Source organism: Sphingomonas sp. PR090111-T3T-6A (assembly GCF_000383095.1).
Lineage (GTDB): Bacteria > Pseudomonadota > Alphaproteobacteria > Sphingomonadales > Sphingomonadaceae > Solisphingomonas.
Map to the genome: position 1 here is coordinate 109,832 of NZ_AORL01000022.1, position 55,117 is coordinate 164,948.

Here is a 55,117-nt window from a genome sequence, read left to right on the forward strand (position 1 = left end):
GTTCACGGCCGATCAAGCTGGCGGCCTGTCTTGCTCCCCGGATAAGCATTCATCTCCAACAGGGGGATATGCGATGCGGGTTGAGCGACTGGCTGCTTTCACGGACGGCGTGGTGGCGATCATCATCACCATCATGGTGCTGGAGCTGAGGGTGCCGCACAGCGGCGAGCTGCACGCCCTGCTCGCCGCCGCCCCGATCCTCGGGGCCTATGTGCTGAGCTACATCAATGTCGGGCTCTACTGGAACAACCACCACCACCTGATCCAGACCGCCCAGAATGTCGACGGCCGCGGATTGTGGGCCAATCTCTTCCTGCTGTTCTGGATGTCGCTGATCCCCTTCGTGATCCGCTGGATCGACGAGGCCGGCTTCGTCGCGGCGCCGGTGGCGGCCTATGGCGTGGTGCTCGGCATGGCGGCGGTGGGCTATCACTGGCTCCAGTACGCGATCATCGAAGCCAATGGCGGAGCCACCTCCACCCTTGCCGAAGCGCTGGGCCGCGACCGCAAGGGAATGTGGTCGATGATCGGCTACGTCTTAGCAGTGTTCGCCGCCTTCATCGAACCACTGGTCGCGATCAGCCTTTACGTCGCCCTCGCCGCGGTGTGGCTGATTCCGGACCGACGGATCGAACGGCGGCTGACGCAGACACGCTGAACGGAGAGGCCCCCGGCCGATGCGTAGTGAGACTATCGTTCCCCCTCCCCGATCCGCCCTTGGATCGGGCCGGCTGCTCCTGCTGATCGCCCTGTTCGTCGGCATCGCCGTCAGGGTCGGGTGGGCGATGCTCCGCCGCACGCCCTGGGCGACCGGCGAGGCTCCCAATGTCGCGATGGCGCTCGCGCAGGGCCATGGCTTCTCGGACGCGTTCATGGCGGGACAGGGGCCGACCGCGCATCTGCTGCCTCTCGCACCCGCCATTGCAGGCGCGGTCTACTGGCTGTTCGGCATCCGCACGATCGCGGCCGAGGCGGTGCTGTGCGCCTGGTCGATCGGGATCAGCTTCGCGAGCTACGCGCTGCTCTACCTCGTCTTCAAGCGGCTGGGGACGCCGCGCTGGGCCCGGCTGGGGGCACTGGTCTTCCTGCTGGTGGCACCGATCTACACCACCAACGAAGCCTTCGAATGGCGCGTGTGGGAGGGCGGCCTCGGCCTGCTGCTCGGCAACCTCACCCTCTACACGGTGGTGCGCGCCGATACCGGCCAGCCGGTGCGCCGGTCCGGCCTATGGCTGGCGGTGCTGCCGGCGCTCACCTTCTTCGTGAACCCGGTGGTCGGGCTCGCCGCCTATGCCGGCTGGGCGCTCTATCTGTGGCGCAACCAGCGGAGCCTGTCCCGCATCGCCCGCGCCACCGTCGCGACGCTGCTGGCGCTCGCCTTGCTGGTCGGGCCGTGGACGGCGCGCAACTGGCTGGCGATGGGCCACCCCATCCCGCTCCGCGACGATCTCGGCATGGAACTGGCGGTGGCCAACTATCCGGAAGCCGTGCATGGCGACGATCGCAACAAGGTGTTCTACGATCGCCTGACCGCGATCCAGCCCTACATCCACCCGATCGCCCAGCGCGCGATGATCGAGGCCGGCGGCGAGGTCGCCTATTCGCAGAAGCTCGGCCGCGAGACCAAGGCGTGGATCGCCGCCCATCCGGCCGACTTCCTGCTGCTCTGCCGCCGTCATCTCGGGCAGATGACGCTGCCGGGGACGTGGATGTTCATGACCTCGCACGGCGTCTGGCTGCCGGTGGTGCGCTCCTGGCTGGCGCGGACGGTGAACATATTGGGCTTCCTCGGCCTCGCCTTCGCGCTGGCGCGGCGTTCGCCCCGCTATCTCTATGTGCTGCCCTTCGTGATCGGGCCGGCGCTGCTCTACATCCCCTTCCAGCCGGTGATCCGCTATTGCTGGCTGATCTATCCGGCGCTGGCCTGCCTCGCCGGGGATTTCGTCGCACGGGTGTGGCTGCATGTCGGCCGGAGGCACCGCCGGCAGGCCCTGCTCAATCGTCTTCATCCTCATAGCCGGCCAGAGCCAGCGCCCGCGCCCTGATCTGGTGCATCTGGCACCAGCGGACGAGCGCCTCCTCGCGGCCGTGCGTCACCCATAGCTCCTGCGGGGCCAGCTCTCGGATGGTGGCGGTCAGCTCGTCCCAGTCGGCATGGTCGGAGACGATCAGCGGCAGCTCGACATTGCGCTGCCGCGCCCGCTGGCGCACCCGCATCCAGCCCGACGCCATCGCCGTGATCGGATCGGGCAGCCGCCGCGACCAGCGATCGTTCAACGCTCCCGGCGGCGCCAGCACGATCCGCCCCTTCAGTGCCGCCGCCGGAAGCCCGGTGGCAGGGGCCAGCTCGCCCAGATCGACCCCCAACTCCACATAGAGCGCGCAGAGCCGCTCCAGCGCGCCATGGAGGTGGATGACGTCATGATGGCCGCGCCGACGCAGCTCCGCGATCAATCGCTGCGCCTTGCCGAGCGCATAAGCGCCGACCAGCACGCAGCGATCGGGATTGGCGTGGAGCGCCTCCAGCAGCCGGTCAACCTCCGCCCCAGTGTCGGGATGGCGGAAGACGGGGAGGCCGAAGGTCGCCTCGGTGATGAAGATGTCGCAGGGCACCGGCTCGAACGGTGCACAGGTCGGGTCCGGCCGGCGCTTATAGTCGCCGCTGACGACGATCCGTTCCGAGCCCCGCTCCAGCACGATCTGCGCCGAGCCCAGCACATGCCCCGCCGGCACGAAGCGCACCGAGACGTCGCCCAGCCGCACCCCCTCGCCATAGCGGACGGGCTGGCCGTTCTGCGGGCCATAGCGCGTCTCCATGATCGCCAGCGTCTCGGGCGTGGCCATCACCGTGCCATGGCCGCCGCGGGCATGGTCGGCATGGCCATGCGTCACCAGCGCTCGGGGCTTGGGGCTCGACGGATCGATCCACGCATCGGCGGCGGGGATGTAGATGCCCTCGGGACGGGGCTCGATCCAGGAACCGAGGCGCGCCATGGGAGCGATACGGCCGAGCCTCCGCCCGGTTCCGGCTCAGCGCAGCTTGGCGATCTTGAGCCCGTCGAGCTTGGCGCGCGCCTGGATCGATTCCTCGCTGCGGGTGAGCGCCTTGCCGATGGCCTTGAGCGCCATGCCCTTGGCGGCGAGGCGGTGGAGCTTCTGGATCTCGTCCGAGGTCCAGGGCTGTTTGTGTCGAACGAAGCCCTCGGCCATCGCGTGTCTCCTTGTCCGCCGCTTGTAGCTCCGGCGCCCGATGCTGGCGAGGGCTGGCGGAACGGGGCGTAAACACCGATGTTCTCAGCGAATGTCCGAGCTTCCCCCGATTCTTAGCCGCTGGTTCAAGGCGCGTGGCTGGACTCCGCGCCGCCACCAGCTCGCCATGCTGGACGCGGCACGCGCGGGGAAGAGCGCCCTCCTCGTCGCCCCGACGGGTGCGGGCAAGACTCTGGCGGGCTTCCTCCCCAGCCTTGTCGAACTGATCGAGCAGCCGGCGGACGGCCTCCACACCCTCTATGTCTCGCCGCTCAAGGCGCTGGCCGTGGACGTGCAGCGCAACCTGCTCGGCCCGATCGAGGAAATGGCCCTCCCCATCCGCGTCGAGACGCGCACCGGCGACACCCCCTCCGACCGCAAGGCCCGACAGCGCGCCAAGCCGCCGCAGATGCTGCTGACGACGCCGGAATCGCTCAGTCTCCTCCTCTCCTATCCCGATGCGGCCCAGATGTTCGCGGGGCTGAAGACGCTGGTGATCGACGAGGTCCACGCCTTCGCCCCCACCAAGCGCGGCGATCTGCTGGCGCTCTCGATGGCGCGCCTCGCCCGCTTGGCGCCGGGGATGCGACGGGTGGCGCTGTCCGCGACGGTGGCCGACCCAGACCTCTATCGCGGCTGGCTCTCCGGCACCGGCGATCTCGACACGGTGACGCTGGTCGAGGGTGACCCCGGCGCCGATCCCGACATCGCCATCCTGCTGCCCCACGGAACCGTGCCTTGGGCAGGCCATTCGGGCCGTTACGCCGCCGAACAGGTGATGGCCGAGATCGCCGCGCACCGCACGACGATCATCTTCTGCAACACCCGCAGCCTCGCCGAGCTGATCTTCCAGGATCTCTGGGCGGTGAACGAAGAGCATCTCCCGATCGGCATCCACCATGGCAGCCTCGACCGCGAGGCGCGCCGCAAGGTGGAGCAGGCGATGGCCGATGGGCGGCTCCGCGCGCTGGTCGCCACCGCCAGCCTCGATCTCGGCGTGGACTGGGGCGATGTCGATCTCGTCATCCAGATGGGCGCGCCCAAGGGCTCGTCGCGCCTGCTCCAGCGCATCGGCCGCGCCAACCACCGGCTCGACGTGCCGTCGAAGGCGCTGATCGTGCCGGGCAATCGCTTCGAATATCTGGAGGCCCGCGCCGCCGTCGACGCCGTGGAGGCGGGCGAGCGCGACCCCGATATCTTTCGCGAAGGCGCGCTCGACGTGCTCGCCCAGCACATCATGGCCATGGCCTCGGCCGAGCCTTTCAGGCGGGATGCTCTGCTCGACGAGGTGCGCGAAGCCGCCCCCTACGCCACCCTCCCGGCCGGGACGTTCGACCGCGTGCTCGGCTTCGTCGCGACCGGTGGCTATGCGCTCCGGGCCTACGACCAGTATAAGCGCCTCACCGAAGGCCCCGACGGCCTCTGGCGGGTGAGCCATCCCCGCTTCGTGACGCAATTCCGTCTCAACGCCGGCATCATCGTCGAGGCGCCGATGCTGACGGTACGATTCCGCAACGGCCGTTCCCTCGGCAAGATCGAGGAGGGCTTCGCCGCCACCCTCTCGCCGAAAGACACCTTCTTCTTCTCCGGCCTCAGCCTCGAAGTGGAGGGCGTGAAGGGCGAAGACCTGATCGTCCGCGCCACCGCTCGCCCGGCGCGCATCCCGACCTATGGCGGCGCGCGGATGCCGATCTCGACCAACCTCGCCGACCGGGTGCGACACTTCCTTCACGAGCCCGAGCAGTGGCCGCGCTTTCCCGACGACGTGCGCGACTGGCTGGAGACGCAGCAGCGCCGCTCCAGCCTCCCCGCGCCCGAGAGACTGCTGATCGAAACCTTCCCGCGCGAGGGGCGGCACTATATGGTCGTCTACAGCTTCGAGGGCTGGAACGCGCACCAGTCGCTCGGCATGCTGGTCACGCGGCGGATGGAGACGGCGGGGCTGCAACCGATCGGCTTCGTCTCGTCCGATTATGCCATCGCCACCTATTCGCTGAAGCCCGTCACCGATCCGCGCCCGCTCTTCTCCCCCGATATCCTGGAGCATGAGTTCGTCGACTGGGTGCAGGAATCGGCGCTCTTGAAGCGCGCCTTCCGCGAGGTGGCGGTGATCGGCGGCCTCGTCGAGCGCCAGCACCCCGGCAAGCGCAAGACGGGGCGACAGGTGAGCTTCTCGACCGACCTCATCTACGACGTGCTGCGCCGCTACGAGCCTTCGCATCTGTTGCTGGAGGCGGCGTGGAGCGATGCGAAGGCGCGGATGACCGATGTCGGCCGCCTCGGCCGCCTGCTCGATACCGCCGCCCAGCGCATCGAGCATGTCGCGCTCGACCGCGTCTCGCCACTGGCCGTGCCGGTGCTGGTGCTGATCGGGCGCGAGCGGGTGGCGCAGGGCACCGTCGACGACGCCCTGCTGATCGAGGCCGAAGCCCTCGTCGCCGAAGCCATGAACGAGCGTTAACCCTTGTGTCCCGGAACTCGGCTATCCAGCGAGTCGTTCGGCGAAACGATCCGGTGCTGATATCGTGAAGGGGCTTCTACTCGCGGGGTGTCTGGCGGCTTTGGCTGTGGCCACGCCGGTTGCCGCGCAGGATGACGACAGCGACGGGCGGATCGGCAACGGCCTCGAATGCGTGCCCTTCGCGCGCGCGATGTCCGGCATCCAGATCTTCGGCGACGCCTGGACCTGGTGGAACCAGGCCGCCAATCGCTATGAGGAAGGCAGCCTGCCGCGCGTCGGCGCGGTGCTGGTGTTCCGTCCGCACGGGCCTATGCGCCTCGGCCATGTCGCCGTGGTCAGCCGGATCGTCAGCAACCGCATTCTCATGATCACCCACGCCAACTGGTCGCGGATCGGCGGCGTGCGCGGGCAGATCGAGCGCGACGTCACGCTGGTCGACGTCTCGGCGGAGAATGACTGGAGCCAGGTCCGTGTCTGGTGGCGCGACAACAAGGGCCTCGGCACCACCGCCTATCCGGTCTACGGCTTCATCTACGGCCGCTCGGCCACGTCCGGCGTGCAGATCGCGCACCCGAGCAAGGCGCTGTCCAGCCCCTCGCCCGACATCGTCGGCGCGGTGATCGACTCGCTCGGCTAGGCCAGCCGCGCGGCGGCGAGCAGACGTCTCGCCCGCAGCGCCATCTCCACCCGTGTCGCCGCGATCAGGCCGAAAGCGAAGGCCATCAGGATATCGGTCGCCAGCATCGCGGCATGATGATCCGCCTGCGGGCCGTAGCTTCCGCCCATCTCCTGCCGCGCCACGCTGCGCACGAGGACGAGGCCGATCAGCAGGAAGAAGGCCGCCGGAGACGCCTGCTGGCTCAGTTCATGCGTCTCGGGATCGACCGTGATCCGCATCATCCGTCCGCGATACCAGCCGATCGCCGCCCCTCCGGCCAGCGCCAGCGCCGACCAGAGCCAGCCGCCCGGCCCCGGCGGGCTCTCGAAGAAGACCAGCGCCATGATCGCGGCGTAGACCGCCGGCAGAATCCACAGCATCTCGACCCGGAGCTTCCGCGCGCGCCGCATCGAGCGCCAGCGCAACGCCATCACCACCGCGATGATCGCGAAGGGAATCGCATAACTCAGCCACGGCACTGCCGCCTGATGCCCCTGCATGGTCCGGTATCTCCCCTGTCCCCACCGCTGTATTATCGGGACAAACCACCCGTCGCAAGCCGGCTTGCCTCCACGCGGAGGGCTGTTATGGGCGGGGCATGGTTCACTTTTCGTTCGCCGGAGTCGAGCTGGCCGCGCTGGCGCCGGGCGCGCTCGCCTGGCCGGCGCGGCGCGCGCTGCTGGTGGCCGATCTGCATCTCGAGAAGGCCAGCTTCTACGCACTCGGCGGGCAGATGCTTCCGCCTTATGATTCGCACGCGACGCTGTCCGAACTGGCCGTTCTGGTCGAGGCGACGGGGACGGAGGAGGTCTGGTGCCTCGGCGACAGCTTCCATGACGCCGAGGGCTGCGAGCGGCTGGCGCCCGAGACGCGCGAGACGCTCCGCCGGCTGACCTCCGCGACGCGCTGGACATGGATCGCGGGCAATCACGATCTCCACGCCGCCCGGCTCGCCGATCATTGCGGCGGGCATGTGGTGGGCGAGATCGAGGTGGACGGCCTGCTGCTCCGCCATGAGGCCGACCCGGCCGAACCACGCCCCGAGCTGTCGGGCCATTTCCACCCCAAGCTCCGCCTCACCATCCGGGGCAAGCATGTGGCGCGGCGCTGCTTCGTGGCGAGCGCGACCAAGTTGATCTTGCCCGCCTTCGGGGCATTGACCGGCGGGATGGACGCGGGCGATCCGGCGATCCGCGCCGCCCTCGCCCACCGGCCGGCGGAGGCGCTGGTGCCGGTCGCGGACCGGCTGCTGCGCTTCCCGATTGCCGCTTAGGCTTTGTAGCTCATCGGGAAGATGCGCTTCAGCGCCTCGACCTTCGGCCGATCGTTGATGACGATGTAGGGATAGCCCGGATTCCGGGCCATGAAATCCTGATGATAGGATTCGGCCGGGAAGAAGCCGGGCGCCTTCTCGATCGTCGTCACGATCGGGCGATCATAGACATGGGCGGCGGAAAGCTGCGCGATATAGGCGCGCGCCACTTTCTCCTGCGCGGGCGACTGCGGGAACAGCGCCGAGCGATATTGCGGGCCGGAGTCCGGTCCCTGCCGGTTGAGCTGGGTCGGGTCCGTGATCACCGAGAAATAGATGCGCAGCAGGTCGGCATAGTTCACCTGCGTGGGATCGAACACGACCTTCACCGATTCCGCATGGCCGGTGGTGCCGGTTTCGACATCCTCATAGGCGGCCGTGGAAGCGCGCCCACCGGTATAGCCCGAGGTGGTGCCGACCACGCCCTTCACATGGGCGAACACGCCCTGCACGCCCCAGAAGCAGCCGCCCGCGAAGATCGCCGTCTCGCGATGGCCGGAGACGGGCTCGGTGAGCGCAGGGGCCGGTGCCTTCACCACCGCTTCGGCGGCGATGCCCGGCTGGACGGCGAAGAAGAAGGCCGCACCGGCAGCCAGCGCGGCAATCACAGGAAGAGAACGAGGCATCGGGGGCGCCTTTCCGGGGAACATGTCCCCGGATTCGCTCGGCGCCTCCGATCGGTTACAGCCTAGCGTAGCGCGGCGACCGCCTCGGCGATGCGGTTGCACGCCTCGGTCAGCAGCGCGTCGGAGGTCGCGTAGCTGACGCGGAAGGCCGGCTCGAGACCGAAGGCGCCGCCATGCACCGCCGCCACCCGGCCCTCGTCGAGCAGATAGCCGACCAGCTTCTCGTCGGTGTCGATGAGCAGGCCGCCCGGCGTCGTCTTGCCGATCAGGCCCGAGACGTCGGGATAGACGTAGAAGGCGCCTTCCGGCGTCGGGCAGTGGATGCCGGGGATGGCGTTGAGGCCAAGCACCACGAGATCGCGGCGGCGCTGGAAGGCGGCGGCGCGCTCCTTGAGGAAGTCCTGCGGGCCGTTCAGCGCCGCAGTCGCCGCCGCCTGCGCGATCGAGCAGGGGTTGGACGTCGACTGCGACTGGAGCTTGGCCATCGCCTTGATGAGCCATTGCGGGCCGCCCGCGAAGCCGATGCGCCAGCCGGTCATCGCATAGGCCTTGGACGTGCCGTTGACGGTCAGCGTGCGCTCGTAGAGCGACGGGCAGACCTGCGCGATGGTCGAGAAGCGGAAGTCGTCATAGACGATATGCTCGTACATATCGTCGGCCATCACGAAGACCTGCGGGTGACGCTCGATCACCTCGCCCAGCGCGCGCAGCTCGTCCGACGTATAGGCGGCGCCGGTCGGGTTGGAGGGCGAGTTCAGGATCACCCAGCGCGTCTTCGGCGTGATCGCCGCCTCGAGCTGTTCGGGACGGATCTTGTAGTTCTGGTCCGCACCCGCCTTGATGATCACCGGCGTGCCGCCCGCGAACTGCACGATGTCCGGATAGCTCACCCAGTAGGGTGCCGGGATGATCACCTCGTCGCCCGCGTCGACGGTCGCGACCAGCGCGTTGAACAGCGTGTGCTTGCCGCCGACGTTCACGCTGACCTGATTGGTCTCGTAAGCGAGGCCGTTGTCGCGCTTGAACTTGGCGACGATCGCCTCCTTCAGCTCGGCGGTGCCGTCGACGTTGGTGTATTTGGTCTTGCCCTGGCGGATCGCCTCGATCGCGGCGTCCTTGACGAAGTCCGGCGTGTCGAAATCGGGCTCGCCGGCGCCGAGGCCGATCACGTCGATGCCCTGGCGCTTCAGGTCCAGCACGCGGCTGGTCATGGCAAGGGTGGCGGACGGCTGGATGCGGCCGAGCGCTTCCGACGTGGTTCGCATGGGGCAGGGCTTTCCGGTGGGAGGAAAAGGACGGGCGGGCCTATAGCCGGATGTCGCGCATCAGGGCAACCGCGCTCGAATCAATCCCCTGAGAGCATTTCCAAGCAAGAATCCGTCACGCAGATCGGCCTCCACGATATCCGATTCGACCGCCTGCCCTTGCGCGATCAGCCGCTCGCGCAGGATTCCGGGGAGCAGCCCCCGGTGGCGCGGCGGGGTGCGGAGTCGCCCGTCCGCGCCGCGCACGAACAGGTTGGTGAAGCTGCCCTCAGTCAGCCGCCCGTCGGGCCGGACGAACACCACCTCGAAATGGCTTCCCCGCGCCGCATCGTAGAAGGCGCGATCGCTGGTCTTGTGGACGAGGCGGAAGTCGCCCGGATCGACCGGCAGCGGCACCACCGGCGCCACCACTGGCTCGGTGGGCGGGGCGGGCAGCGGGCGCACCTCGATCGCGACGCGGCCCGCGCGGGAGATGCGCAGGCGGACCCGTGCCGGATCGCGCAGCCGGAAAGTCGCGGCCTGAAGCTCGTTGCGGACATCGTGCCGGTTGAAGGCGAAGCCCAGCGCGCGCGCCGAGCGCTTCAGGCGCAGCAGGTGCCGCTCCAGCTCCATCACCCCCTCAAGGGGATCGAACAGCATCGTCTCGATCAGGTCGAAGGGCGGGCAGGCCGCGCCGATGAAGCCGCCCTTGGCGAGGCATTCGCGCCATTCCGCCCCGACATCCGAATCGGCGACGATACCCGAGCCGAGCCCGATCGCCGCCCGCCCCGCATCGCCGATGGTGAGCGTGCGGATGGCGACGTTGAAGACGGCGCCTCCGTCCGCGTCGATCCGCCCGATCGCGCCGGTGTAGGCCCCGCGAGGGCCCGCCTCGACCTCGGCGGCGATCTCCATGGCGCGGAGCTTCGGCGCGCCGGTGATCGATCCGCAGGGGAAGGCCGCCTCCAGCACGCCGACCGCATCGCCGCCCGGCGCCAGCTCGGCGGTGACGGTGGAGGTCATCTGGTGGATGGTCGGATAGGTCTCGACCGTGAACAGCGCCGGCACCGCGACGCTGCCCGGCACCGCGATCCGCGACAGGTCGTTGCGGATCAGGTCGACGATCATGAGATTCTCGGCGCGCTGCTTCTCATCGCTGGCGAGCGTGCGCACCGCCTCGGCGTCGGCCAGCGGATCGGCGCCTCGCGTCGCCGTGCCCTTCATCGGCCGCGCCTCGATCCGACGGCCATCCAGGCGGAAGAACATCTCGGGCGAGAAGGAGAGCAGGGTCCGCTGCCCGTCATGGACGATGCCGCCCCACCCCGCCGCGGCCCGGCCCCGGATACGGGCATAGAGCGCCAGCGGATCGCCCGCCGTCGCCACGTCCGCCTGGAAAGTGAGGTTCGCCTGATAGATGTCGCCGGCCGCGATATAGGCCTCCACGCGCGAGAAGGCCTCGGCATAGGCGGCGAACGCGATGCGCGGCACCGGCGCCCCCGCCCACGCGCCCGCCGGATCGGGGAACAGCGAGGGCACGTCGGCGGCGGGGATCGTCTCGTAGCGCTCGAACAGGCCGAACCAGAGCAGCGGCCCCTCGCCTTCGGTGGCGGTGGACGCCTCGCCCGGAGCGCCCGCGTCATAGGCGATCCACCCCGCCGCATGGAGCCCCCGCGCCTGCGCAGTGCGCAGGGTCGCCAGGGCCTCGGCCAGCCCTGCGCGGGTGGAGGCGGTCACCACCTCGGCCGGATCGCGATAGAGCCGCGCCGGGCCGGCCCCCGCCCCTGTCGCATCGTCGAGCAGCACAAAGGGCCGCGAACGGTCGAGGCGCGGAAGGGAAGAGGACGGGGCGGCAGTCATCCCCGCCTCCCTGCCCGCGACCGGGCGATGGGGGCAAGCCTCTCTGAAGCGTTCGCTTGCATCGCCGGCGGCGCGTGCCCATCAGGCAGGGCATGACCGACACGCCCGCCAAGCCCGTCCCGCCGCTCCGCGCGGCGGTGGTTCCCGTCACCGCCTTCCAGCAGAACTGCACCCTGCTCTGGTGCACGAAGACGATGCGCGGGGCGTTCGTCGATCCGGGCGGCGATCTGGATCGGCTGGAGGCGGCCGCCGCCCAGCATGGCGTGACGGTGGAGAAGCTGCTCCTCACCCACGGCCATGTCGATCATTGCGGGCAGGCGGGTGTGCTGGCCGCGAGGCTCGGCGTGCCGATCGAGGGGCCTCACGAGGCGGACCGCTTCTGGATCGCCCGCCTCGACGACGACGGCCGCCAGTGGCAGATTCCGAGCCAGAGCTTCGAGCCGGACCGCTGGCTCGTCGACGGAGATACGGTGACGGTGGGCGAACTCGTCCTGCAGGTCCGCCATACGCCGGGGCACACCCCCGGCCATGTCGTCTTCCTCCACCCCGAATCGCGATTCGCTCTCGTCGGAGATGTCCTCTTCCGCGGGTCGATCGGCCGGACCGACTTTCCCATGGGCGATCATGACACATTGATCAATTCGATCACGAATCGACTTTGGCCTATGGGCGACGACGTCACCTTCGTGCCGGGCCACGGCCCGACCTCCACCTTCGGGGCGGAGCGGCGCTCCAACCCCTTCGTGGCCGATTCGCGGTTCGGCTGAGCCGGCCCGCGCATCCGCCTCAGAGGTAGTGGACGGCCGCCGGCGCGTGGGAGGCCATCCAGATCGCCCACAGGGCAAGGCCGGCCAGAATCAGCCAGGTCACGAGCGCGCCGGCCGCGCGCAGCGGATTGGGCATGGAGCGCTTGTCCATCCCGAAGGCGTGGACGATTCGGCCAAGCACATAGACGATGCCGATTCCCCACAGCCACGGCTTCGGCCCGCCGGACAACTCGATCAGCCCCATCAGGATCAGGATGAAGGGCGTATATTCGACGAAATTCGCCTGCGCCCGCATCCGGCAGAGCAGCGCCGGATTGTCGCCGTCGCCCACCAGCACCTTGCCCGCATGCCGCACCTGAATCACGCGGAAGGCCAGCCAGAGGTTCAGAAGCGCCAGCGCGCCGGCAAAGGTAAGCGATACGGTGGGCATCGGCGGATGGGCTCCTGAGGTTCAAGAAACGGTCTTCCTCGCTCGCACGCCACGCGCCGGCTTGCAACAGCGCCGAAATTCGGTATAGGGCGGCCACTCGCGTCGAGGCTGGCCGCTGAATGGTCCGCGGCCGTGAAGGCTGTGGCGATTTGGATGGTATGCGGCCCCGCATCCATTGAACGAATGAAGGTGCCGAGATGGCCGTCCCCAAGCGAAAGACCTCGCCCTCGCGGCGCAACATGCGTCGCAGCCACCATGCGCTGGACGTCGCGGCGTTCCAGGAATGCCCGAACTGCGGCGAGCTGAAGCGCCCGCACAACCTGTGCAACGCGTGCGGCCACTATAACGGCCGCGAGATCGTCTCGGCCGAGGCCTGATCTTACGCACGCAAAAGGCGGATTGATCGTGGACGCGCCGCGGATCGCCATCGATGCGATGGGAGGAGATGGCGGAGCGGCCACGATGCTGGCAGGCGCCGCGCTCGCTTTGTCGCGGGCTCCCGATCTCAAGTTCCTGATCGTCGGCGACGAAACCGTCGTCGGGGCTGAGCTTGCACGTCATCGCGGCCTCGCCGCCGCGTGCGAGGTACGGCACGCGCCCGATATGATTTCGGGCGACGACAAGCCGAGCCAGGCCATCCGCCGCGCCAAGACCACGTCGATGGGCCTCGCCATCGCCGCCGTGAAGGACGGCGATGCGGGGGCCGCCGTGTCTTCGGGCAATACCGGCGCGCTGATGGCGATGTCGAAGCTCGCGCTGCGCACCATGCCGGGCATCGACCGCCCGGCGCTGTCCGCGCTCATGCCCAGCTTCGGCGAGACCGACACGGTGATGCTCGACCTCGGCGCCAACACCGAGTGCGACGCCAACAATCTCGTCCAGTTCGCGCTGATGGGTGCCGCCTATTCGCGCGCGGCGCTGGACATTGCGCGCCCCAAGGTGGCGCTGCTCAACATCGGCACCGAAGAGCTGAAGGGCACCGACGAGCTGAAGCGCGCCGCCCAGATGCTGCGCGACGCCTCGGCGACGCTGCCGCTCGAATTCGTGGGCTTCATCGAAGGCAACCGCATCAGCCGCGGCGAAGTCGATGTCGTCGTGTCGGACGGCTTCTCGGGCAATATCGCGCTCAAGACGGCCGAGGGCACGGTGCGCTTCGTCACCGACCTGCTGCGCCGTTCGTTCAGCAGCTCCTTCCGCTCGAAGATGGGCTTCCTGCTGTCGAAGCCGGCGCTGCACCTGCTGCGCGTCCATCTCGATCCGAACAACCACAACGGCGCGATCTTCCTCGGCTTGAACGGCATCATCGTGAAGAGCCATGGCAGCGCCGACGACAAGGGCGTCGCCAACGCCATCGCTGTCGCCGCGAAGGTGCTGCGCGAGGATCTGGCCCGCCGCATCGCCCATGATCTCGCCGATTATCGGGCCACCTCCCCTTCCGAATCGATCGCGGTGAAATGACCGATCAGCTTCCGACGTCCGCTCCCGTCCTGCGCGCCGTGATTGCGGGCACCGGCTCCGCCCTGCCGCGCCGCCGCGTCACCAACACCGAGCTGGCCGAGACGGTCGACACCTCCGACGAGTGGATCGTCGAGCGCACCGGCATCCGCGCCCGCCACCTCGCCGCCGAGGATGAGACCACCGCGACGCTCGCCACCGACGCCGCCCGCAAGGCGCTCGAAGCCGCCGGCATGGACGCGAGCGAGATCGGCCTGATCGTGCTCGCCACCGCGACGCCGGACCAGACCTTCCCGGCGTCCGCCACCAAGGTGCAGGCCGCGCTCGGCATCAACGACTGCGTGGCGTTCGATGTGCAGGCGGTGTGCTCGGGCTTCCTCTACGCGCTGTCGGTTGCCGAGAGCATGATGCGTGGCGGCATGACCAGGGCCGCGCTGGTGATCGGCGCCGAGACATTCAGCCGCATCCTCGACTGGGAAGACCGCGCGACCTGCGTGCTGTTCGGCGATGGCGCCGGCGCCGTGGTGCTCCGCGCCGAGACGAGCGCAGCCGATCCCGCCGACAAGGCGGCGCGCGGCGTGCTGTCATCGCGCCTCCACGCGGATGGGCGCCACAACGAGCTGCTCTATGTGGACGGCGGCCCGTCGACCACGCAGACGGTCGGCAAGGTCCGCATGAAGGGTCGGGAGGTGTTCCGCCACGCCGTGGTGAACCTCGCCTCCGTGCTCGGCGAAGTGCTGGCGGAGGTCGGCCTCGCGCCCGCCGACATCGACTGGCTCGTTCCCCATCAGGCCAATGCCCGCATCCTCGACGCCACCGCCCGCAAGCTCGACTTGCCCGCCGAGCGCGTCATCGTGACCGTCGACGAACATGCGAACACGTCGGCCGCTTCCGTCCCCCTGGCGCTCGACGTCGCGGTGCGCGACGGCCGCATCAAGCGCGGCGACCTGCTCGTCCTCGAGGCGATGGGCGGCGGCTTCACCTGGGGTGCGGCGGTCGTCCGCTACTGATACCGGCCGATCGCAAGCCCCCATTGGCGGCCGCCCTCGGTGCCGCTAATATTGCGGGTCTGTAATACGAGTCCTGACGGGGGAATTCATGGCCGATATCGAGACCTTGACACGTGCGGACCTCAGCGACGTGGTCCATCGCGAGATCGGCCTGTCCCGCGCGGATTCGGCCTCGATGGTCGAGCAGGTGCTGTCGCTGATGTGCGGCGCCATGGCCAATGCCGAGAACGTCAAGATCTCCGGCTTCGGCACCTTCGTGCTGCGCGACAAGGGCGAGCGCATCGGCCGCAACCCCAAAACCGGCGTCGAGGTGCCGATCGCGCCCCGCCGGGTTCTCACCTTCCGCGCCAGCAACATGCTGCGCGACCGCATCGCAGAGGCAAGTTGAACGAGAGCATGGATAAATCCGACGCCGCCTTCCGCACCATCGGCGAGGTTTCGGATGAGCTGGGCGTGGCGCAGCATGTGCTGCGCTATTGGGAAACGCGCTTTCCGCAGTTGAAACCGATCCAGCGCGCCGGCAACCGCCGCTATTATCGGCCCGCCGACGTGACGCTGGCCCGCCGCATCCACACGCTGCTCAACCGCGACGGCTATACGGTGAAGGGCGTGCAGAAGCTGCTCGCCACCAGGAGCGCGCCCGAAGCGGAGCCGGCCGTGCCGGTCGCGAAAGCCGTGCCCCCATCGTCCATGCCCAACGTGACGCCATCGGCGCCGCTCGACGAATTGCGCGCGATCCGGGCGCAGCTCGCCGCACTGCTCGCGGCGGGCTGAGGCCTCTCAGAGGCGCCGGTCCGGCCCCAGCGCGGGATCGAGATCGCGCGGGCGGATGAATCGGACGAGGTGTCCGTCGCCGGCGTGGATATCCTGCCAATGGTCGACGTCGAAGCGGATCTCGGCGACGCTGGCGGTGGGATATTTCTCCCCGACCGAATCGCGCGTGCTACCGTTCGCCTTCTCGTCCGATCCGGCGAGCAGCAGCACCAGCTCCTCCAGCCCCGGATTGTGGCCCACCAGCATCAGCGCCTCGACCCGGTCAGGCGTCTCCTGCACCATCTCGAGCAGCGTCGCGGCAGTGGCGAGGTAAGCGCGCCGGTCCCAGCTCGGCGCCATGCGGCGGCCATAGCCGTCGAACATCGCGTCCAGCGTCTCGGCGACGCGCACCGCCGGCGACGCCACCACCGAATCGAACCGCACGCCGAGCTGGCGCAGATGCCGCCCCATGGTGGCGGCGGCGCGGCGGCCCTTGTCGTTGAGAGCACGGTCGAAATCGCGGATTGCCGGCTGGTCCCAGCCGGACTTGGCGTGGCGGAAGGTGATCAACCGCTTCATGCCACCTCCCCGCTGCCGACCTCCGCAGGTTGATGCCCGATCGGGCCGGCCGTGGGAAGGCCACTTGCGACGGCTGCCACCGCTTCGTCGAGAGTCACCCGCCGGACGCGTACGCCGGGCGGGAAGGCATCGAGCAAACGCGACGGCGTGGCGGAGGAGAGCAGCACGAAGCGCCCGCGATCGTCGCCGCGCCGGATCAGCCGCCCGAATGCCTGCGCCAGCCGCGCGCGCACCACCTCGTCGTCATAGGCCGAGCCGCCGCCCGCCGCCCGCCGCGCCGCGTGGAGCACATTGGGGCGCGGCCACGGCACCTGCTCCATCACCACGAGGCGGAGCGAATGGCCGGGCACGTCGATGCCGTCGCGCAGCGCATCGGTGCCGAGCAGCGAGGCGCGCGGATCGTCGCGGAAGATGTCGACCAGCGTGCCGGTGTCGATCGGATCGACATGCTGGGCATAGAGCGGCAGCCCCTCGCGCGCGAGATGGTCGGCGATGCGGGCATAGACCGCCTTCAGCCGCGCGATCGCGGTGAACAGGCCGAGCGTGCCGCCCTTGGCCGCCTCGATCAGCCGGGCATAGGCGTGGGCGAGCTGCGGCAGATCGCCGCGCTTCAGGTCGGTGACGACCAGCACCTCGGCCGCCTTGGCATAGTCGAACGGGCTGACCGCGGCGAAGCGCTCCACCGAGGTGTCGAGATGCCGCGTGCCGGCGCGCGCCTCGGCCCGCGCCCAGCCGGCCTCGGGCGAGGTGGCGGCGCCGGTCAGCGTCGCGGAGGTGACGAGCACGCCATGCGCCGGCGCCAGCACGGTCGAAGCCAGCGGGCGGCCCGGATCGAGCCAGTGGCGGTGCAGCCCAATGTCGAACTCGCGCCCCTCGATGCGATCGACCGCCAGCCAGTCGACATAATCGGGATCGACCTCGCCCCCCAGCCGGCCGAGCAGCGCCAGCCAGCCCGCGATCATCCGCGCCCGCGTGCCGAGCCCCGCCGCGGCCCCTTCGATGCGGGCACGGGCCGGGCCGTCGAGCCAGTCGGGCGCCTCCTCCATCACCGCGAGCAGGCGGCCGCTCAGCGCCACCATCGGGCGCATCAGTTGCTCCAGCGCGGAAGCCGCCTCCCCTGCCGCCTCGATCGTGGCGCCGTCGAGCGCGATCGCCTCGGTCTCGATGCCGTAGCCCGCGTCCGCCGCCGTCGCGCGGGCGAGGACGGCGCCGCGTACCGCCGCCAGCAGCTTCTCGATCGGCCCGAGCGGCAGCCCCTCGCCGATCCGCCCGAGCCAGCCGTCGCCGACCAGCGCCTGCGCGCCCTGCACCACGGCGTCGAGCGCCAGCGCCCCCGCTTCATCATAGGAGACGACATCCGCCAGCCGCGCCGACAGCCCCCGCCGCCGTCCGCGCGAGGCGCGCTCGGGGCCGATGATCCAGCGGCGCAGCTCGATCGCCTCCTGGCCCGTGAGCGCGGAGGAGAAGGTCGAATCGGCGGCGTCGAACAGGTGATGGCCCTCGTCGAACACGATCCGGCCGAGCGCCCGCCCCTCCTCGCGCCGCCGCTCGGCGAGCAGCATGACGAGCGCATGGTTGGCGATGACGATGTCCGCCTCTTCCGCGCGGCGGACCGAATGCTCGATGAAGCAGCGGCGATAATGCGGGCAGCCGGCATAGACGCACTCGCCGCGCCGATCGGTGAGCGCGGTGGCTCCGGCGCGGCGGAAGAGCGTCGGCAGCCAGCCGGGCAGGTCGCCGCCCACCATGTCGCCGTCGCGCGTATAGGCCGCCCAGCGCGCCACGAGCTGCGCCAGCACCGCCGCGCGGCCCTGAAAGCCGCCGAACAGCGCATCCTCCAGATTGAGCAGGCAGAGATAATTTTCGCGCCCCTTGCGCACCGCCACCTTCTGCCGGCGCACCACGGGATCGGGGAAGAGCCGCTCGGTCTCGCGATCCAGTTGTCGCTGGAGCGCGCGGGTGTAAGTGGAGATCCACACCGTCCCCTCGGCCCGCTCCGCCCAGAGACCGGCGGGCGCGAGATAGCCGAGCGTCTTGCCGATGCCGGTGCCCGCTTCCGCCAGCATCACGCGCGGGCGGCCCTCGGCCATGCGCGGCGCGAAGGCCTTGGCAACGGCCGCAGCATAGGCCCGCTGGCCGGGGCGCGTCTCGGCGCCTTGTCCGGTGAGCGCGTCCAGCCGCTCGACCGCATCCGCCTCGCCGATGCTGACACTACGCGGGGCCTGACGGGGCGCCACCTCCTCCCACTCGGGGAGCTTGGAGAAGAGGCCGCGCTCGGTCCGCTCGGGCTCGGTCATCCGCTGGATCAGCGCCTGCGCCCACGGCCAGCGCAGGCGGCCGAGCGCGTGCGCCACGTCCCATGCGCCATGCCGCTCGGGCCAGTCGCCCTCCGCCACCGCCAGCAGCTTGTCGGCGCAGGCAAGCAGCGTGGCGGTCGCGGACGGATCGTCGGCCGGCGGCTCCAGCCCGAGCGCGCGCGCCATGCCGGCGGGCGTCGGCACCGCGAAGCGCGCCGGGTGGAGGAAGGCGAACAGCTCCAAGAGGTCGAGCCCGTTGATCTCGGCATAGCCGAGCCGCTGCCCCACCAGAGGCGTGTTCAGCATCACCAGCGGCCGCTCGGCGGCGAGCGCGATCGCCTCCCCTCGCGAGACGGCGCGGGTGGGGCCGTCCCGCTCGGCAACCCAGATGCCGCCATGGGTGGCGTGGAGAGCGAGGGGCGGCAGAGGCAGATTCACCATTTCACTATAGGGAGGGGCGAACGGAAGGGAAACGTCTCCAGATGGTTCTGGAGCGATGCCAAGCCGAATTTCACGCAAATGGTGAATTGCGCCGCCAAAATCACCATAAAGTTGATTTACGGCAGTCGCTCCGTAAGAGCCTGTGCGCATGACCGACACTCCAGCCACCCCCCCCGATCTCCGCACCGCTGCCCTCGCCAGCAAGGCCTGGCCCTATGAGGAAGCGCGCAAGCTGATCAAACGGTGGCCGGAGGGGAAACCGGCGGGCGCGGCGATGCTGTTCCAGACGGGCTACGGCCCCTCGGGCCTGCCGCATATCGGCACCTTCACCGAGGTCGCGCGCACATCGATGGTGCGCAATGCCTATGAGGAGATGACCGGCGGCAAGACGCGCCTCGTCGCCTTCTCCGACGACATGGACGGGATGCGCAAGGTGCCGGGCAACCTGCCCGAGCAGGAGATGCTCCACGCCCATCTCGACCTGCCGCTCAGCCGCGTCCCCGATCCGTTCGGCACGCATGAGAGCTTCGCCGCGCACAACAACGCCCGCCTGCGCAGCTTCCTCGACCAGTTCGGCTTCGACTACGAGTTCATCCCGGCATCGCAGGCCTATGCCGACGGCCGCTTCGACGAGACGCTGAAGTCCATCCTGCGCCACTATGACAAGATCATGGGCGTGATGCTGCCGACGCTCGGCGAGGAGCGCCGCAAGACCTATTCGCCGATCTTCCCGATCCACCCCGAGACCGGCAAGGTGCTCCAGGTGCCGATCGAGGTGGTCGACGCCGAGGCCGGCCTCGTCGCCTACACCGACCCTGTCTCGGGCGAGCGCCGCGAGCAGTCGGTGCTGGGCGGGCTCGCCAAGGCGCAGTGGAAGGTGGACTGGGCGCTGCGCTGGGTCGCCTTCTCGGTCGACTATGAGATGGCGGGCAAGGACCTGATCGATTCGGTCATCCAGTCCGGCAAGATCGCCCGCGTGCTCGGCGCGACGCCGCCCGACGGCTTCAACTACGAGATGTTCCTCGACGAGCATGGCGCCAAGATCTCGAAGACCAAGGGCAACGGCCTCACCATCGAGGAATGGCTGACCTACGCGCCGATCGAGAGCCTCGCCTTCTACATCTATCGCGAGCCCAGGAAGGCCCGCGCGCTGAGCTTCAGCGTGATCCCGCGCGCGGTGGACGAATATTACCAGTTCCTCGCCAGCTACCCGACCCAGCCGATCGAGCAGCAGCTCGGCAACCCGGTCCACCATGTCCATCTGGGTAAGGTGCCGAGCGTGGACATGCCGCTCACCTTCGGCCTGCTGCTCAACCTCGTCAGCGTGGCGATGACCGAGGACAAGGCGCTGCTGTGGCGCTACGTCCAGCGCTACGCCCCGCATGTGAGCGCGGAGACGCATCCGGAACTGGACAAGCTGCTCGACTATGCGGTCGCCTATTTCCGCGATTTCGTGGCGGCGACGCTCCAGCGCCGCGCGCCGACCGAAATGGAGAAGGCGGCGCTTGCCGATCTCGACGCGCGCTTTGCGCTCCTTCCCGCCGATGCGGACGCCGAGGCGATCCAGTACGAGGTCTATGAGTGCGGCAAGGCGCATCCGTTCGAGTCGCTCCGCGACTGGTTCAAGACGCTCTACGAGACCCTGCTCGGCTCCTCGCAGGGGCCGCGCATGGGCAGCTTCGCGGCGCTCTATGGCCTCGCCGAGACGCGCCAGCTCATCGCCGACGCGCTCGCCCGGAAAAGCTGAACGAAGAACCGATCGGGCCGTGATGCGTTGACACTCACGGCCCGCTTATCCGGATCGATGCCCGCGCGCATCCGAGATTGCGGACATCGGCCGCTTTCGCACGGCGCGGCCATGCGGGGCCTTCCCGCCTCCCGCCATCTTGCCGCGGTCAGTCGACATTCACGTCCGGCCCCGGAATAAGGAGCCGTCATGCACCCATTCCTGCGCGGCGCCGCCGCGATCGCCCTCGTCGCCACCATCGCCGGCCCGGCCCAGGCCGAGAGCCCGCGCGATACCCTGATCCGCGCCGCCTTCGGCACGCACGACAAGGCGCAGGCGCTGGCGCTCGTCAACGAGGCGATCGCCGAGACGCGCACGGTCCCCGACCATGAGGCGCAGCTCCAGCACGCGCTGGGCGTCGGCTATCGCGGCCAGCTCACCCGCTCGCCGTCCGACGCCAAGGCCGCCCACAGCGCGCTGGAGGCGATCGCCGCCGCCGATCCGCACGATGCCGAGACGCAGGTCGCGCTCGCCGGCTGGCATCTGACGGCAGTGGGCGATCTGGGCGACTTCCTCGCCCGCGCATTGCTCGGCGCGAACCGGGCGAAGGGGCTGACCGCGCTCGACAAGGCGGTGGAGATGGGCGGCAACCGCGCTTTCTTCCCGGCCTATGCGGCGCTGATCCGCATCAAGCTCAACACGTCCGACACGACGACCGCGCTGCGCCTCGCCGAGCGCGCTGTCGCGACGCCCGCGCCGACGCCGCTCGATCGCATCATGCAGCGCGCCGCCGCCCGTCTGATCCCGGCGCTTCAGGCCGGCAAGGGCGACGACGCCGCACGGATCGCCAAGCAGCTCCTGCCCTTCGGCTCGACCAGTTAGGGGACTCCCGCTCCCCCTCTTCCATCATCGTCATGCCGGACTTGATCCGGCATCCCGCTTCCTTCTGCGACGGTTGCCTAAGAAGCTGGACCCCGGATCAAGTCCGGGGTGACGAAGAAGATAGGGACGGGGACGTGCGAGTGCCGCCGGGTCGGAACGCAGGGCGCCCCCTCACCCCTTGGGCTTGGGGCGGATGTGGATGGCGCGCCCGCTCGTCCGGCGCACCTCGAAGGCGCCGGTCTTCTCGACCAGCGCGACCAGCCGGGCATGGCCAAAGGTGCGGGGATCGAAATCGGGCGCGAGCGTCTGGAGCCGCTGGCCGACACCGCCCAGCGTCACCCAACCATCCTCATCCTCCAATTGCGCGATCGCGCGGCGCAGCAGCGGCACCGCCGCGCTCGCCGGACGCGCTACCGAGGCGGGACGTGCGTCGGGACGCTCGGGCTCGTCGGCGGCGGGTGCCTCGGGGAGGAGGTTCTCGGTGTAGATGAAGCGCCGGCACGCCTGCCGGAAGGCCTCCGGCGTCTTCTGCTCGCCGAAGCCGTAGACGTCGACGCCCTGCTCGCGGATGCGCGCGGCAAGCCGGGTGAAGTCGCTGTCCGACGAGACGAGGCAGAAGCCGTCGAACCGACCCGAATGGAGCAAATCCATCGCATCGATCACCAGCGCGATGTCCGACGCGTTCTTGCCCTGCGTATAGGCGAAGTTCTGGTGCGGCAGGATGGCGTGGGCGGACAGGATGTCCGCCCACGACTTGAGCCTCGGACTGGAGAAGTCCCCATAGATCCGCCGCACGCTCGCCTCGCCGATCTTGGCGATCTCCTCGAACAGGCCGGGCGCGATACGCGCGCTGGCGTTGTCCGCGTCGATCAGGACGGCAAGGCGGGCTGCGCGGACGGGTTCGGAGGCCATGGCGCTCAGCGCCCCTTCTGCTGGGCGATCCAGTCGTCGATCTTCTTTTCCAGCACCGTCATCGGCAGAGCCCCCGTATCGAGCACCTGCGCATGGAACGCGCGGGGATCGAACTTGGCGCCGAGCGCCGCCTTCGCCTTGGCCTTTTCCTTGAGGATGGTGAGCTGGCCGACCTTGTACGCCAGCGCCTGCCCCGGAATCGCGATGTAGCGCTCGACTTCGGCAGTGACGTCCGCCTTCCCCATGGCCGAGTTGGTGGTCATGTAGGTGATCGCCTGATCGCGGGTCCAGCCCATCGCATGGATGCCGCTGTCGACCACCAGGCGCATCGCGCGCAGCATCTCGTCGTTGAGGCCGCCGAAGCGCTGGTAGGGATCGGTCTCCATCCCCAGCTCCGGCCAGAGCGTCTCGGCATAGAGCGCCCAGCCCTCGACGAACGCCGTGTTGCCGCCGAAGCGCATGAAGTTGGGGAGCTTGGTGTTCTCCTGCGCGAGGCTGATCTGGAAGTGATGGCCGGGGATCGCCTCGTGCAGGAACAGCGTCTCCTCGCCCCAGGTGAAGCGGGTCGGGAGGTCATAGCCGTTGTAGTAGAACACGCCCGGGCGCGTGCCGTCGGCCGAGCCCTGCATATATTCGCCGGCGGCGGAGGACTTCTCCTTGTAGGCGGGCTCGGCGCGGATCTCGAACGGCGTCTTGGGGACGAGCGAGAACTGCTCGGGGATGCGCTGGTCGATGCGCGCCTGAATCTGGCGGTAGCGCGTCTGGAGCCAGTCGCGCGAGGGCGGCGCGAACTTGGGATCGGTGGTCATGTACTGGAAGAAGGCGTGAAGGTCGCCCTTGAAGCCGACCTTGGCCTTGACCGCCTCCAGCTCCTTGGTGATCCGCGCCACCTCATTGAGGCCGAGCTGGTGGACCTGCTCGGCGGTCATCGGCAGCGTCGTGTTCTGCTCGATCAGATAGTCGTAATAGGCCTTGCCGCCGGGCAGGCCGCCCAGCCCCACCGTATCGCGCGCATGCGGCAGATATTCGGTCTTGAGGAAGGCCAGCAGCTTCGCATTGGCGGGCATGATGCCGTCGCGGATGGTCGCCGTATACGCCGCGCGCAGACGCGCCTGATCGGCGGCCGGGATCGTATCCGGAAAGGCCTTCACCGGGCCGTAATAGGGCGTTCCCTCGACACCGTTGGCAGACTGGAGGGTCAGCTCGTCGATCATGTTGTTCACGACCAGCTTCGGCTCGACGATGCCGGCGGCGAGACCCTGCCGGAAGCGGGCGATGACGTCGTCGACCAGCTTCGGATATTGGGCGTGGCGCTTCAGCGCGTCCTCATAATCCTTCGCGGTCTTGAACGGCGCCGCGCCCTGCCCCGAGGAGAGGTCGGCATAATCGAGGTGCAGGCCATAGAAATGGTTGATCGGCATCACCTCGGCGATCTTGAGCAGATCGGGGCGATAGCCTTCGAGGTCGATCTCGGTGTTCCGCTTGAACGTGTCGTAGGCGATCTGGTCGGTCGGATCGAGCGAGGCGCGCGGGATGGCGGAGAGCTGCTTCAGCGCGTCCTCGTCGGCGGCCTTCTCGCCGGCATAATGCGCGTCCGAATAGAGATCGCCGATCTGGTCAGCATAGCGCAGGTCGCCGCGATAGAGCGCCTGGACCGGGTTGCGCTTGAGCAGGCCCTCGTCGGTATCGGCGAACAGCTTGTGGAGGCGCGTCGCGGCATCGGGCGTGGCCGGCGCGGCATAAGCGGCGGCGGGCAGCAGCGCGGCGGCGAGCAGGAAGCAGCGAAGGGAACGGGCAACGGTCATCGGGAAAGCCTCCGCAATCAGGTGGATCGCGGAGGCTTATCGACCGGCCGTCAGGCCGGCAAGCAAGGCGTCTTAGAAGAAGAAGCCGCCATAGACGTTCATCACGCGGCCCGAGCGGGTGTCGACCAGCACGACATCATTGCCGTAACGGACCCAGCGCTGATAGCCGACGACCGGGGGCAGACGGTAACGGACCGGATCGATCCAGTAGCGGCGATCGTAGAAGCCCGGCTCGAAGCGATAGCCGACGCCGACCGGGCGATAACGCCAGCCGGCGCGCGGGCCGACATAGGCCGGGCCACGGAAGGCCTCGGGATGCGAACGGCGATAATCGCGCCAGTCGCCACGGGCCTCGCGGCGGTCATTGCGCAGGTCGCGGCGTGCGTCGCGAACGTCATGACGGTCGCCGCGGGCATAAGCGCGGTTCAGATCGCGCTGATCCTGACGAATTTCGCGCTGATCGTGGCGAACCTCGCCATAGGACTGGGCCATGGCCGCCGCCGGCAGCAGCGTCGTCATGAGCGCGGAAGCGAGAATGAGCTTACGCATGTTGAACATCCCTCTCTGTTTCGGGCCTGGTTGGAAATCACACCCTGCCGATAGGTTTGATTTGCCACGATCGATATGAACGGCGCCGGAATGACGCTTTTATCCGGGATTCATCTTCGATATTCGCGATTTTATCTTCATATCGGCCGGACGGATCGCCGGCCGCCCATAACGAAAGACCCGGCGCGAGGGTTCCCCGCGCCGGGCCATTCACGCGATCCCGGCTCGCTTACCAGAAGAAATCCGGTATCTCGTCGACCACATAGCCGGTGGTGACGTCGACCAGCAGCGCGTCGTTGTAATAGCGGACCCAGCGATAGGGGCCGTAGGCCGGCGGCAGGCGATACTCCCACGGATCGGCAATCCAGTAGGACGAGCTGAAGAACAGCGGCGCCAGCCGTACGCCGATGCCATAGCGGCGATAGCCCCAGCCATAGCCCGACGGCGGACGATAACGGCCGACATGGAAGCGATCGCGGTTCGCGTCGCGCCAGCCGCGCCAGTCATAGCGGTTGTCGTTGCGCCATCCGCTGTTCCAGCCACCGCCCGGACGGCCGTGATTCCAGTCGTTGCCGGAGCGGACATGCACGCCGCCATAGCCGGGCCGGCCATGATCCCAGTCGCCCCCCGGACGCCCCGGTACGCCGTTGCCCGGACGCCCATGGTTCCAGTCGCCGCCGGGGCGGCCGTCATGATGGTCGCCGCGATCCCACCCGCCGGGGCGGCCGGGGGCATTGTTGCCCGCCCAGAGCCCCTCGCGCGGGCGGACCTGGCCAGCGTTCGCCGGCACGCCGGGGCGCGGTTGTTCGCCACCGCCCTGCCAGCCGCCCGGACGGCCCCGATCGCCATGACCTCCCCAGCTCTGCCCGCCACCGGGCTGTCCCTGCGGACGCTGCGGCGCCTGTACAGCCGGTCCGGGCCGTCCCTGCCCCTGACCCTGCCAGCCGCCGCCATGATGGTCACCGCCACCCTGATGCTGGCCGCCACCCTGCTGGTGCTGGCCACCGCCCTGGTGCTGGCCGCCATGATTCCAGTCCTGCGCCACCGCCGGCGCCGCCGCGGCCGAAGCCAGCAACATTGCGGAGATCAACAGTCGCATCCCACTCCACCTTCCATTCGTGCGGGCGCAGCTTGCGCCACCATGTCCCTGCAAATGCGCCCGACCGGATGACACGGCGCTGAACCCCTTAGTCAGCAACGCGAAAGCATCTCACAAGGCCGCAACGAACGCCTCGGCCGCGCGGCTCGGATGCCGCTCGCGATGGGCCAGCATGGTGAAGGCGCGTTCCGGCAACTGGAAGTCGAGCCGCGCGACATGCCCCGCCGCCAGTCGCGCCGCCGCCGCGAGATCGGAGACGGCGGTGACGAGCCCGCCCGCCTCCACCGCCGCCAGCACCGCTCCGTTGGAGGGCAGCTCCAGCCGCACGTCGAGATCGGGCAAGGATACGCCCACCGAGGCGATCGCCTGCGCGAAATGGTCGCGCGTGCCCGATCCCGGCTCGCGCAGCACCCAGGCGGCCTGACGCAACGACACGCGATCGATCCGCGCGCCGAGCAGCGGATGCCCCGGCGCGACATAGAGGCCGAGACGATCGCCGCCCACCTCGGTGGCGCGCAGATGCGGATCGTCCACCCGCCCCTCGACGAAGGCGAGGTCCGCCTCCCCCGCCAGCACCGCCGCCATCGCCTGCGTGCTGTTGCCCACCGTCAGCGGCAGCTTCACGCCGGGCTGCGCGGCGGCGAAGCGCGCCATCCGCGAGGGCAGCCAATAGCCCGCCACCGTCTGGCTCGCGGCGATGCGCAGCTCCCCCCGGCGCAGGCCGGCGAGATCGTCGAGCATCCGCTGCGCCGCCGCCGCCCGTGCGAGCACCGCCTTCGCCTCGGGCAGGAAAACCCGCCCTGCGTCCGACAGCGCCAGCCCTCGCCCCACCCGGTCGAACAGCCGTGTGGCGTGCCGCTCCTCCAGCGCAGCGACCGCCGCGCTGACCGCCGGCTGGGTCAGGTGCAACGCCTGCGCCGCACGCGTCATGCTGAGCCGCTCGGCGACGCCCACGAAGATACGAAGCTGCTCCAGGGTCATTCCATAAGAATAGTCTATCGAAAGGACACTATCAATCGATTGGATTTGTCTCCGTGCCGGGCGCACTCCGTCGCCATGGCTACCGCACCTCTCCATACCGCTCCGTCGACGATCGCGCAGCGCGGCTCGGGCCTTCTCCCGGGCATCGTCCTGTGCGCGGCCGTCACCTTTGCCGCCCTCACCGCGCAGCGGATCGAGGTGGCGCTGACCGGCCGCGCCTGGCTGGAGGCGCTGGTACTGGCGATCCTGATCGGCACCGCCGTGCGCACCGCCTGGTCGCCCGGCCAACGCTGGCAGGCAGGCATCCATTTCTCGGCCAAGACGCTGCTCGAACTGGCGGTGGCGATGCTGGGGGCGACGATCAGCCTCGGCGCGATCGTCGGCGCGGGCGCGCCGCTGGTGGCAGGGATCGTCGCTGCCGTGGCGATCTCCATCACGGCGAGCTTCGCGCTCGGGCGACTGTTCGGCCTGCCGCGCAAGCTTGCCATGCTCATCGCCTGCGGCAACGCGATCTGCGGCAATTCCGCCATCGCGGCCGTCGCCCCGGTGATCGACGCCGAGAGCGACGACGTGGCCGCCTCGATCGCCTTCACCGCCGTGCTCGGCGTGGCCGTGGTGCTGCTGCTCCCGCTCATCGCCCATGTGCTGGGCCTCGGCCAGCATGGTGGCGGCGCGCTGGCGGGGTTGACCGTCTATGCCGTGCCGCAGGTGCTCGCCGCCGCCGCCCCGCTGGGTGTCGCCGCCGTACAGCTCGGCACGCTGGTGAAGCTGGTGCGCGTGCTGATGCTGGGGCCGGTGGTGATGACGCTCTCCCTCATCATGGGCCGCCGCCATGGCGCGGAGCGGACCGTTGCGGCCGGGCATTCCATCGCCTCCATCACCCGCTTCCTGCCGTGGTTCATCCTCGCCTTCCTCGCGCTCGCCGCCGCGCGGTCACTGGGCCTGCTGCCGGAGGTCGCCGTATCGGGCGCGAACAAGCTCGCGGGGCTGCTGACCATCGTCTCCATGGCGGCGCTCGGCCTCGGCGTGGACCTGCGCAGCGTCGCCGCCGCCGGGCCGCGGGTGACGGCGGTGGTCACGCTATCCCTCGTCATCCTTGGCGCGGTGGCACTGGTGGTGATCCGCTTCGCCGGGATCGCCTAACGCCGGGGCGGCGTGAGCGCGGGAACGGCCCGCGCCGCATCCGCCGGATCGATGCCGGGCGGGGGAGCCGCGAGAATGGCCTCCTCGCCCCGCGCCATCGCCGCCGCCCGCCGGATCGCCTTCACCAGACGCGGCTGAACCCCGCAGCGGCAGAGATGGGTGATCGCCGCGACGATCTCGGCATCCGCGACATTGGGGCGGGCCTCGATCAGAGCGGCGGCGGTCATGACGATACCGGGCGTGCAGAAGCCGCATTGCACCGCCCCCTCCGCCGCCATCGCCTGCTGCACCGGATGGCCGCGATCGCGCGACAGGGCTTCGATGGTGGTGACGAACGTCCCCTCCGCCTCGGCGATGCTGACCCGGCAGGAACGCGCCGCCTTGCCGTCCACGTGCACCGTGCACGCCCCGCATTCGCCGGTGCCGCAGCCATATTTGGTGCCGGTGAGATTCGACACGTCGCGCAAGGCGAACAGCAGCGGCGTCTCCGGCGCGATCCGATAGCGCACCGGCTGGCCGTTGACGGTGAGTGCGGTCACTCCTTCTTGCCCGCCAGCGTGCGCGCCACTTCGAGAAGCTCGACCGGCAGCATGGCGATCACCGTGCTGTTATGCTCGGCCCCGATCTCGGAAAGCGTCTGGAGCCGGCGCAGTTCGAGCGCGCCCGAGCTGCCGCCGATGGTAGCGGCGGCGTCGGCCAGCTTCTGCGCGGCCTCCTGCTCGCCCTCGGCCTTGATGATGCGCGCGCGCTTCTCGCGCACCGCCTCGGCCTCGCGGCCGATGGCGCGCTGCATCGTCTCAGGGATGTCGAGATCCTTCAGCTCCACCGCATCGACCGCCACGCCCCATTGCTCGACCGCGCGGGTCAGCATCCCCATCAATCGCTGGTTGATGACGGCGCGATCCTTGAGGAGCTGATCGAGGTCGGACTGGCCGATGGCGTCGCGCAGGCCCGTCTCGGCAGCCTGGAGCACGGCGCGCTGCCACGTCTCCACCACCGTCACCACCCGCACCGGATTGACCGCGCGGAACCACAGCACGGCATTGACGCGCACCGCCACGCCGTCGCGAGTCACCGTCTCCTGCGTCTCAAGCGCGATGGTGACGGTCCGCGTGTCGATCCGCACGGCGCGGTCGACGAAGGGAATCAGCCAGTACCAGCCCGGCCCCTTGGGCTCGGTGACGCGCCCCAGCCGGAAGACCACGGCGCGTTCATATTCCTGGTTGATCCCGAAGGTTTTCAGCGCCGCCGTCAGCAGGAAGATCAGCGGAATCGCGAGCAGGCCCAGCATCATCGACACGTTACGCCCCCGTTGTCGCGGCGCAGTCAGCCGCGCGGGGCCACGCTAGAGCAAATCGCGCGCCGGGTGAATGGGAAGCACCCTCCACCCCGGCAGCATCCGTGCGCGGTCACCCGGAAGACCGCGCCCGGCCAAGCAAAAGGCCCGGCCCACGCTCGTTGACGTGGGCCGGGCCTCCGGCATCCCCCTCCCGGGAAACTTACTCGTGGACGGGCGTCAGGTTCACGGCGGCGTACTTGCCGCGACGATCGACCTCGAGTTCGAACTCGAGACGGTCGCCCTCGTTCAGCGAGGTCATGCCCGCGCGCTCGACCGCCGAGATATGCACGAACGCATCCGGCTGGCCGTCATCACGCTGGATGAAGCCGAAACCCTTCATCGGGTTGAAGAACTTCACGGTACCGGAAGCCTTCTCGCCGGTGAGCTGGCGAGCCGGGGCGCGCGGCGCCTCGGTGACCGGAAGCGCTTCGCCCTCGATCTTCAGGTCCGACGCCGAGACGCGGCCGCCGCGATCGACGAGCGTGAACGCCAGCGTCTGGCCTTCCGCGAGGCCGGTGAGGCCCGCCTGCTCGACGGCCGAGATGTGCACGAAGACGTCCTCGCCGCCATCGTCACGAACGATGAAGCCGAAGCCCTTCTGGCCATTGAAAAACTTCACGGTGCCCTTGGCTTCGCCGATCACCTGGGCCGGCATCCCGCCGCCGCCGCCACGGCCGCCGCCGAAACCACCGCCGCCGCCGCCGAAGCCGCCGCCGCTGCGCCCGCCACCGAAGCCGCCGCGACCACCGCCGCCGCCGCCACCGAAGCGATCACCGCCACCGCCGAAGCGATCGCCGCCGCCGCCACCGAAACGGTCACCGCCGCCGTAGCCGCCGCCACCGAAACGGTCACCGCCACCAAAGCCGCCGCCGCCGTAGCCACCGCCAAAATCGTCGCCGCCGAAGCCGTCGCGCTTGTCCTTGCCGCGCTGCCCGCGCCGCCCACGATCGAAACTCATGCTGGAATAATCTTTCCCGGGTCGCCCATCATATCTTGAAGATTACACACCGGGCGCAGCGTGCAAACTCCGGGCGCGAAACAAAGTGCGCGCTTAGACCCGTCATACCGCAAAACCATTAGCCTCGCGAGCCATTTTGTCGCGAGCGACTGGCGCAACACCGCAGCCGCGTGACAAAGTTGCAACTAACCACGTCGAAATGCTTGCTGAGGCCGGAACGACAAGGCACGGTCCTGGCCGTCATGCCCGATCTCCTGTCGCTCGCCGCCAATCCCGGTACCTGGATCGCTCTCGCCACGCTCGTGGTGATGGAAGTGGTGTTGGGAATCGACAATCTCGTCTTCGTCTCGATCCTGTCGAATCGCCTGCCGCCTGCGCAGCAGACGAAGGCGCGCCGGCTCGGCATCGCGCTGGCGCTGGGGCTGCGGCTCGCCCTGTTGTCGGCGATCGCCTGGCTGGTGGGGCTGACCGCGCCGCTCCTCGATCTCGGCCTGACCGGGCCGCTGGTGGACGGGCATCCCGCTTTCGAGACGGCCTTCTCGGCGCGCGACCTGATCCTGATCGCGGGCGGCCTGTTCCTGATCTGGAAGGCCACCAAGGAAATCCACCACACGATGGAGGAAGGCAGCGAGAAGCCCGAATCGGCCCATGCCGGCCATATCGGATTCGGCGCGGCGATCGCCCAGATCGTAGCGCTCGACATCGTCTTCTCGATCGATTCGATCCTGACGGCGGTCGGCATGACCAACCAGCTTCCGGTGATGGTGGCGGCCGTCGTCATCGCCGTGGGGCTGATGCTGGTCGCCGCCGATCCGCTGGCCCGCTTCATCGGCCGCAACCCGACGGTGGTGATGCTGGCGCTGGGCTTCCTGCTGATGATCGGCGCGATGCTGATCGCGGACGGCTTCGGCATCCATGTGCCCAGGGGCTATATCTATGCCGCGATGGGCTTCTCGGCCAGCGTGGAGGCGCTCAACATGGCCGCGCGGCGGCGGCGCTCACCCCATTGAGCAACGCCGCGCGAAGCCCTATGCGCGAAGAATGACCGTTTATTTCCACGAGGAAGACCTTCCCGCCGGCGTGTTCGCCCCCGGCGCCGCCGTTGCCGTCGACACCGAGACGATGGGCCTCATCACCCCGCGCGACCGGCTGTGCGTCGTCCAGATCTCGGACGGCCGCGGCGACGAGCATCTCGTCCGCTTCGGCCCGGACAGCGACTATGCCGCGCCCAACCTGCGCGCCGTGCTCGCCGATCCGGACCGGCTGAAGCTCTACCACTTCGCGCGCTTCGATCTCGCGGCGATCCGCCATTATCTGGGCGTGGTCGCGGCGCCGGTCTATTGCACCAAGATCGCCTCGCGCCTGATCCGCACCTATACCGACCGGCACGGCCTCAAGGAACTGGTGCGCGAGCTGCTCGGCATCGACGTCTCCAAGCAGCAGCAGTCGTCGGACTGGGGCGCGCCTGAGCTTTCCGACGCGCAGAAGGATTATGCCGCCTCCGACGTGCGCTATCTCCACGCGATGAAGGAGAAGCTCGACGAGCGCCTGATTCGCGAAGGCCGCATGGCGCTGGCCCAGTCCTGCTTCGACTTCCTGCCCGCCCGCGCCGAGCTGGATCTTGCCGGCTGGCCGGAGGTGGACATCTTCGCCCATGCCTGACAGCGTCGCCGGGCCTCTTTCCGATGCGGCGCGCGCCGAGCGACGCCGCCGGCGGGCCTGGGCGAATCCGGGGTCGAGCCACGACCGCATCATCGCCATCGCGCGCGTGATGCTGCCGGCGGCGGTGGGCGCGCTCACCGTCGCGCTGGCGACCGCGCCGCTCACCTCGGGGCGCGACATCTCCTTCGTCCTCTCCAAGGACCGGGTCGCCGTCGCCAAGGAGCGTATGCGCGTGACGCAGGCGCTCTATCGTGGCGAGGATTCGAACGGCCAGCCCTTCTCGCTGACCGCGAAATCGGCCGTGCAGCAGACCTCGGCCGACCCGATCGTCCGCCTCGACCAGATCTTCGCCAAGATCCAGCTTCAGGGCGGGCCGGCGGAGCTGGTCGCGCCCAAGGGCCGCTACAATCTCGACAATCAGCGCGTCGCGCTGGACGGCCCGGTCAATTTCCACAGCGCCGACGGCTATACGCTCCAGACCCACGACGTCATTCTCGACATGCAGAGCCGTCAGCTCGCCAGCCATGCGCCGGTGACCGGCACGATGCCGCTCGGCAACTACAGCGCCGACAGGATGCACGCCGATCTCGACAATCATGTGGTCATCCTCGACGGGCACGCCCGCTTGCATATCACGCAGCGAAACGGCACATCGCGGCGATGAAACTCGCCACGCCTTCCATGCTTGCCGCCTTCGCGCTGGTCGCGGGGGGCGCCGGCCTTGCCCATGCCCAGCAGAAGCATGACAGCAACGCGCCGATCGACTGGAACGCGGACCGTATGGAGGTCCACGACAAGGATCATCGTGCGATCCTGATCGGCAACGTCAAGGCCGTGCAGCAGGACATGACGCTCACCGCCGACCGCGCGACCGCCAATTATACCGGCAGCGTCGCCAACAGCGGCGGCACGGGCTCGGGCGGCGGCAATCCGCAGGTCCACCGGCTGGACGCCAACGGCCATGTCGTCGTCACCCGCCCCAACGAGGTCGCGCACGGCGAATATGGCATCTACGATCTCGACAAGCGGCTGGTCACGCTGATCGGCAACGTCACGCTCGACCGCACCGGTCCCAATGCCGGCACGGTTCGCGGCGGGCGGCTGGTCATCAACCTCAACACCAATCAGGCCAACATGGATGGCAGCGCGGTCGGCGGCAACGGCTCGGCCGGCGCCGGTGGCCGGGTGTCGGGTCGTTTCACCGTGCCCCAGCACGACAATGACAAGAATTCGTCCGGTACGCCGGCCGCCAAGCCCGCCACCGCGCCGAAGCCGGCACAATCCTGACGCGGCGTCCGCCGGGGCTTGATCGCCCGGCAGGACGCCTGCCAGATGTCCGGGGCCGCACTCGCCCAAGAGATCGATAGACGATGAACGACAACGCACCCTCCCACCGCGACAGCGCCCAGCCCGCGCCGCCGCAGACGCGCGCGCTGTCGATCGTCTCGATCGCCAAGGCCTATGACGGGCGGCCCGTGCTCCAGGACGTCAGCCTCGAAGTGGCGCGCGGCGAGGTGGTCGGCCTGCTCGGCCCCAACGGCGCCGGCAAGACGACCTGCTTCTATTCGGTGATGGGCCTCGTGAAGCCCGACGCGGGGCGCATCCTCCTGGACGGCGAGGACATCACCGCGCTTCCGATGTATCGCCGCGCGATCCTCGGCCTCGGCTATCTGCCGCAGGAAACTTCGATCTTCCGCGGGCTGACCGTCGCGCAGAACATCTCCTCGGTGCTGGAGATGAGCGAGCCCGATCCCGAGCAGCGCGAGAAGCGTCTCGCGACGCTGCTGGAGGAGTTCCACATCGGCCACCTCCGCGACGCGCGCGCCACCGCGCTGTCGGGCGGCGAGCGCCGCCGCTGCGAGATCGCCCGCGCGCTGGCCGGCGAGCCCTCGATCATGCTGCTAGACGAGCCCTTCGCCGGCATCGACCCGATCTCGATCAGCGACATCCGCGATCTGGTGAAGGATCTGAAGCGCCGCGACATCGGCGTGCTCATCACCGACCACAATGTCCGCGAGACGTTGGACATCGTCGACCGCGCCTGCATCATCTATGATGGCAAGGTGCTGTTCCAGGGATCGCCGGCCGCGCTGGTCGCCAATCCCGACGTGCGGCGCCTCTATCTGGGCGAGGGATTCGCACTGTGACTCATTGCCGCCCTTCCGGCGGTAAGCGCTAGCGACGGGGCCAGCAATGGCGCTCGGCCCTCGCCTCGACCTGCGCCAGTCGCAGTCGCTGGTGATGACGCCGCAACTCCAGCAGGCGATCAAGCTGCTGGCGCTCTCCAACCTCGAGATCGAGGCGTTCATCGCCGAGGAGCTGGAGAAGAACCCCCTGATCGAGGCCGGCGCTTCCGACGAGGGGGACGGCCCGCTCCCCGGCAACGACGACGCGTCCGACGGCGACGGCGGCGCCGAATCCGAGCCGACCGACGCGCTTTCCGGCCTCTCCGGGGGCGATGGCGAGGCCCCGCTCGACGTCGACTATGCGGCCGAGACCTTCCACCATGATTCCCCCTCGGACATGCCCTCCGGCCAGGGTCTCGACGGCTCGCTCGGGCTCGACAGCAGCGCCACGGGCGGCAGCGAAGGCGGGGACTTCCAGGATTCACTCACCGGCAGCCTCACGCTCGCGGACCATCTGATGGCGCAGGCGGGCGCCGTGCTGTCGGGCGAGAAACTGCTGATCGCCGGCCACATCGTCGATGCGCTGGACGAGGCGGGCTATCTCACCACGCCGCTGCTCGACATCGCCGAGCGGCTGGGCGTGGCGCTCTGCGACGTCGAGCGCGTGCTGGGCGTGGTGCAGGGCTTCGATCCCACCGGCATCGGCGCGCGCGACCTCGCCGAGTGCCTCGCGCTCCAGGCGAGGGAGGCGGATCGCTACGATCCCGCCATGGCGGCGCTGATCGGCCATCTCGATCTGCTCGCGCGCGGCGGCCTGCCGCAGCTCCGCCGGCTCTGCGGCGTGGACGACGAGGATCTGGCGGACATGATCCGCGAGCTGCGCGCCTATGACCCCAAGCCCGGCCTCCGCTTCGCGCCCAGCGACACGCAGACGGTGGTGGCGGACATCTTCGTCGCGCGCACCGCCACCGGCTGGGCGATCGAGCTGAACAACGCCACCCTCCCCCGGCTGATCGTCAACCGCGGCTATTATGCCGAGCTGTCCGGCGCCGCCCACGATCAGGCGAGTCGGGCGTGGCTCGGCGAATGCCTGCAAAGCGCCAACTGGCTGCTGAAGGCGCTCGATCAGCGCGCGCGCACCATCATCAAGGTCGCCACCGAGATCGTGAAGCAGCAGGAAGGCTTCTTCCGCCACGGCGTCGAGCATCTGCGCCCGCTGACGCTGAAGCACGTGGCCGATGCCATCGGAATGCACGAGTCGACGGTCAGCCGCGTCACGACGAACAAATATATGTCCTGCGACCGCGGGCTGTTCGAACTCAAATATTTCTTCACGAGCGCGATCCAGGCGGCCGATGGCGGCGAGGCGGCTTCGGCGCAGGCGGTGAAGAGCCATATCGCCAAACTGATCGCCGACGAGCCGGCCAACGCCATCCTCTCCGACGATTCGCTCGTCGATCTGCTGCGCGAGCGAGGGTTCGATATCGCGCGGCGCACCGTGGCCAAATATCGCGAATCGCTCGGCCTCGGCTCGTCGGTGCAGCGTCGGCGCCAGAAATTGCTGGCGCGCTGATCCGCGGCCCAAAAAAAAGGCCGCCCCAAGGGACGGCCTGAAGTTTTAGGAGAGGATGCCTGAAAGGCAGCTTCTTTGTGCATCGCATCATGAATTTTTGCAAGTGCGAACAATCTAATCATGATTGCGCTACCGGAAAGCCGGTTTGCAAAAAGCGCAAAAGGTTCCGCCTCCCTATCCGCAGCATGGCACGGCTCACCGCCCGCGTTACCTCTTCCGGGAAACTTGACGGACTCCCGGCTCCCGATCGAGATGGCGCCACGCTGCCAATCCGGGGGGAGCGGCGCGGGAGTAGGTTGTGGCGATCTTCGAGATCGGGCTGGATGACCTCCAGCAAGGCGTGCTGGCGGCTGCCTTCCTGCATGGCGCGGTAGCGGCGATCATCCGCTGCGACGGGCGGCTGCGTGCGCTGTGGCAGCGGCTGCTCGAAAATCCGGCGGAGACGCTCCCCTGGGAAGCGCCGCTGATCGATATCGCGCGCAACCATCACGGCTCCGGCGACATCACGGTGAGCCTCGGCGACGTCTATTATTTCCAGCCCGGCCTGCACGGCTATATCGCCCGCAAGCTGGAGATCGACCGCCCGCCGGGCGCGGGTCCGGCGGCGCTGCACCCGTCCCGCTTCCATCAGGGCAGTTCGACCTATGCGCCGCCCGCCGACCTGATCGACGAATGCTGTGCGATCACCGACAGGATATCCTTGGCCATGACCCCCGAGCGGGAGGAGGCCCAAGGCTACAAGGTCACCGTCCAGCGGCTCAAATATCAGAGCAGCAGCGACGATCTCGGCCTGCTCACGGAGCTGACCGCCCATTCGCTCGGCCGTTGGGGACGACTCGGCTTCGCGATCGATTGCCAGCGCCAGCATCTCGCCGGCGCGCTCGCCCGCAAGGGACCGGCCGACCTCTACGGGCTGCTGATGATGGTGCCGCTCGCCCGGAACGTGGCGCAGGCGGCCAATACCCTGGCCGGGCGAATCGACGGCCGCTACCGGATCAACGACGACCAGCGGGTGATCGAGGGGCCGCATGTCGACAGCCGGCTGTTCACCGGACTGTGCGGGCGACGCGCCAATATCCACACGCAAGTCTATACAGGCGACCGCTGGGAGGAGCTGCCGGTCGGGCTCGATTCGATCGCGGTCTTCCCCGGCCGGCTGGCGGAACGCCGCTATGGCCTGCCGGCGACGCTCCACCGGGTGCTGCAACAGGGCGGAGACCCCGTGCCGAAGCCCGACGATCCCCGCACCTCCAATGTCACGCTGCTGCTCGGCGCGACCTGATCAGACGTCGAGATTGGCGACCGACAATGCGTTTTCCTGAATGAACTCGCGGCGGGGCTCCACCACATCGCCCATCAGGCGGGTGAAGATCTCGTCGGCGAGATCGGCCTGCGTCACCTCGACCTGCAACAGCGAGCGGTTGGCCGGATCGAGCGTGGTTTCCCAGAGCTGCTCGGCGTTCATCTCGCCGAGGCCCTTGTAGCGCGCGATCGACAGGCCCTTGCGCCCGGCGGCGAACACCGCGTCGAGCAGCTCGGACGGGCGGCCGATCGAAACGCCCTTGGGATCGGCGGGGAGATCATCCTCCTCGCCTTCCGCGCGCTCGGCGGACTTGATCGAGACGAGGCGCGAGGGCGACGCATAGGCGTCCGCCTGCTCGGCGGCGAGGCCGTGCAGCTTGCGCGCCTCGGCCGATCCGAGGAAGCCCGCGTCGATCTCATGGATGTCGGACACGCCGCGCCACTTGCGGACGAGGCGATAGCCGCCCAGCTCGGGCGCCTCGCCGGTCCACTCCGCCTCGGGATCGGCCGCGCCGAGCCACCGGGCGACGCGCGCCGCCGCCGCCGTGCGGTCGACCGACAGCTCCAGCGCGCCGTTCAGCGCCAGCGCCTCGACCATCACCGGCTCGTAGCGGCGCGGCACATAGGACATCAGCGTCCGCATCCGGCGCGCATGATCGATCAGCGCCTGCAAGTCGTTGCCCGCGCGGCGGCCGCCGGCGGTGTCGAGCGCCATCGTCGCGACGCCCGCCTCGACCAGATAGTCGTCGAGCGCCTTCTGGTCCTTGAGGTAGACCTCCGAGCGCCCCTTCGCGACCTTGTAGAGCGGCGGCTGGGCGATGAAGAGATGCCCGCGGCTGATGATCTCCGGCATCTGCCGGTAGAAGAAGGTGAGCAGCAGCGTGCGGATGTGGGCGCCGTCCACGTCGGCGTCCGTCATGATGACGATCTTGTGGTAGCGCAGCTTGTCGGCGTTGAAATCGTCGCGGCCGATGCCGGTGCCGAGCGCCTGGATCAGCGTGCCGACTTCCTTGGACGACAGCATCCGGTCGAAGCGCGCGCGCTCGACGTTCAGGATCTTGCCCTTCAAGGGCAGGATCGCCTGATTGTGACGGTTGCGCCCCTGCTTGGCCGAACCGCCGGCCGAGTCACCCTCGACGATGAACAGTTCGGACTTGGCCGGATCGCGCTCCTGACAGTCGGCGAGCTTGCCGGGCAGCGAGGCGATGTCGAGCACGCCCTTGCGGCGCGTCAGGTCGCGCGCCTTGCGGGCGGCCTCGCGCGCGGCGGCGGCGTCGATGATCTTCTGGACGATGGTGCGCGCGTGGGCGGGATTTTCCTCCAGCCACTCGGCGAGCTTGTCGGCCATCAGCGATTCCAGCGGCGCGCGCACTTCGGACGAGACGAGCTTGTCCTTGGTCTGCGAGCTGAACTTGGGGTCCGGCAGCTTGACCGAGACGATCGCCGAGAGGCCCTCGCGCATGTCGTCGCCGGTGAGGGAGACCTTCTCCTTCTTCAGCAGGCCCGACTTGTCCGCATAGTTGTTGAGCGTGCGGGTCAGCGCCGCGCGGAAGGCCGCGAGGTGCGTGCCGCCATCGCGCTGCGGGATGTTGTTGGTGAAGCAGAGGACCTGCTCGTAATAGCTGTCGTTCCACTCCAGCGCGACGTCGATGCCGACGTCCTCGCGCTGCCCGGTGATCGCGATCGGATCGGGCATCAGCGGCGTCTTGGCGCGATCGAGATACTTCACGAAGGCCGCGATGCCGCCCTCGTAGTACAGCTCGACTTCCTTGCGCTCGGCATGGCGGGCATCGATCAGGAACAGCCGCACGCCGGAGTTCAGGAACGCCAGCTCGCGATAGCGATGCTCGAGCTTGTCGAAATCGAACTCTGTGATCTTGAAGGTCTCGGGCGACGGCAGGAAGGTCACGCGGGTGCCGCGCTTCTCGCCGGCCTTGCCCACCACCTTGAGCGGGGCCACCGCATCGCCGCGGGCGAAGCGCATGTAATGCTCCTCGCCGTCGCGCCAGATGGTGAGATCGAGGAAGTCGGAGAGCGCGTTCACCACCGACACGCCCACGCCGTGCAGGCCGCCCGACACCTTGTAGGCGTTCGAGTCCGAGGTGTTGTCGAACTTACCGCCGGCGTGGAGCTGGGTCATGATGACCTCGGCCGCCGAGACGCCTTCCTCGGGGTGGATGCCGGTCGGGATGCCGCGGCCGTTGTCCTCGACCGAGACCGAGCCGTCGGCGTTGAGCGTGATGAGCACCCGGTCGCAGTGACCGGCCAAGGCCTCGTCGATCGCGTTGTCGGAGACCTCGAACACCATGTGGTGGAGGCCCGATCCGTCGTCGGTGTCGCCGATATACATGCCGGGCCGCTTGCGGACGGCATCGAGGCCCTTCAGCACCTTGATCGAGGAGGCGCCGTAATCATTCTGCTCAGGAGTGCTTGCCATAGCGATGATATAGGCAGGCGAAGCCTGAAACTAAAGCGAAATGGGGAGCTTTCGCGGCAGGATGGCGATGGAAAGATACGGGCTGCGATCCGTATCGATCGAGATGCTGACCGCGGTGAGCCCGCACGGCACTTCGCGGCCGGCGATATGGGCGGCGACGCGGCAGGCATGCTCATGCACCTGCCCGAACGGCAGCGCGAGTATCGAGACGAAGATCATGCCGCAGAGCGCCAGCGTGGCCAGCATGTCGCGGCGGATCGCACGGCGGCGGTTTCGCTGGCGGTAGCGGTCGTTCGACATGGCGCCGGCTCATATCAGGCCGCCGCCGCCACCGCCAGCGTTCCGCCTGTCATTAGTCGAAGCGGCTTGCCCGTTGGCCGAGAAGAGTCAGCTCCACCCGGCGGTTGAGGCGCATCCCCCGGTCCGTGGCGTTGCTGGCGACGGGATCGGCCTCGCCATGGCCGCGCACGCGGAATCGCGCATGGATGACGCCCATGCCCTCCAGCGCAGCGCGCACGCTCTCCGCCCGGCGCTCGGAGAGATTCTGGTTGTGCGCGTCCGACCCGCGGCTGTCCGTATAGCCGTCGATCGAGATCTTCACGCCCGGCTCGGCGCGCAGATAGCCGGCCAGCGCGCGCAGCCTGTCGAGCGCACCGGGGCGCAGATCGGCGCTGTCGGTGCGGAACAGCACGTCCTCGCCCATCGTCATGCGCGCGCCTTCCGGCGTGTCGCGGAAATGATAGCCGCGCATCGCCCCGCGATCCCAGCCGGCCGGCGCCGGCACGGCCACCGGGCGATCTGCCCAGCGCCAGTCGAACCGGCCGCGATCGGGGCCGACCGCATCGGCGAAGGCGCGGTTGGCGGCGCGCGCCTCCTCGGGCGTGAGGAAGCCGTCATGGCGCCAGTCGAAATTGCGCAGCACGAAGGCGCGCCCGCGCCGCGTGTCACGCAGCTCCGGGAACAGCAGCCGCACGCCGGGCCCGCGCAGATCATAGGCGCGCGCATCGCCGTCGCGGCCGCCGCCCCAATCCCAGCGGCCGGGCGACCAGTGCCCCTGCGCGAAGGCCGGCGCGGTGAAAGCCCCGCCCGCCAGAATGACCGCCAGACCGGCGGCCAGGATACGCTTCCTGCTCATCGTCACTCCTCCTCTTCCCCGTGTGCGGGAGGAATGCGGGAGCGGCCTTGAACGCTCCGTGAGCGGAACAGAAAGCCGGGGTTCAGGCGGGATGCACCGCTCCATCCGCGACGTGGAGCCATGTCGCCCGCCCCAGCCCCTCGAACAGCGCGCGTTCGGTGCCCGTCATCCACACCTGACCGCCACCGGCCGCCAACCGCTCGAACAGCGCGGCGCGGCGCAGCGGATCGAGATGCGCCGCCACCTCGTCGAGCAGCAGCAGCGGCGGACGGGCGAGACGTTCGGCGACGAGATCCGCATGGGCGAGCACGATCGCGAGGAGCAGCGCCTTCTGCTCGCCGGTTGAGCAACGGTCGGCAGGCTGGGCCTTGCCGAGATGGGTGACGAGCAGGTCCGAGCGGTGCGGGCCGGCGAGCGTCCGCCCGGCGGCGGTATCGCGAGCGCGGCCGGCGCGCAATTCGGCGGCGAAGCTGGCTTCGTCCGCCGCCGGCCAGCCGTCGAGCGCGAGGCCGGCGCGGGCGAACGGTCCCTCAGGCTGGTCGGCGAGGCGCGCGGCGAGCGCGGCGACGGTGCGGACACGGGCTGCGGCGATGGCGGCGCCATGCTCTGCCATGCCCGCCTCCAGCGCGGCCAGCCAGGCGGGATCTGCGCCCTCCGGCTCGGCGAGCAGCTTGTTGCGCGCACGCATGGCGGCCTCGTACCGCGCGGCGTGATGGCCATGCGCCGGCTCCATCGCCAGCACCAGCCGATCAAGGAAACGGCGGCGGCCGCTCGCGCCTTCAGCGAAAAGCCTGTCCATCGCAGGGGTCAGCCACAGGACCGACAGCCATTCGGAGAGCGCCGTCGCCGCGGCGCTCGCGCCGTTGATGCGCACCTGCCGCCGCTCGGGCGCGCTGGGCGTGGTGCCCGTGCCGATCTCGACATCCTCGCCCAGACGTGCCGCCACCGCGAAGCCGCCCGCTCCACCGCTCCGCGCCATCTCGGAGAGTGCCGCGCCGCGCAATCCCTTGCCCGGCGCGAGCAGCGAGACGGCCTCCAGCACATTGGTCTTGCCCGCACCGTTCTCGCCGGTGAGCACGACGAAGCCCGGCCCAGCCTCGATGCTGGCCGCGGCATAGGATCGGAAATCGGTGAGGATCAGGCGGGAGGCATGCACGCCCTCCTCCCTAGGCTTCCGGCGCGCGCGATCAATCCTCCTTGATGGCGCTGGCGTCGCGCGTCTCGCGCATCCGGAGATAGGCGATCAGCGACAGCGCCACGAGCGCCGTCACATACCAGTAGAAGCCGCGCTCATGCCCCGCCTGCTTGAACCACAAGGCGACATATTCCGCCGTGCCGCCGAACAGCGCATTGGCGATGGCGTAAGGCAGCGCCACGCCCAGACCCCGAACCTCGGCGGGAAACAGCTCGGCCTTCACCACCGCATTGATCGCCGTGTAGCCGGTGATCGAGAGCAGCCCTGCCATCACCAGCAGGAAGGCGAGCGGGGCCGAGTGGACATGCTCCAGCGTCGTGAAGACCGGCACGGTCAACACCACACCCGAGACGCCGAAGCCCACCATCAGCGGCTTGCGCCCGATCCGATCGCTGAGCGCGCCCGCCACCGGCTGGAGCGCGGTGTAGAGCAGCAGCGCCAGCGCCATGATCGCGCTCGCCGTGCCCGCGCTGAAGCCCGCCGTGTTGGCGAGGAATTTCTGCATGTAGATCGACCAGGCATAGAAGGCGACGGTGCCCCCCGCCGTCAGCGCCAGCACCAGCGCCGCCTCGCGGCGGTGCGACCCAAGCAGATCGGCGACCGAACCGCGCCGCGCGCCGGTCCGCTCGGCATTGCGAAAGCTCTCGGTCTCGGCGAGCCCGCGCCGGATGCGCCACACCGCGATCGCCAGCGCAGCGCCGATCGCGAAGGGGATGCGCCAGCCCCACGCCGCCATCTGCTCGTGACTCAGCAAGGCCTGCAACACCAGCAGCAGCGCCAGCGACACGAGTTGCCCCGAGATCAGCGTCACATATTGGAAGCTCGACCAGAAGCCGCGATGCCGCCTGCCCGCCATCTCGGACAGATAGACCGCGCTCGCCCCATATTCGCCGCCGAGGCTCAAGCCTTGCAGCAGCCGTGCCACCACCAGCACGACCGGGGCCGCCGCTCCGATCTGCGCATAAGGCGGGCAGAGCGCGATCAGCAGCGCCCCCGCGCACATCAGCACCACCGAGAGGGTCAGCCCTGCCTTCCGCCCCTTGCGGTCTGCGAAAGTCCCCATCAGCCAGCCGCCGACCGGCCGCATGATGAAGCCCACCGCGAAGACGGCGGCGGTATTCAGAAGCTGCGCGGTCTGGTCCGCCCTGGGGAAGAAGGCGCCCGCGAAATAAAGCGCGAAGGCCGAATAGGCATACCAGTCATACCATTCGACCAGATTGCCCGCCGCCCCGCCGAGGATCGAGCGCAGGCGATGCGCGGCCGTCGGCGTGTCCTGTCCTGCCACCGTGGATATCGCCATCGCCGCGCTACGCTCCCGCCTCTTGCGTCCGATTGGTGGCGGGCGGGACGGGAAAGCTCAAGCCCCGCTCAGCGCCGCATCCCCGCCTCGCGGATCTTCTGGTCGGTCTTGTACTGGCTCAGCGCGTAGACCGACCAGATGGCGGCCGGCAGCCAACCGATGATCGTCAGTTGGAGGATCAGGCAGACGATCCCCGAGATCGGCTTCCCGATCGTGAAGAATTGCAGCCAGGGCAGCAACAGAGCCAGAATCAAACGCATCACGGTCCCCCTCTTCCGTCGAACAGCGGCGAGCCTAGCCGGGCTTTCCGCCCGCACGAAAGGCCGAAAAGGAAAGGGGCGGCCGGCACCTCGTCGATGCCGCCGCCCCCTTGCCAGTCGGTCGATGTCCGGCGCGTCAGACGCGCATCGGCATCAGCACATAGAGCGCGGGGGCATTGTCGCCCTCGCGGATCAGCGTCGGGCCGGCGGCGTCGGCGAGGTGGACCTCCACCTCATCGCCCTCGATCTGGCCGAGAATGTCCATCAGATAGCGCGCGTTGAAGCCGATATCGAAGCCCATCGACGCATAGAGGCCGGGCACTTCCTCGGCCGCCGTGCCATTCTCGGGCGAGGTGACCGAGAGCGTGATCTTGTCGCGATCGAGGCTCATCTTCACCGCGCGGGTCTTCTCCGACGCGATGGTGGCGACGCGGTCGACGCCTTCCATGAAGCTCTTCGGATCGATCTTGAGCAGCTTGTCGTTCGCGGTCGGGATGACGCGCGAATAATCGGGGAAGGTGCCGTCGATCAGCTTCGACGTCAGGATCGCGGTGCCCAGCCCGAAGCGGATCTTGGTGGCCGAGAGCGACACCTCGACCGAGCCGTCCACCTCTTCGAGCAGCTTGCGCAGCTCGCCCACGCACTTGCGCGGGATGATGATGCCCGGCATGCCGGCCGCGCCCTGCGGCTGCGGCGCTGTGAAGCGCGCGAGCCGGTGGCCGTCGGTCGCGGCGGCCTTGAGCACCGGGCCTTCCGGGCCGTCCTCAGCGGCGTGGACGTAGATGCCGTTCAGATAATAGCGCGTCTCTTCGGTCGAGATCGCGAAGCGCGTCTTGTCGATGATCTGGCGCAGCGTGGCAGCCGGAAGATCGAACTTGGTCGGCAGGTCACCCTCGGCGATCACCGGGAAATCGTCGCGCGGGAGCGTCGCGAGGTTGAAGCGCGCGCGGCCCGCCGTCACCAGCATCTTGCCCTCAGACGCCGAGAGCTGGACCTGCGAGCCCTCGGGCAGCTTGCGCACGATGTCGAACAGCGTATGCGCCGACACGGTGGTGGCGCCCGCAGTATCGACCGCCGCGTCGACCGTCTCGACGATCTGGAGATCGAGGTCGGTCGCCATCAGCTTCAGGCCACCCTCGGCCGCCGCCTCGATGAGCACGTTCGACAGGATCGGGATGGTGTTGCGCCGCTCCACCACGGACTGGACATGGCTCAGCCCCTTGAGAAGCGTTGCACGCTCGATCGTCGCCTTCATTCCGTCCCCGCTACACGCATGATTTGGGAGCCGGTTATAGCGTGCGCGCCGGCCGCCGCCAGCCCCCGAAAGCCCCCAAGCAAAAGGGGCCGGAGCGTCACCGCCCCGGCCCCTCTCTGTCGATCCGTCCTTACGGACGGCCCGCCTGCTTAGAAGCGGACGCCGAGACCGGCGATCACGGCATCACGACCGCCGAAGTTATCCTCGTACTCGGTACGGCGATATTCGGTCGAGATGTAGGTGTGCGGCGTCACCGCATACTCCAGGCCGCCGCCGAAACGGACGCCTTCGAGGTTGGTGTGGCCGGGCGCGCCAGCCTCGATGCGGGTGGTGTCGTAGCCGACCTTGGCGAAGCCGAGCAGCTTCGGGGTCAGGACGTAACCGACGCGACCCGAGATCGCGAGATCACGCGAAGCGTGGATGCCGCCGAACTTGGTGGTCGAATCCTCGAGGGTCGCTTCGGCGCCGACGGTGATCTTCGGAGCGATCGCCTTGTCGTAACCGATGGCGCCACCGTAGGTGAAGCCGTCCTGGCCGTGGGTCTTGTCCCAGCCGAGGGTGACGCCGGCACGCGCGCCGGTGAAGGGGGCAGCGTCCTGCGCGAAGGCAGGAGCGGCGATGGCAATGGCCGCAACGGCGGCGAGAGCAATACGCATATTCTAACTCCTTACGCTTGCGTCCCGGCGGTTTGAGGGGGATGCCGGGTTCGCGGCGGCGCCTCTGGGCCCCGCTACATGAACGTCACATAAACGTCATATGAGCTGTTGCCGCGGTGCAACATGGGTCGGGGGATTGGCGGCTTTGGGGGTTGAATCTCGTCTGGCAATACTATGCGCGAGCCTGTTCCTGGCCTCCGCGGCTCACGCCGAAGAGCGCACGTCCATCGCCGTCTTCCGGGATTGGGGCGCATTCCGCGAAGGTTCCGAAGGGTCGCCGACACGCTGCTTCGCGATCGCCGAGCCGCCCCCCGGCACGCGCGCCGCAGGGCGTGGCGCATTCGCCTCGGTGGCCAGTTGGCCCCAAAAACGAATCCGCGCGCAAATTTCGATTCACCTCAGTCACGACCATCGCAACGGCGCACCGGTGACCCTCAACATCGGCGATTCGGCTTTCCTGCTCACGGCGCAGGGCCGTTCCGCCTGGGCGCGGGACCGTCATGCCGACGCGCGGATCGTCTCGGCGATTCGATCGGGCAGCTCGATGAGCGTGAGCAGCGTCGCGCCGGACGGCACGCCCTTCGCCGACGCCTATCGCCTGCGCGGCGCCGCAAGCGCGATCGATTCGGCGATGCTGGCCTGCCCGATGCGCTGAGGCCTTCCGGCCAGCGCTGGAAAAATCGCCCGACTTCCCCTATGTGCGCGCGATGCAGACCGCCCCGAACCTGATGCCGATTCCCGGCCACGTCGATCCCGTGCCCGTTCCGCGCGCCACTCCCGCCCGCGCCGACGGCAAGGTGGACCTCGTCGGCCTCACCCGCGATCAGATCCGGGCGGAGCTGGAAGCCGCCGGCATGGAGCCCAAGCAGGCCAAGCTCCGCTCCAAGCAGCTCTGGCACTGGATTTACAACCGCGGCGCCACGTCGTTCGAGACGATGACCGACATCGCCAAGGCCCAGCATCCGTGGCTGGACCAGCGCTTCACGGTCGATCGCCCGGCGGTGGTCGAGGCGCAGGTCTCCTCGGACGGCACGCGCAAATGGCTGCTGCGCTCCACCGACGGCCATGATTTCGAGATGGTCTTCATCCCCGACGCGGATCGCGGCACGCTCTGTGTCTCGTCGCAGGTCGGCTGCACGCTCAACTGCCGCTTCTGCCACACCGGCACGATGCGCCTCGTTCGCAACCTGACGCCGGGCGAGATCGTCGGCCAGGTGATGCTCGCGCGCGATTCGCTGGGTGAATGGCCGAGCCAGCCCGAGGGCCGGATGCTCACCAACATCGTGATGATGGGCATGGGCGAGCCGCTCTACAATTTCGACGCGGTACGCGATGCGCTGAAGATCGTGATGGACGGCGACGGCCTCGCCCTCTCCAAGCGCCGCATCACGCTCTCCACCTCGGGCGTGGTGCCGATGATGGCGCGCGCCGGCGAGGAGATCGGCGTCAACCTCGCCGTCTCGCTCCACGCGGTGACGAAGGAGGTGCGCGACGAGATCGTGCCGCTCAACAAGAAGTACGGCATCGAGGAGCTGCTCGCCGCCTGCGCCGCCTATCCGGGCGCCAACAACGCGCGACGCATCACCTTCGAATATGTGATGCTGAAGGACAAGAACGACAGCGACGCCGACGCGCACGAGCTGGTCCGCCTGATCCGCAAGTACAAGCTGCCCGCCAAGGTGAACCTCATCCCGTTCAACCCGTGGGAGGGCGCCGCCTACGAATGCTCGACGCCGGAGCGCATCCGCTCCTTCTCGAACATCGTGTTCGAGGCGGGCATCTCGGCGCCGGTGCGCACCCCGCGCGGCCGCGACATCGACGCCGCCTGCGGCCAGCTCAAGACGTCGGCCGAGAAGCGCAGCCGCGCCGAACTCGACCGGCTCGCCGAAGAGAAGCAGGCCGCGCTCGGATAAGCTTGCGAAATCAATGTCGAGCCGGTTAACCTCGGTTTCGACATGCTACTTGATCCGTTCCTGCGCCGTATCGTCCGGTCGGGCGAATTGATCATCACCGACGCCTCCGGGCAGGCGCGCCGCTACGGCACGCCGAACCCGGAGCGTCCGCCCATAGCGCTGCGCTTCCACGACAAGCGCGTGGCGCTGGACATCATGCGCCGCCCGACCCTCGGCATGCCGGAAGCCTATATGGACGGCCGCATCGACATCGAGGGCGACGACATCCTCGGCTTCCTCGATCTCTTCCGCTTCAACACGGCGTGGGAGAAGGCGGTCGAGGACGGGCTCGGCATCGGCGAGCATCCCTGGCTGATGAAGCTCGGCCGCGCCAATTCGCTGCTCCAGTCGAAGCGCAACGTCGCCCATCATTATGATCTCAACGACCGGCTCTACGATCTCTTCCTCGATCGCGACCGCCAATATAGCTGCGCCTATTTCAGCGAGGACAACCGCGCCCACGATCTGGAGCGCGCCCAGCTCGACAAGAAGGCGCACATCGCCGCCAAGCTGAACCTGAAACCCGGTCTCAAGGTGCTGGATATCGGCTGCGGCTGGGGCGGGATGGCGCTCTATCTGAACCGGGTCGCCGATGTGGACGTGCTCGGCATCACGCTCTCGGAGGAGCAGCTCAAGGTCGCCCGCAGGCGGGCGCAGGAAGCCGGTGTCGCCGATCGCGTGAAGTTCGAGCTGATCGACTATCGCACGCTCGATGGCCGGTTCGACAGGATCGTCTCAGTCGGCATGTTCGAACATGTCGGCGCGCCACATTTCCGCAACTATTTCGCCAGGGTCCGCGATCTGCTGGCGGACGACGGCGTGGCGCTGATCCACACCATCGGGCGCGTCGGCGGCCCGAGCTACACCGACAGCTTCACCGCCAAATATATCTTCCCCGGCGGCTATATCCCGGCGCTTTCAGAGACGGTGGCGGCGAGTGAGCGCGAGCGGCTGATGCTCTCCGACGTGGAGATATTGCGCCTCCACTACGCGCTCACCATCGAGCATTGGTACGAGCGCACCACCGCCGCCAGGCCGCAGATCATCGACCTGTATGACGAGCGCTTCTATCGGATGTGGCGTTTCTACCTTGCCGGCGCGCTGACGGCGTTCCGCTGGGGCGAGATGGTCAATTTCCAGCTCCAGTTCGTGAAGGACCGCCGCGCGCTGCCGATCACCCGCGACTATATGGCGCGGGCCGAGAAGGAGCTGCTGGCCAAGGGCTGAGCCTTATCGGGGGCGTGCGGCCTTCAGCGCCTTGCGCTTGATTTTGGCGGCCTTGCGCGCCTCGTCGGGGGTAACGATGCCGTCGCGGTTGAGGTCCGCCCCGTCGAAATGGGCGGTGGCTGCCGCGATGAAGACGTCGCGCGGGATGCGGCCGGTGTGGGACTGGTCGACCGCGTCGAACTGCGCATCCACCATCGCCCAGCCCTTTTCCGTCGGAGTCGCGCTCTTCGCCTTGGCGATGGCGGCAAGGGCCGCGTGATATTCCTCGCGGGTCAGGATGCCGTCATGGTTGGTGTCGGCCCGGTCGAACATCGTGGCAGCGCGCGCCACCACGTCGGTGCGCTTGACCGGCGGCGGATCGGCGAGCGCCACACCCGCGACACAGATCATCGGCAAAAGAACGAGCCCGCATCTCGACATCATGACACTCCGGGTTGAACCGAAGGCGTCGCGATGGCACAGGCGCGCGCGATCCGTAACCCCCAACCCCATGAAGGAATCAGCCATGACGCAACAGGTCAATCGCGTCGTCCTCGCCTATTCGGGCGGCCTCGACACCAGCGTCATCCTCAAATGGCTGAAGGAGACCTACAATTGCGAGGTCGTCACCTTCACGGCCGATCTCGGCCAGGGCGAGGAGCTGGAGCCGGCGCGCAAGAAGGCCGAGCTGATGGGCGTGAAGCCCGAGCATATCTTCATCGACGATCTGCGCGAGGAATTCACCCGCGACTATGTGTTCCCGATGATGCGCGCCAACGCGCTCTACGAGGGCACCTATCTGCTCGGCACCTCGATCGCGCGGCCGCTGATCGCCAAGCGCCAGATCGAGATCGCGCGCCAGGTCGGCGCCGATGCCGTCAGCCATGGCGCCACCGGTAAGGGCAACGATCAGGTCCGCTTCGAGCTCGGCTATTACGCGCTCCAACCCGACATCAAGGTGATCGCGCCGTGGCGCGAATGGGACCTGACCAGCCGCACGAAGCTGATCGAATATGCCGAGAAGCACCAGATCCCGGTGCCCAAGGACAAGCGCGGCGAATCGCCCTTCTCCACCGACGCGAACCTCCTCCACACCTCGTCCGAGGGTAAGGTGCTGGAAGACCCGTGGCAGGAGGTGCCCGACTATGTCTATTCGCGCACCGTCAACCCGGAGGACGCGCCCGACGCGCCCGAATATATCACCATCGATTTCGAGAAGGGCGACGGCGTCGCGCTGAACGGCGTCGGCATGTCGCCGGCGACGCTGCTGGCGGCGCTCAACGATCTCGGCCGCAAGCATGGCATCGGCCGCCTCGACCTCGTCGAGAACCGCTTCGTCGGCATGAAGTCGCGCGGCATGTACGAGACGCCCGGCGGCACCATCTACCACGCCGCGCATCGCGGCATCGAGCAGATCACCCTCGATCGCGGCGCTGCGCATCTGAAGGACGAGCTCGCCATCCGTTATGCCGAGCTGATCTACAACGGCTTCTGGTTCTCGCCCGAGCGCGAGATGCTCCAGTCGGCGATCGACTACAGCCAGGAGAAGGTGGCGGGCACCGTCCGCCTCAAGCTCTACAAGGGCGGCGTCCATGTCGTCGGCCGCAAGTCGCCGAACACGCTCTATTCCGAGAAGGTCGTCACCTTCGAGGACGACGCCGGCGCCTACGACCAGCGCGACGCGGCGGGCTTCATCAAGCTCAATGCGCTCCGCCTGCGCCTGCTTGGCCGCCGCGACGGCCGCTGATCGGCGAATCGATTCAGTGAAGGGCGGCGAATCCCCGAACGGGATTCGCCGCCCTTTTCTTATGCCCTCACCGCGACGCGGCGGGCGTTAACCCTAAATTATTTCTCCACAGGCATCCCGTCCTCATGGATCGGCGGGAGAAGAGTGTGAGCGCTCGGCATCAGGACAAGGTGGACGTCGCCATCATCGGCGCAGGTCCCGCAGGCCTCACCGCCGCCTATCTCCTCACCAGGGCGGGCAAGCGCGTCACGGTGATCGAGAAAGACCCGACTTACGTCGGCGGCATCAGCCGCACCGTCGAGCACAACGGCTTCCGCTTCGACATCGGCGGCCACCGATTCTTCTCGAAGTCGCGTGAGGTGGTCGATCTCTGGAACGAGATTCTGCCTGACGACTTCATCGAGCGGCCGCGCATGAGCCGCATCTATTACGAGGGCAAGTTCTACAGCTATCCGCTGCGCGCGTTCGAGGCACTGTGGAACCTCGGCGTGTTCCGCTCGGGCCTGTGCATGGCGAGCTATCTGCGCTGGAAGCTCTTCCCCAAGAAGGACACCCGCTCCTTCCAGGATTGGACGATCAACCAGTTCGGCGCCAAGCTGTTCGGCATCTTCTTCAAGACCTACACCGAGAAGGTCTGGGGCATGCCCTGCGACGAAATCTCCGCCGACTGGGCGGCGCAGCGCATCAAGGGCCTGAGCCTCGGCAAGGCCGTGCTGGACGGATTCAAGCGCTCGCTGGGCCTCAACAGGAAGCCCAATGACGGCATGGAAACCAAGACGCTGCTGGAGAGCTTCCGCTATCCGCGGCGCGGCCCCGGCATGATGTGGGAGGCCGCGCGCGACCGAGTGGTCGAGGGCGGCAACACGGTGCTCATGGCCCATGCGCTCAAGCAGCTCTCGCAGGATGCCAGCGGCTGGCGCGTCACCGCGACCGGGCCGGACGGCAACCGCGTGATCCGCGCCGACCATGTCATCTCGTCCGCGCCGATGCGCGAGCTGGCGGGGCGCATCCATCCGCTGCCGGCCTCGCTGCCGGACGCGCTCGATCTGAAGTATCGCGACTTCCTGACCGTCGCGCTGATGATCCGCTCGCCCGATCTCTTCCCGGACAACTGGATCTATATCCACGATTCGAAGGTGAAGGTCGGCCGCATCCAGAATTTCCGGAGCTGGTCACCCGAGATGGTGCCCGATCCCGATCTCGCCTGCGTCGGCCTCGAATATTTCTGCTTCGAGGGCGATGGGCTGTGGAACTCGTCCGACGCCGATCTCGTCGCGCTGGCGACGAAGGAAATGGGGCTGCTCGGCCTGTGCGATCCGGCCGCCGTCGAGGGTGGCGTGGTGGTGCGTCAGGAGAAGGCCTATCCGGTCTACGACGACACCTATGCCCAGCACGTCACCGCGATGCGCGAGGAGCTGGAGGCGGCCTATCCGACGCTTCACCTCGTCGGCCGCAACGGGATGCACCGCTACAACAACCAGGATCATGCGATGATGACGGCGATGCTGACCGTCCGCAACATCCTGGCCGGCCACCGCCAGTTCGACGTCTGGGCGGTGAACGAGGACGCCGAATATCACGAGGCGGGCAAGGAGGGCGAAGCCGCCCAGATTGTCCGCCCGATCGAGGAGGACGCGCGCGCGGCGCTGGGCTCGGTCCGCGCCGTGCCCCGCCGCCTGCACGCGGCATGAGCGACACACGGTTGGCGGACGGGGCCGCCGGCGCATCGGTCTCGTCGGGGGGCGAGCCGATGCGCCTTTCCCCGCGCCTCTACGGGCTGCTGCTGACCGCGATCATCCTGCTGTTCTACGGGTTGATGGTCTTCAACGCCTGGTCCGAAATCCGGGGTGAGCGTTTCCACGACCCCGACGATCTGATGCGCCTCCAGCAGGTCCGTGACTGGATCGCGGGCCAGAGCTGGTTCGACGTCACCCAATATCGCGTCAACCCGCCGGCCGGCCTGCCGATGCACTGGTCGCGCCTGCTCGATGTGCCGATCGCGGCGGTGATCCTGTTGTTCCGGCCGTTCCTCGGCCAGCCGGCGGCAGAGCTGGTCGCCTGCGTCGTCGTGCCCTTCCTCACCTTCGCCTCGCTGGCCGGGCTGATTGCGCGCATCACGCGGCAGATCTTCGACAGCCGCCCCCTCGCCCTGCTCGCCGCCATCTTCTGCGGGGCCGACGCGGGCAGCTATGCGCTCGCCCATCCCCTGCGCATCGATCATCATGGCTGGCAGGCGGTCTGCGCGCTGCTGATCGTTACCGCCCTGCTCGGCCGGCGAAGCCCCCGGCGCGCCGCGCTCGCCGGAGCAGCCGCGGCGCTGTGGATGCACATCTCGCTCGAAGGCATCGTCTTCGCGGCGGCATCCGGGGCCGGGCTCGGCCTGCGCTGGGTGGCCCGGCCGGAACGCGAGCATGCGGCCCTCCCCACCTATCTCGGCGCGCTGACGCTGACGAGCCTCGCACTCTTCCTCCTCGCCCATGGCGGCGCGCTGTTCGACCGGACCTTCTGCGACGCGGTGTCGCCGGTTCACATGACCGTCTTCGCGCTGGCAACGCTCGGGTCGCTGGCGGCCCTCCGCTGGGCCGACAGGGGGCCGGTGGTGCGGCTCGGCGCGCTGGGCCTCACCGCTTTGGCCTGTGCGGCGCTCTACAAGGCCTGGGCGCCCCAGTGCGGTGCGGGCGCCTTCGCGATGCTGACCCCGCTCGACGTCCGGCTCTGGTACAGCCTCGTCGCCGAGGGGCAGCCGATCTGGCACGAGCCGGTGCACGATATCTTCAGCTGGCTCGGTTTCCCGGTGATCGGCCTCATCGGCGTGCTCGTGGAACTTCGCTCGCCACGCCGCACACCGATCCTCGTCGACTACGGCTTCCTGCTGCTCGCCGCCACCGCGGTCGGCGTGCTCGTGCTGCGCGCGGGCGCCGTCTCGAACATTCTCGCCATTCCCGGCGCGCTGATGCTGCTCAGGCTGGTCAGCAAGCCGATCCGGGCATTCCGCCTGCCCGCCGCCCGCATCCTCGCGCAGGCCAGCGCGGTGCTGCTGCTGCTGCCCGTCACGCCGGCGATGGTGGCGGTCAGCGCGGTGCCCTCCCCGGCCGGCGAGAAGCGCGCGGGCGAGGCCTTTGCCGCCTGCACCAATCTCGCGCAGGTCCGCCGGCTCGACGCGCTGCCGACCGGCCTGTGGCTGTCCGACCTCGATTTCGCGAGCGCGATCGTGTCAGCCACGCACCACAGCGTGATCGCCGCCAGCTATCATCGCACGCCGCAGGCGATGGACGACGTGCTCCGCTTCTTCGCCACCGACGAGGCGCAGGCGCGCGCCGTGGTGGAGCGGAGACGGCCGGCCTATGTCTATTTCTGTCCCGGTTCGAACAGCGCGCGCGCCCTGGCGCGGGCGGCTCCCGATGATATGGCCGCACGCCTGGACGCGGGCAAACCGCCGGCATGGCTGAAGCCCATCGCCGTGCCCGGTTTCCCGGCGGCGGGAGTCTATTCGGTGATCTACTGATCCGGGAGCTGCGAAGCCCGCTTGCCCGCAGGCCCCGGCGCGGACTATCGCCGGAATCCGTATGACCGAACCGTCGCCGTCACCGCGTCCGTCTGCCTGGTGGGAAACCCGCAGCTTCGCCATCGCCATGATCGTGCTCGCGATCGTGCCGCTGCTGCTGCCGCCGATCCCGCCGCTCACCGACCTGATGGGGCATATGGGGCGCTACCGCGTCCAGCTTGAGATCGACAGCTCGCCCTTCCTGTCGCGCTATTACAGCTTCAACTGGGCGCTGATCGGCAATCTCGCCTGCGATCTGCTGGTGCAGATCCTCGGGCCGATCCTCGGCCTCGAACTGGCGGTGAAGCTCATCGTCATGGCGATCCCGGCGGTGACGGTCGCGGGCCTGCTGCTGATCGCGCGCGAGATTCACGGGCGCGTGCCGCCCACCGCGCTCTTCGCGCTGCCGCTCGCCTACGGCTATCCCTTCCAGTTCGGCTTCATCAACTTCGCGATGGCGATGGGGCTGATGCTGATCGCCTTCGCCTTCTGGCTGAGGCTGGCGCGGACGGGGCGGCTCAAATACCGGCCGCATATCTTCTTCGTCGTCAGCTTCCTGATCTGGGTGGCGCACAGCTTCGCCTGGGGCGTGCTCGGCATCCTGTGTTTCATCGCGGAGGTGGTCCGCTGCCGCAAGGAGGGCGACGACTGGATGCGGAGCGGCTGGCGCGCCTTCGTCGCCTGCCTGCCGCTCGCGCCGCCGGCGATCCTGCTGCTGCCGTGGCGCGGCGGCAGCGCGCCGCACGGCACGTTCGACTGGTTCAAATGGTGGTTCAAGTGGCGCTGGCTCTATTCGGTGCTGCGCGAGCGCGTCGAGCTGTGGGACGAGGCGAGCGCCGCCATCCTGCTCCTCGTCGGCCTGTCGGGCTTCGCCACGAAGCGGCCGTGGAAGCGCTACGAGGCGACGCTGGGCATCGTCTCCATCCTGCTGGCACTCGTCTTCATCTGCCTGCCGCGCGTACTGCTCAGCTCCGCTTATGCCGACATGCGCCTCGTCCCCTATATGGTGGCGATGCCGATCCTGGCGCTGCGCCCGATCGCCAACCGGCGTGTGGCGAACGCGGTGGCGGCGGCCGGCCTGCTCTTCTTCGGCGCGCGCATGGCGGTGTCGACGCTCGCCTTCCTCAAGTTCGAGCGCAACTATCAGCAGCAGTTGAAGGCGCTCGACCATGTGCCGATGGGCAGCCGGGTGATGGCGCTGGCCAACGTCCCCTGCCGCAGCGCCTGGTACACG

General features: G+C 68.6%; 54 protein-coding genes (1 of these 54 only partly in view). 28 read left to right on the plus strand and 26 right to left on the minus strand.

Features of this window, described 5'->3' with window-relative positions; genetic code table 11:
* The first annotated feature begins 73 nt into the window (after positions 1 to 73).
* Entirely contained in the window at positions 74 to 658 is a 585-nt protein-coding gene (locus ST3T6A_RS0116325; RefSeq protein ID WP_019834026.1) for a TMEM175 family protein, read from the plus strand.
* 19 nt (positions 659 to 677) lie between these two features.
* Positions 678 to 2,045, plus strand: a complete 1,368-nt coding sequence (locus tag ST3T6A_RS0116330; RefSeq protein WP_019834027.1) for a hypothetical protein — start codon at positions 678 to 680, stop codon at positions 2,043 to 2,045.
* On the opposite strand, the gene ST3T6A_RS0116335 is transcribed toward ST3T6A_RS0116330, so the two are convergent.
* Positions 1,996 to 2,994: a ligase-associated DNA damage response exonuclease gene (locus tag ST3T6A_RS0116335; protein WP_019834028.1), complete on the minus strand. Its 999-nt coding sequence runs from the start codon at positions 2,992 to 2,994 to the stop codon at positions 1,996 to 1,998. The genes ST3T6A_RS0116330 and ST3T6A_RS0116335 overlap by 50 nt on opposite strands.
* Before the next feature lie 36 nt (positions 2,995 to 3,030).
* Entirely contained in the window at positions 3,031 to 3,210 is a 180-nt protein-coding gene (locus ST3T6A_RS0116340) for a hypothetical protein (protein WP_019834029.1), read from the minus strand.
* A 91-nt stretch (positions 3,211 to 3,301) separates the two neighbouring features.
* On the opposite strand from ST3T6A_RS0116340, the gene ST3T6A_RS0116345 reads away from it, so the two are divergent.
* The gene (locus ST3T6A_RS0116345) at positions 3,302 to 5,710 is read left to right on the plus strand and encodes a ligase-associated DNA damage response DEXH box helicase (protein ID WP_019834030.1); all 2,409 of its coding nucleotides are present in this window, start codon (positions 3,302 to 3,304) and stop codon (positions 5,708 to 5,710) included.
* A gap of 64 nt (positions 5,711 to 5,774) precedes the next feature.
* Positions 5,775 to 6,347 carry a CHAP domain-containing protein gene (locus ST3T6A_RS0116350; protein ID WP_026359795.1) on the plus strand — a complete coding sequence of 191 codons (573 nt, stop codon included), beginning with the start codon at positions 5,775 to 5,777 and terminating at the stop codon, positions 6,345 to 6,347.
* Here ST3T6A_RS0116350 and ST3T6A_RS0116355 read toward each other — a convergent pair.
* Entirely contained in the window at positions 6,344 to 6,868 is a 525-nt protein-coding gene (locus ST3T6A_RS0116355; RefSeq protein ID WP_019834032.1) for a CcdC protein domain-containing protein, read from the minus strand. The two genes, ST3T6A_RS0116350 and ST3T6A_RS0116355, sit on opposite strands and share 4 nt — an antisense overlap.
* A gap of 98 nt (positions 6,869 to 6,966) precedes the next feature.
* Here ST3T6A_RS0116355 and pdeM point away from each other — a divergent pair, with 98 nt between their 5' ends.
* Entirely contained in the window at positions 6,967 to 7,641 is a 675-nt protein-coding gene (gene pdeM / locus ST3T6A_RS0116360; protein WP_019834033.1) for a ligase-associated DNA damage response endonuclease PdeM, read from the plus strand.
* Here the strand turns inward: pdeM and msrA are convergent.
* The 3 genes from msrA to pabB form a co-directional block, all read right to left on the minus strand.
* Entirely contained in the window at positions 7,638 to 8,306 is a 669-nt protein-coding gene (msrA, locus tag ST3T6A_RS0116365) for a peptide-methionine (S)-S-oxide reductase MsrA (protein ID WP_026359796.1), read from the minus strand. The two genes, pdeM and msrA, sit on opposite strands and share 4 nt — an antisense overlap.
* A gap of 62 nt (positions 8,307 to 8,368) precedes the next feature.
* A complete protein-coding gene (locus ST3T6A_RS0116370) occupies positions 8,369 to 9,571 on the minus strand; it encodes a pyridoxal phosphate-dependent aminotransferase (protein WP_019834035.1) in 1,203 nt (400 codons plus the stop codon).
* 60 nt (positions 9,572 to 9,631) lie between these two features.
* Positions 9,632 to 11,407 carry an aminodeoxychorismate synthase component I gene (pabB, locus tag ST3T6A_RS0116375; protein ID WP_019834036.1) on the minus strand — a complete coding sequence of 592 codons (1,776 nt, stop codon included), beginning with the start codon at positions 11,405 to 11,407 and terminating at the stop codon, positions 9,632 to 9,634.
* Positions 11,408 to 11,499: 92 nt separating this feature from the next.
* Here pabB and ST3T6A_RS0116380 point away from each other — a divergent pair, with 92 nt between their 5' ends.
* On the plus strand, positions 11,500 to 12,174 hold the full coding sequence (locus ST3T6A_RS0116380; protein ID WP_019834037.1) for an MBL fold metallo-hydrolase: 675 nt from the start codon (positions 11,500 to 11,502) through the stop codon (positions 12,172 to 12,174).
* A gap of 19 nt (positions 12,175 to 12,193) precedes the next feature.
* Here ST3T6A_RS0116380 and ST3T6A_RS0116385 read toward each other — a convergent pair whose 3' ends face one another.
* Positions 12,194 to 12,604 carry an MAPEG family protein gene (locus ST3T6A_RS0116385; protein WP_019834038.1) on the minus strand — a complete coding sequence of 137 codons (411 nt, stop codon included), beginning with the start codon at positions 12,602 to 12,604 and terminating at the stop codon, positions 12,194 to 12,196.
* 197 nt (positions 12,605 to 12,801) lie between these two features.
* Between ST3T6A_RS0116385 and rpmF the strand changes: the two genes are divergently transcribed.
* From rpmF to ST3T6A_RS0116410, 5 genes are all read left to right on the plus strand, one after another.
* Complete coding sequence (gene rpmF / locus ST3T6A_RS0116390; protein ID WP_019834039.1) at positions 12,802 to 12,981, plus strand: 50S ribosomal protein L32; 180 nt, start codon at positions 12,802 to 12,804, stop codon at positions 12,979 to 12,981.
* A gap of 25 nt (positions 12,982 to 13,006) precedes the next feature.
* A complete protein-coding gene (gene plsX / locus ST3T6A_RS0116395; RefSeq protein WP_026359797.1) occupies positions 13,007 to 14,062 on the plus strand; it encodes a phosphate acyltransferase PlsX in 1,056 nt (351 codons plus the stop codon).
* A complete protein-coding gene (locus tag ST3T6A_RS0116400) occupies positions 14,059 to 15,069 on the plus strand; it encodes a beta-ketoacyl-ACP synthase III (protein WP_019834041.1) in 1,011 nt (336 codons plus the stop codon). The genes plsX and ST3T6A_RS0116400 overlap by 4 nt, the downstream gene beginning before the upstream one ends.
* 88 nt (positions 15,070 to 15,157) lie before the next feature.
* A complete protein-coding gene (locus tag ST3T6A_RS0116405) occupies positions 15,158 to 15,457 on the plus strand; it encodes an integration host factor subunit alpha (protein WP_019834042.1) in 300 nt (99 codons plus the stop codon).
* Between the two features lie 8 nt (positions 15,458 to 15,465).
* Positions 15,466 to 15,843, plus strand: coding sequence for a MerR family transcriptional regulator (locus ST3T6A_RS0116410; protein WP_019834043.1), 378 nt, complete (start codon positions 15,466 to 15,468; stop codon positions 15,841 to 15,843).
* Positions 15,844 to 15,849: 6 nt separating this feature from the next.
* Here ST3T6A_RS0116410 and ST3T6A_RS0116415 read toward each other — a convergent pair whose 3' ends face one another.
* Both ST3T6A_RS0116415 and ST3T6A_RS0116420 read right to left on the minus strand, forming a co-directional pair.
* On the minus strand, positions 15,850 to 16,401 hold the full coding sequence (locus ST3T6A_RS0116415; protein WP_019834044.1) for a SixA phosphatase family protein: 552 nt from the start codon (positions 16,399 to 16,401) through the stop codon (positions 15,850 to 15,852).
* Entirely contained in the window at positions 16,398 to 19,139 is a 2,742-nt protein-coding gene (locus ST3T6A_RS0116420; RefSeq protein ID WP_019834045.1) for an ATP-dependent DNA helicase, read from the minus strand. The genes ST3T6A_RS0116415 and ST3T6A_RS0116420 overlap by 4 nt, the downstream gene beginning before the upstream one ends.
* Positions 19,140 to 19,287: 148 nt before the next feature.
* Between ST3T6A_RS0116420 and ST3T6A_RS0116425 the strand changes: the two genes are divergently transcribed.
* Positions 19,288 to 20,886: a lysine--tRNA ligase gene (locus ST3T6A_RS0116425; protein WP_019834046.1), complete on the plus strand. Its 1,599-nt coding sequence runs from the start codon at positions 19,288 to 19,290 to the stop codon at positions 20,884 to 20,886.
* A 189-nt stretch (positions 20,887 to 21,075) separates the two neighbouring features.
* Positions 21,076 to 21,747 (plus strand): hypothetical protein, encoded by a 672-nt coding sequence (locus ST3T6A_RS0116430; protein ID WP_019834047.1) that lies wholly within the window; start codon positions 21,076 to 21,078, stop codon positions 21,745 to 21,747.
* Between the two features lie 171 nt (positions 21,748 to 21,918).
* Here the strand turns inward: ST3T6A_RS0116430 and ST3T6A_RS0116435 are convergent, their stop codons facing one another.
* The 5 genes from ST3T6A_RS0116435 to ST3T6A_RS0116460 all read right to left on the minus strand — a co-directional run bounded on the left by ST3T6A_RS0116435 (position 21,919) and on the right by ST3T6A_RS0116460 (position 27,093).
* A complete protein-coding gene (locus tag ST3T6A_RS0116435) occupies positions 21,919 to 22,659 on the minus strand; it encodes an NYN domain-containing protein (RefSeq protein WP_019834048.1) in 741 nt (246 codons plus the stop codon).
* A 5-nt stretch (positions 22,660 to 22,664) separates the two neighbouring features.
* Positions 22,665 to 24,464, minus strand: a complete 1,800-nt coding sequence (locus ST3T6A_RS0116440; protein ID WP_019834049.1) for a DUF885 domain-containing protein — start codon at positions 24,462 to 24,464, stop codon at positions 22,665 to 22,667.
* 72 nt (positions 24,465 to 24,536) lie between these two features.
* Positions 24,537 to 25,013: an RcnB family protein gene (locus tag ST3T6A_RS0116445; protein WP_026359800.1), complete on the minus strand. Its 477-nt coding sequence runs from the start codon at positions 25,011 to 25,013 to the stop codon at positions 24,537 to 24,539.
* Between the two features lie 229 nt (positions 25,014 to 25,242).
* Entirely contained in the window at positions 25,243 to 26,112 is an 870-nt protein-coding gene (locus ST3T6A_RS21270) for an RcnB family protein (protein WP_083937564.1), read from the minus strand.
* 111 nt (positions 26,113 to 26,223) lie between these two features.
* On the minus strand, positions 26,224 to 27,093 hold the full coding sequence (locus ST3T6A_RS0116460; RefSeq protein WP_019834053.1) for a LysR substrate-binding domain-containing protein: 870 nt from the start codon (positions 27,091 to 27,093) through the stop codon (positions 26,224 to 26,226).
* A 75-nt stretch (positions 27,094 to 27,168) separates the two neighbouring features.
* On the opposite strand from ST3T6A_RS0116460, the gene ST3T6A_RS0116465 reads away from it, so the two are divergent.
* Positions 27,169 to 28,236 (plus strand): YeiH family protein, encoded by a 1,068-nt coding sequence (locus tag ST3T6A_RS0116465; RefSeq protein ID WP_019834054.1) that lies wholly within the window; start codon positions 27,169 to 27,171, stop codon positions 28,234 to 28,236.
* Here the strand turns inward: ST3T6A_RS0116465 and ST3T6A_RS0116470 are convergent.
* The 3 genes from ST3T6A_RS0116470 to ST3T6A_RS22210 form a co-directional block, all read right to left on the minus strand.
* A complete protein-coding gene (locus ST3T6A_RS0116470; protein WP_019834055.1) occupies positions 28,233 to 28,775 on the minus strand; it encodes a (2Fe-2S)-binding protein in 543 nt (180 codons plus the stop codon). The two genes, ST3T6A_RS0116465 and ST3T6A_RS0116470, sit on opposite strands and share 4 nt — an antisense overlap.
* Complete coding sequence (locus tag ST3T6A_RS0116475) at positions 28,772 to 29,530, minus strand: SPFH domain-containing protein (RefSeq protein WP_019834056.1); 759 nt, start codon at positions 29,528 to 29,530, stop codon at positions 28,772 to 28,774. Before ST3T6A_RS0116475 ends, ST3T6A_RS0116470 begins: the two co-directional genes overlap by 4 nt.
* Before the next feature lie 205 nt (positions 29,531 to 29,735).
* Positions 29,736 to 30,533, minus strand: a complete 798-nt coding sequence (locus ST3T6A_RS22210) for a cold-shock protein (protein WP_026359801.1) — start codon at positions 30,531 to 30,533, stop codon at positions 29,736 to 29,738.
* A gap of 242 nt (positions 30,534 to 30,775) precedes the next feature.
* Between ST3T6A_RS22210 and ST3T6A_RS0116485 the strand changes: the two genes are divergently transcribed.
* The 7 genes from ST3T6A_RS0116485 (at position 30,776) to ST3T6A_RS0116515 (ending at position 37,176) form a co-directional block, all read left to right on the plus strand.
* Entirely contained in the window at positions 30,776 to 31,543 is a 768-nt protein-coding gene (locus tag ST3T6A_RS0116485) for a TerC family protein (RefSeq protein ID WP_019834057.1), read from the plus strand.
* A 31-nt stretch (positions 31,544 to 31,574) separates the two neighbouring features.
* The gene (locus ST3T6A_RS0116490; RefSeq protein WP_019834058.1) at positions 31,575 to 32,195 is read left to right on the plus strand and encodes a ribonuclease D; all 621 of its coding nucleotides are present in this window, start codon (positions 31,575 to 31,577) and stop codon (positions 32,193 to 32,195) included.
* Complete coding sequence (lptC, locus tag ST3T6A_RS0116495; protein WP_019834059.1) at positions 32,188 to 32,859, plus strand: LPS export ABC transporter periplasmic protein LptC; 672 nt, start codon at positions 32,188 to 32,190, stop codon at positions 32,857 to 32,859. Before ST3T6A_RS0116490 ends, lptC begins: the two co-directional genes overlap by 8 nt.
* Entirely contained in the window at positions 32,856 to 33,482 is a 627-nt protein-coding gene (locus tag ST3T6A_RS20450) for an LptA/OstA family protein (RefSeq protein WP_019834060.1), read from the plus strand. The genes lptC and ST3T6A_RS20450 overlap by 4 nt, the downstream gene beginning before the upstream one ends.
* Positions 33,483 to 33,565: 83 nt before the next feature.
* Positions 33,566 to 34,342 carry an LPS export ABC transporter ATP-binding protein gene (gene lptB, locus ST3T6A_RS0116505; RefSeq protein ID WP_019834061.1) on the plus strand — a complete coding sequence of 259 codons (777 nt, stop codon included), beginning with the start codon at positions 33,566 to 33,568 and terminating at the stop codon, positions 34,340 to 34,342.
* Between the two features lie 46 nt (positions 34,343 to 34,388).
* Entirely contained in the window at positions 34,389 to 35,894 is a 1,506-nt protein-coding gene (gene rpoN / locus ST3T6A_RS0116510) for an RNA polymerase factor sigma-54 (RefSeq protein ID WP_019834062.1), read from the plus strand.
* 298 nt (positions 35,895 to 36,192) lie between these two features.
* A complete protein-coding gene (locus ST3T6A_RS0116515) occupies positions 36,193 to 37,176 on the plus strand; it encodes a hypothetical protein (protein ID WP_019834063.1) in 984 nt (327 codons plus the stop codon).
* Here the strand turns inward: ST3T6A_RS0116515 and gyrB are convergent, their stop codons facing one another.
* The 8 genes from gyrB to ST3T6A_RS0116555 all read right to left on the minus strand — a co-directional run bounded on the left by gyrB (position 37,177) and on the right by ST3T6A_RS0116555 (position 45,434).
* Positions 37,177 to 39,633 (minus strand): DNA topoisomerase (ATP-hydrolyzing) subunit B, encoded by a 2,457-nt coding sequence (gene gyrB, locus ST3T6A_RS0116520; RefSeq protein ID WP_019834064.1) that lies wholly within the window; start codon positions 39,631 to 39,633, stop codon positions 37,177 to 37,179.
* A gap of 30 nt (positions 39,634 to 39,663) precedes the next feature.
* Positions 39,664 to 39,933 carry a hypothetical protein gene (locus ST3T6A_RS0116525; RefSeq protein WP_019834065.1) on the minus strand — a complete coding sequence of 90 codons (270 nt, stop codon included), beginning with the start codon at positions 39,931 to 39,933 and terminating at the stop codon, positions 39,664 to 39,666.
* A gap of 52 nt (positions 39,934 to 39,985) precedes the next feature.
* Positions 39,986 to 40,768: an OmpA family protein gene (locus ST3T6A_RS0116530; RefSeq protein WP_019834066.1), complete on the minus strand. Its 783-nt coding sequence runs from the start codon at positions 40,766 to 40,768 to the stop codon at positions 39,986 to 39,988.
* Between the two features lie 82 nt (positions 40,769 to 40,850).
* Complete coding sequence (gene recF, locus ST3T6A_RS0116535) at positions 40,851 to 41,924, minus strand: DNA replication/repair protein RecF (RefSeq protein ID WP_019834067.1); 1,074 nt, start codon at positions 41,922 to 41,924, stop codon at positions 40,851 to 40,853.
* Positions 41,925 to 41,955: 31 nt separating this feature from the next.
* On the minus strand, positions 41,956 to 43,263 hold the full coding sequence (locus ST3T6A_RS0116540; protein WP_019834068.1) for an MFS transporter: 1,308 nt from the start codon (positions 43,261 to 43,263) through the stop codon (positions 41,956 to 41,958).
* A 68-nt stretch (positions 43,264 to 43,331) separates the two neighbouring features.
* Positions 43,332 to 43,523 (minus strand): YqaE/Pmp3 family membrane protein, encoded by a 192-nt coding sequence (locus tag ST3T6A_RS0116545; RefSeq protein WP_019834069.1) that lies wholly within the window; start codon positions 43,521 to 43,523, stop codon positions 43,332 to 43,334.
* Positions 43,524 to 43,659: 136 nt separating this feature from the next.
* The gene (dnaN, locus tag ST3T6A_RS0116550) at positions 43,660 to 44,778 is read right to left on the minus strand and encodes a DNA polymerase III subunit beta (RefSeq protein WP_019834070.1); all 1,119 of its coding nucleotides are present in this window, start codon (positions 44,776 to 44,778) and stop codon (positions 43,660 to 43,662) included.
* A 149-nt stretch (positions 44,779 to 44,927) separates the two neighbouring features.
* The gene (locus ST3T6A_RS0116555; RefSeq protein WP_019834071.1) at positions 44,928 to 45,434 is read right to left on the minus strand and encodes an outer membrane protein; all 507 of its coding nucleotides are present in this window, start codon (positions 45,432 to 45,434) and stop codon (positions 44,928 to 44,930) included.
* 136 nt (positions 45,435 to 45,570) lie between these two features.
* On the opposite strand from ST3T6A_RS0116555, the gene ST3T6A_RS0116560 reads away from it, so the two are divergent.
* Genes ST3T6A_RS0116560 through ST3T6A_RS0116570 form a run of 3 tightly spaced genes read left to right on the plus strand, consistent with a single transcriptional unit; the run spans position 45,571 to position 48,613 of the window.
* Positions 45,571 to 46,089 (plus strand): invasion associated locus B family protein, encoded by a 519-nt coding sequence (locus ST3T6A_RS0116560; protein ID WP_235785837.1) that lies wholly within the window; start codon positions 45,571 to 45,573, stop codon positions 46,087 to 46,089.
* Between the two features lie 52 nt (positions 46,090 to 46,141).
* Positions 46,142 to 47,347 (plus strand): 23S rRNA (adenine(2503)-C(2))-methyltransferase RlmN, encoded by a 1,206-nt coding sequence (gene rlmN, locus ST3T6A_RS0116565; RefSeq protein WP_019834073.1) that lies wholly within the window; start codon positions 46,142 to 46,144, stop codon positions 47,345 to 47,347.
* 42 nt (positions 47,348 to 47,389) lie between these two features.
* Positions 47,390 to 48,613 (plus strand): SAM-dependent methyltransferase, encoded by a 1,224-nt coding sequence (locus ST3T6A_RS0116570; RefSeq protein WP_019834074.1) that lies wholly within the window; start codon positions 47,390 to 47,392, stop codon positions 48,611 to 48,613.
* A gap of 3 nt (positions 48,614 to 48,616) precedes the next feature.
* On the opposite strand, the gene ST3T6A_RS0116575 is transcribed toward ST3T6A_RS0116570, so the two are convergent.
* Positions 48,617 to 49,003 carry an EF-hand domain-containing protein gene (locus tag ST3T6A_RS0116575; RefSeq protein WP_019834075.1) on the minus strand — a complete coding sequence of 129 codons (387 nt, stop codon included), beginning with the start codon at positions 49,001 to 49,003 and terminating at the stop codon, positions 48,617 to 48,619.
* A gap of 115 nt (positions 49,004 to 49,118) precedes the next feature.
* Between ST3T6A_RS0116575 and ST3T6A_RS0116580 the strand changes: the two genes are divergently transcribed.
* The 4 genes from ST3T6A_RS0116580 to ST3T6A_RS0116595 form a co-directional block, all read left to right on the plus strand.
* Positions 49,119 to 50,339, plus strand: a complete 1,221-nt coding sequence (locus ST3T6A_RS0116580; RefSeq protein WP_019834076.1) for an argininosuccinate synthase — start codon at positions 49,119 to 49,121, stop codon at positions 50,337 to 50,339.
* 125 nt (positions 50,340 to 50,464) lie between these two features.
* Complete coding sequence (locus ST3T6A_RS0116585; RefSeq protein ID WP_019834077.1) at positions 50,465 to 52,030, plus strand: NAD(P)/FAD-dependent oxidoreductase; 1,566 nt, start codon at positions 50,465 to 50,467, stop codon at positions 52,028 to 52,030.
* The gene (locus ST3T6A_RS0116590) at positions 52,027 to 53,844 is read left to right on the plus strand and encodes a hypothetical protein (protein ID WP_157602948.1); all 1,818 of its coding nucleotides are present in this window, start codon (positions 52,027 to 52,029) and stop codon (positions 53,842 to 53,844) included. The genes ST3T6A_RS0116585 and ST3T6A_RS0116590 overlap by 4 nt, the downstream gene beginning before the upstream one ends.
* Before the next feature lie 61 nt (positions 53,845 to 53,905).
* On the plus strand, positions 53,906 to 55,117 hold the 5' portion of the coding sequence (locus ST3T6A_RS0116595) for a hypothetical protein (RefSeq protein ID WP_019834079.1). 399 nt of this gene lie beyond the right edge of the window; the window shows 1,212 of its 1,611 coding nt (coding positions 1-1,212); the start codon lies at positions 53,906 to 53,908; its stop codon lies beyond the right edge, outside the window.

Excerpts from the sequence above, each read along its gene's own strand:
- ST3T6A_RS0116570 (WP_019834074.1), top strand. The coding sequence starts at position 47,390 with ATGCTACTTGATCCGTTCCTGCGCCGTATCGTCCGGTCGGGCGAATTG.
- ST3T6A_RS0116420 (WP_019834045.1), bottom strand. The coding sequence starts at position 19,139 with ATGGTGAATCTGCCTCTGCCGCCCCTCGCTCTCCACGCCACCCATGGC.
- ST3T6A_RS0116575 (WP_019834075.1), bottom strand. The coding sequence starts at position 49,003 with ATGATCTGTGTCGCGGGTGTGGCGCTCGCCGATCCGCCGCCGGTCAAG.
- ST3T6A_RS0116525 (WP_019834065.1), bottom strand. The coding sequence starts at position 39,933 with ATGTCGAACGACCGCTACCGCCAGCGAAACCGCCGCCGTGCGATCCGC.
- lptC (WP_019834059.1), top strand. The coding sequence starts at position 32,188 with ATGCCTGACAGCGTCGCCGGGCCTCTTTCCGATGCGGCGCGCGCCGAG.
- ST3T6A_RS0116435 (WP_019834048.1), bottom strand. The coding sequence starts at position 22,659 with ATGGCCTCCGAACCCGTCCGCGCAGCCCGCCTTGCCGTCCTGATCGAC.
- pabB (WP_019834036.1), bottom strand. The coding sequence starts at position 11,407 with ATGACTGCCGCCCCGTCCTCTTCCCTTCCGCGCCTCGACCGTTCGCGG.
- ST3T6A_RS0116385 (WP_019834038.1), bottom strand. The coding sequence starts at position 12,604 with ATGCCCACCGTATCGCTTACCTTTGCCGGCGCGCTGGCGCTTCTGAAC.
- ST3T6A_RS20450 (WP_019834060.1), top strand. The coding sequence starts at position 32,856 with ATGAAACTCGCCACGCCTTCCATGCTTGCCGCCTTCGCGCTGGTCGCG.
- ST3T6A_RS0116585 (WP_019834077.1), top strand. The coding sequence starts at position 50,465 with ATGGATCGGCGGGAGAAGAGTGTGAGCGCTCGGCATCAGGACAAGGTG.
- rpoN (WP_019834062.1), top strand. The coding sequence starts at position 34,389 with ATGGCGCTCGGCCCTCGCCTCGACCTGCGCCAGTCGCAGTCGCTGGTG.
- ST3T6A_RS0116325 (WP_019834026.1), top strand. The coding sequence starts at position 74 with ATGCGGGTTGAGCGACTGGCTGCTTTCACGGACGGCGTGGTGGCGATC.
- ST3T6A_RS0116335 (WP_019834028.1), bottom strand. The coding sequence starts at position 2,994 with ATGGCGCGCCTCGGTTCCTGGATCGAGCCCCGTCCCGAGGGCATCTAC.
- ST3T6A_RS0116580 (WP_019834076.1), top strand. The coding sequence starts at position 49,119 with ATGACGCAACAGGTCAATCGCGTCGTCCTCGCCTATTCGGGCGGCCTC.
- ST3T6A_RS0116415 (WP_019834044.1), bottom strand. The coding sequence starts at position 16,401 with ATGAAGCGGTTGATCACCTTCCGCCACGCCAAGTCCGGCTGGGACCAG.
- ST3T6A_RS0116530 (WP_019834066.1), bottom strand. The coding sequence starts at position 40,768 with ATGAGCAGGAAGCGTATCCTGGCCGCCGGTCTGGCGGTCATTCTGGCG.
- ST3T6A_RS0116555 (WP_019834071.1), bottom strand. The coding sequence starts at position 45,434 with ATGCGTATTGCTCTCGCCGCCGTTGCGGCCATTGCCATCGCCGCTCCT.
- ST3T6A_RS0116440 (WP_019834049.1), bottom strand. The coding sequence starts at position 24,464 with ATGACCGTTGCCCGTTCCCTTCGCTGCTTCCTGCTCGCCGCCGCGCTG.
- ST3T6A_RS0116460 (WP_019834053.1), bottom strand. The coding sequence starts at position 27,093 with ATGACCCTGGAGCAGCTTCGTATCTTCGTGGGCGTCGCCGAGCGGCTC.
- msrA (WP_026359796.1), bottom strand. The coding sequence starts at position 8,306 with ATGCCTCGTTCTCTTCCTGTGATTGCCGCGCTGGCTGCCGGTGCGGCC.
- ST3T6A_RS0116475 (WP_019834056.1), bottom strand. The coding sequence starts at position 29,530 with ATGATGCTGGGCCTGCTCGCGATTCCGCTGATCTTCCTGCTGACGGCG.
- ST3T6A_RS0116430 (WP_019834047.1), top strand. The coding sequence starts at position 21,076 with ATGCACCCATTCCTGCGCGGCGCCGCCGCGATCGCCCTCGTCGCCACC.
- ST3T6A_RS0116330 (WP_019834027.1), top strand. The coding sequence starts at position 678 with ATGCGTAGTGAGACTATCGTTCCCCCTCCCCGATCCGCCCTTGGATCG.
- ST3T6A_RS0116590 (WP_157602948.1), top strand. The coding sequence starts at position 52,027 with ATGAGCGACACACGGTTGGCGGACGGGGCCGCCGGCGCATCGGTCTCG.
- ST3T6A_RS0116445 (WP_026359800.1), bottom strand. The coding sequence starts at position 25,013 with ATGCGTAAGCTCATTCTCGCTTCCGCGCTCATGACGACGCTGCTGCCG.
- ST3T6A_RS0116405 (WP_019834042.1), top strand. The coding sequence starts at position 15,158 with ATGGCCGATATCGAGACCTTGACACGTGCGGACCTCAGCGACGTGGTC.
- rpmF (WP_019834039.1), top strand. The coding sequence starts at position 12,802 with ATGGCCGTCCCCAAGCGAAAGACCTCGCCCTCGCGGCGCAACATGCGT.
- ST3T6A_RS0116410 (WP_019834043.1), top strand. The coding sequence starts at position 15,466 with ATGGATAAATCCGACGCCGCCTTCCGCACCATCGGCGAGGTTTCGGAT.
- ST3T6A_RS0116425 (WP_019834046.1), top strand. The coding sequence starts at position 19,288 with ATGACCGACACTCCAGCCACCCCCCCCGATCTCCGCACCGCTGCCCTC.
- ST3T6A_RS0116345 (WP_019834030.1), top strand. The coding sequence starts at position 3,302 with ATGTCCGAGCTTCCCCCGATTCTTAGCCGCTGGTTCAAGGCGCGTGGC.
- ST3T6A_RS0116485 (WP_019834057.1), top strand. The coding sequence starts at position 30,776 with ATGCCCGATCTCCTGTCGCTCGCCGCCAATCCCGGTACCTGGATCGCT.
- ST3T6A_RS0116370 (WP_019834035.1), bottom strand. The coding sequence starts at position 9,571 with ATGCGAACCACGTCGGAAGCGCTCGGCCGCATCCAGCCGTCCGCCACC.
- ST3T6A_RS0116380 (WP_019834037.1), top strand. The coding sequence starts at position 11,500 with ATGACCGACACGCCCGCCAAGCCCGTCCCGCCGCTCCGCGCGGCGGTG.
- ST3T6A_RS0116465 (WP_019834054.1), top strand. The coding sequence starts at position 27,169 with ATGGCTACCGCACCTCTCCATACCGCTCCGTCGACGATCGCGCAGCGC.
- ST3T6A_RS0116400 (WP_019834041.1), top strand. The coding sequence starts at position 14,059 with ATGACCGATCAGCTTCCGACGTCCGCTCCCGTCCTGCGCGCCGTGATT.
- ST3T6A_RS0116540 (WP_019834068.1), bottom strand. The coding sequence starts at position 43,263 with ATGGCGATATCCACGGTGGCAGGACAGGACACGCCGACGGCCGCGCAT.
- ST3T6A_RS0116355 (WP_019834032.1), bottom strand. The coding sequence starts at position 6,868 with ATGCAGGGGCATCAGGCGGCAGTGCCGTGGCTGAGTTATGCGATTCCC.
- lptB (WP_019834061.1), top strand. The coding sequence starts at position 33,566 with ATGAACGACAACGCACCCTCCCACCGCGACAGCGCCCAGCCCGCGCCG.
- ST3T6A_RS21270 (WP_083937564.1), bottom strand. The coding sequence starts at position 26,112 with ATGCGACTGTTGATCTCCGCAATGTTGCTGGCTTCGGCCGCGGCGGCG.
- ST3T6A_RS22210 (WP_026359801.1), bottom strand. The coding sequence starts at position 30,533 with ATGAGTTTCGATCGTGGGCGGCGCGGGCAGCGCGGCAAGGACAAGCGC.
- ST3T6A_RS0116340 (WP_019834029.1), bottom strand. The coding sequence starts at position 3,210 with ATGGCCGAGGGCTTCGTTCGACACAAACAGCCCTGGACCTCGGACGAG.
- rlmN (WP_019834073.1), top strand. The coding sequence starts at position 46,142 with ATGCAGACCGCCCCGAACCTGATGCCGATTCCCGGCCACGTCGATCCC.
- dnaN (WP_019834070.1), bottom strand. The coding sequence starts at position 44,778 with ATGAAGGCGACGATCGAGCGTGCAACGCTTCTCAAGGGGCTGAGCCAT.
- ST3T6A_RS0116545 (WP_019834069.1), bottom strand. The coding sequence starts at position 43,523 with ATGCGTTTGATTCTGGCTCTGTTGCTGCCCTGGCTGCAATTCTTCACG.
- gyrB (WP_019834064.1), bottom strand. The coding sequence starts at position 39,633 with ATGGCAAGCACTCCTGAGCAGAATGATTACGGCGCCTCCTCGATCAAG.
- ST3T6A_RS0116490 (WP_019834058.1), top strand. The coding sequence starts at position 31,575 with ATGACCGTTTATTTCCACGAGGAAGACCTTCCCGCCGGCGTGTTCGCC.
- pdeM (WP_019834033.1), top strand. The coding sequence starts at position 6,967 with ATGGTTCACTTTTCGTTCGCCGGAGTCGAGCTGGCCGCGCTGGCGCCG.